The 54934-nt window shown below is 66.9% G+C and carries 59 protein-coding genes and 4 tRNA genes (2 of these 63 only partly in view); 26 read left to right on the forward strand and 37 right to left on the reverse strand.

What is annotated here, in order from left to right:
* The 3 genes in view from AC5P9L_RS13415 to AC5P9L_RS13425 are tightly spaced (at most 29 nt apart) and all read right to left on the reverse strand, a layout consistent with a single transcriptional unit that may run on beyond the window.
* A protein-coding gene (locus AC5P9L_RS13415; protein ID WP_194434588.1) for a purple acid phosphatase family protein crosses the window boundary here: on the reverse strand, window positions 1-200 show its beginning. Its footprint begins 1150 nt before the window's first position; the window shows 200 of its 1350 coding nt (coding positions 1-200); its start codon is at window positions 198-200; its stop codon lies off the left edge, out of view.
* Window positions 201-214: 14 nt separating this feature from the next.
* Window positions 215-1300: a phytase gene (locus AC5P9L_RS13420; protein WP_032966030.1), complete on the reverse strand. Its 1086-nt coding sequence runs from the start codon at window positions 1298-1300 to the stop codon at window positions 215-217.
* 29 nt (window positions 1301-1329) lie between these two features.
* Window positions 1330-3864: a TonB-dependent receptor gene (locus AC5P9L_RS13425; protein WP_219625174.1), complete on the reverse strand. Its 2535-nt coding sequence runs from the start codon at window positions 3862-3864 to the stop codon at window positions 1330-1332.
* A 216-nt stretch (window positions 3865-4080) separates the two neighbouring features.
* On the opposite strand from AC5P9L_RS13425, the gene upp reads away from it, so the two are divergent.
* Complete coding sequence (gene upp / locus AC5P9L_RS13430) at window positions 4081-4713, forward strand: uracil phosphoribosyltransferase (protein WP_005409099.1); 633 nt, start codon at window positions 4081-4083, stop codon at window positions 4711-4713.
* 63 nt (window positions 4714-4776) lie between these two features.
* On the opposite strand, the gene AC5P9L_RS13435 is transcribed toward upp, so the two are convergent.
* The gene (locus AC5P9L_RS13435; protein WP_099484008.1) at window positions 4777-5256 is read right to left on the reverse strand and encodes an SRPBCC family protein; all 480 of its coding nucleotides are present in this window, start codon (window positions 5254-5256) and stop codon (window positions 4777-4779) included.
* On the reverse strand, window positions 5237-5662 hold the full coding sequence (locus tag AC5P9L_RS13440) for an ArsR/SmtB family transcription factor (protein WP_227415832.1): 426 nt from the start codon (window positions 5660-5662) through the stop codon (window positions 5237-5239). Before AC5P9L_RS13440 ends, AC5P9L_RS13435 begins: the two co-directional genes overlap by 20 nt.
* Before the next feature lie 60 nt (window positions 5663-5722).
* On the opposite strand from AC5P9L_RS13440, the gene AC5P9L_RS13445 reads away from it, so the two are divergent.
* Window positions 5723-6016 (forward strand): PsiF family protein, encoded by a 294-nt coding sequence (locus AC5P9L_RS13445; protein WP_005412985.1) that lies wholly within the window; start codon window positions 5723-5725, stop codon window positions 6014-6016.
* Between the two features lie 307 nt (window positions 6017-6323).
* On the opposite strand, the gene AC5P9L_RS13450 is transcribed toward AC5P9L_RS13445, so the two are convergent.
* From AC5P9L_RS13450 to rsmD, 6 genes are all read right to left on the reverse strand, one after another.
* Window positions 6324-7211 (reverse strand): MBL fold metallo-hydrolase, encoded by an 888-nt coding sequence (locus AC5P9L_RS13450; RefSeq protein ID WP_005412984.1) that lies wholly within the window; start codon window positions 7209-7211, stop codon window positions 6324-6326.
* 120 nt (window positions 7212-7331) lie between these two features.
* Window positions 7332-9062, reverse strand: a complete 1731-nt coding sequence (ggt, locus tag AC5P9L_RS13455; protein WP_227415833.1) for a gamma-glutamyltransferase — start codon at window positions 9060-9062, stop codon at window positions 7332-7334.
* Window positions 9059-9340 (reverse strand): YfhL family 4Fe-4S dicluster ferredoxin, encoded by a 282-nt coding sequence (locus tag AC5P9L_RS13460; protein WP_495230638.1) that lies wholly within the window; start codon window positions 9338-9340, stop codon window positions 9059-9061. Before AC5P9L_RS13460 ends, ggt begins: the two co-directional genes overlap by 4 nt.
* Window positions 9341-9472: 132 nt before the next feature.
* Window positions 9473-9964 (reverse strand): hypothetical protein, encoded by a 492-nt coding sequence (locus tag AC5P9L_RS13465; RefSeq protein ID WP_005409092.1) that lies wholly within the window; start codon window positions 9962-9964, stop codon window positions 9473-9475.
* Window positions 9965-10024: 60 nt separating this feature from the next.
* Entirely contained in the window at window positions 10025-10534 is a 510-nt protein-coding gene (gene coaD, locus AC5P9L_RS13470; protein WP_005409091.1) for a pantetheine-phosphate adenylyltransferase, read from the reverse strand.
* Between the two features lie 26 nt (window positions 10535-10560).
* Complete coding sequence (gene rsmD / locus AC5P9L_RS13475; RefSeq protein WP_308150307.1) at window positions 10561-11157, reverse strand: 16S rRNA (guanine(966)-N(2))-methyltransferase RsmD; 597 nt, start codon at window positions 11155-11157, stop codon at window positions 10561-10563.
* Between the two features lie 628 nt (window positions 11158-11785).
* On the opposite strand from rsmD, the gene htpG reads away from it, so the two are divergent.
* Complete coding sequence (htpG, locus tag AC5P9L_RS13480; RefSeq protein WP_111193469.1) at window positions 11786-13678, forward strand: molecular chaperone HtpG; 1893 nt, start codon at window positions 11786-11788, stop codon at window positions 13676-13678.
* 139 nt (window positions 13679-13817) lie between these two features.
* Here htpG and AC5P9L_RS13485 read toward each other — a convergent pair whose 3' ends face one another.
* Window positions 13818-14117: a hypothetical protein gene (locus AC5P9L_RS13485; protein ID WP_114618653.1), complete on the reverse strand. Its 300-nt coding sequence runs from the start codon at window positions 14115-14117 to the stop codon at window positions 13818-13820.
* Window positions 14118-14246: 129 nt separating this feature from the next.
* On the opposite strand from AC5P9L_RS13485, the gene ftsY reads away from it, so the two are divergent.
* The 3 genes from ftsY (at window position 14247) to AC5P9L_RS13500 (ending at window position 17047) form a co-directional block, all read left to right on the forward strand.
* Window positions 14247-15563 carry a signal recognition particle-docking protein FtsY gene (gene ftsY, locus AC5P9L_RS13490; RefSeq protein ID WP_114618652.1) on the forward strand — a complete coding sequence of 439 codons (1317 nt, stop codon included), beginning with the start codon at window positions 14247-14249 and terminating at the stop codon, window positions 15561-15563.
* Between the two features lie 84 nt (window positions 15564-15647).
* A complete protein-coding gene (gene mutY / locus AC5P9L_RS13495) occupies window positions 15648-16772 on the forward strand; it encodes an A/G-specific adenine glycosylase (protein ID WP_227415666.1) in 1125 nt (374 codons plus the stop codon).
* 5 nt (window positions 16773-16777) lie between these two features.
* Window positions 16778-17047 carry an oxidative damage protection protein gene (locus AC5P9L_RS13500; protein WP_005409085.1) on the forward strand — a complete coding sequence of 90 codons (270 nt, stop codon included), beginning with the start codon at window positions 16778-16780 and terminating at the stop codon, window positions 17045-17047.
* A gap of 74 nt (window positions 17048-17121) precedes the next feature.
* Here AC5P9L_RS13500 and AC5P9L_RS13505 read toward each other — a convergent pair whose 3' ends face one another.
* From AC5P9L_RS13505 to AC5P9L_RS13550, 10 genes are all read right to left on the reverse strand, one after another.
* Entirely contained in the window at window positions 17122-17571 is a 450-nt protein-coding gene (locus AC5P9L_RS13505) for a DUF6491 family protein (protein ID WP_049460200.1), read from the reverse strand.
* Window positions 17572-17792: 221 nt separating this feature from the next.
* Window positions 17793-18506 (reverse strand): lipoprotein-releasing ABC transporter ATP-binding protein LolD, encoded by a 714-nt coding sequence (gene lolD, locus AC5P9L_RS13510; RefSeq protein WP_005409083.1) that lies wholly within the window; start codon window positions 18504-18506, stop codon window positions 17793-17795.
* Complete coding sequence (locus AC5P9L_RS13515; protein ID WP_005409082.1) at window positions 18499-19740, reverse strand: lipoprotein-releasing ABC transporter permease subunit; 1242 nt, start codon at window positions 19738-19740, stop codon at window positions 18499-18501. Before AC5P9L_RS13515 ends, lolD begins: the two co-directional genes overlap by 8 nt.
* Window positions 19741-19763: 23 nt before the next feature.
* Window positions 19764-20213 (reverse strand): hypothetical protein, encoded by a 450-nt coding sequence (locus AC5P9L_RS13520; protein ID WP_227415665.1) that lies wholly within the window; start codon window positions 20211-20213, stop codon window positions 19764-19766.
* The gene (locus AC5P9L_RS13525) at window positions 20164-20412 is read right to left on the reverse strand and encodes an FAD assembly factor SdhE (protein ID WP_049406791.1); all 249 of its coding nucleotides are present in this window, start codon (window positions 20410-20412) and stop codon (window positions 20164-20166) included. Before AC5P9L_RS13525 ends, AC5P9L_RS13520 begins: the two co-directional genes overlap by 50 nt.
* Before the next feature lie 97 nt (window positions 20413-20509).
* Complete coding sequence (locus AC5P9L_RS13530) at window positions 20510-21295, reverse strand: succinate dehydrogenase iron-sulfur subunit (RefSeq protein ID WP_005409079.1); 786 nt, start codon at window positions 21293-21295, stop codon at window positions 20510-20512.
* 66 nt (window positions 21296-21361) lie between these two features.
* The gene (gene sdhA / locus AC5P9L_RS13535) at window positions 21362-23152 is read right to left on the reverse strand and encodes a succinate dehydrogenase flavoprotein subunit (protein ID WP_005409078.1); all 1791 of its coding nucleotides are present in this window, start codon (window positions 23150-23152) and stop codon (window positions 21362-21364) included.
* A gap of 31 nt (window positions 23153-23183) precedes the next feature.
* Window positions 23184-23570, reverse strand: coding sequence for a succinate dehydrogenase, hydrophobic membrane anchor protein (sdhD, locus tag AC5P9L_RS13540; RefSeq protein ID WP_005409077.1), 387 nt, complete (start codon window positions 23568-23570; stop codon window positions 23184-23186).
* Complete coding sequence (gene sdhC / locus AC5P9L_RS13545) at window positions 23567-23959, reverse strand: succinate dehydrogenase, cytochrome b556 subunit (protein ID WP_005409076.1); 393 nt, start codon at window positions 23957-23959, stop codon at window positions 23567-23569. Before sdhC ends, sdhD begins: the two co-directional genes overlap by 4 nt.
* Window positions 23960-24015: 56 nt before the next feature.
* Window positions 24016-24186 carry a DUF1674 domain-containing protein gene (locus AC5P9L_RS13550; protein ID WP_005409075.1) on the reverse strand — a complete coding sequence of 57 codons (171 nt, stop codon included), beginning with the start codon at window positions 24184-24186 and terminating at the stop codon, window positions 24016-24018.
* A gap of 39 nt (window positions 24187-24225) precedes the next feature.
* On the opposite strand from AC5P9L_RS13550, the gene ygfZ reads away from it, so the two are divergent.
* Window positions 24226-25101, forward strand: a complete 876-nt coding sequence (gene ygfZ / locus AC5P9L_RS13555) for a CAF17-like 4Fe-4S cluster assembly/insertion protein YgfZ (protein WP_262102003.1) — start codon at window positions 24226-24228, stop codon at window positions 25099-25101.
* Window positions 25102-25228: 127 nt separating this feature from the next.
* Here the strand turns inward: ygfZ and AC5P9L_RS13560 are convergent, their stop codons facing one another.
* Window positions 25229-26311, reverse strand: a complete 1083-nt coding sequence (locus AC5P9L_RS13560; protein WP_010484335.1) for an ABC transporter ATP-binding protein — start codon at window positions 26309-26311, stop codon at window positions 25229-25231.
* Between the two features lie 352 nt (window positions 26312-26663).
* On the opposite strand from AC5P9L_RS13560, the gene zwf reads away from it, so the two are divergent.
* The 5 genes from zwf (at window position 26664) to eda (ending at window position 32664) form a co-directional block, all read left to right on the forward strand.
* Window positions 26664-28100, forward strand: coding sequence for a glucose-6-phosphate dehydrogenase (gene zwf / locus AC5P9L_RS13565; protein ID WP_010484333.1), 1437 nt, complete (start codon window positions 26664-26666; stop codon window positions 28098-28100).
* Window positions 28097-29104 (forward strand): glucokinase, encoded by a 1008-nt coding sequence (glk, locus tag AC5P9L_RS13570; RefSeq protein WP_010484331.1) that lies wholly within the window; start codon window positions 28097-28099, stop codon window positions 29102-29104. Before zwf ends, glk begins: the two co-directional genes overlap by 4 nt.
* Window positions 29101-29823, forward strand: coding sequence for a 6-phosphogluconolactonase (gene pgl, locus AC5P9L_RS13575; RefSeq protein WP_262102002.1), 723 nt, complete (start codon window positions 29101-29103; stop codon window positions 29821-29823). The genes glk and pgl overlap by 4 nt, the downstream gene beginning before the upstream one ends.
* A 58-nt stretch (window positions 29824-29881) precedes the next feature.
* Entirely contained in the window at window positions 29882-31798 is a 1917-nt protein-coding gene (gene edd, locus AC5P9L_RS13580) for a phosphogluconate dehydratase (protein ID WP_099498286.1), read from the forward strand.
* Window positions 31799-32004: 206 nt separating this feature from the next.
* Window positions 32005-32664, forward strand: coding sequence for a bifunctional 4-hydroxy-2-oxoglutarate aldolase/2-dehydro-3-deoxy-phosphogluconate aldolase (gene eda, locus AC5P9L_RS13585; RefSeq protein WP_005409068.1), 660 nt, complete (start codon window positions 32005-32007; stop codon window positions 32662-32664).
* 290 nt (window positions 32665-32954) lie between these two features.
* On the opposite strand, the gene AC5P9L_RS13590 is transcribed toward eda, so the two are convergent.
* The 3 genes from AC5P9L_RS13590 to ispG all read right to left on the reverse strand — a co-directional run bounded on the left by AC5P9L_RS13590 (window position 32955) and on the right by ispG (window position 35798).
* Window positions 32955-33602, reverse strand: coding sequence for a response regulator (locus tag AC5P9L_RS13590; RefSeq protein WP_227415664.1), 648 nt, complete (start codon window positions 33600-33602; stop codon window positions 32955-32957).
* A 200-nt stretch (window positions 33603-33802) separates the two neighbouring features.
* Window positions 33803-34552, reverse strand: a complete 750-nt coding sequence (locus tag AC5P9L_RS13595) for a phosphatase PAP2 family protein (protein WP_058980273.1) — start codon at window positions 34550-34552, stop codon at window positions 33803-33805.
* Entirely contained in the window at window positions 34533-35798 is a 1266-nt protein-coding gene (gene ispG, locus AC5P9L_RS13600) for a flavodoxin-dependent (E)-4-hydroxy-3-methylbut-2-enyl-diphosphate synthase (RefSeq protein WP_019661189.1), read from the reverse strand. The genes AC5P9L_RS13595 and ispG overlap by 20 nt, the downstream gene beginning before the upstream one ends.
* Window positions 35799-35912: 114 nt before the next feature.
* On the opposite strand from ispG, the gene AC5P9L_RS13605 reads away from it, so the two are divergent.
* Together AC5P9L_RS13605 and AC5P9L_RS13610 are read left to right on the forward strand one after the other, a co-directional pair.
* Entirely contained in the window at window positions 35913-37139 is a 1227-nt protein-coding gene (locus tag AC5P9L_RS13605) for an ATP-binding protein (RefSeq protein ID WP_262101999.1), read from the forward strand.
* On the forward strand, window positions 37136-37705 hold the full coding sequence (locus AC5P9L_RS13610) for a response regulator transcription factor (protein WP_012510702.1): 570 nt from the start codon (window positions 37136-37138) through the stop codon (window positions 37703-37705). Before AC5P9L_RS13605 ends, AC5P9L_RS13610 begins: the two co-directional genes overlap by 4 nt.
* A 138-nt stretch (window positions 37706-37843) precedes the next feature.
* Here AC5P9L_RS13610 and pgi read toward each other — a convergent pair whose 3' ends face one another.
* From pgi to pcnB, 7 genes are all read right to left on the reverse strand, one after another.
* The gene (pgi, locus tag AC5P9L_RS13615) at window positions 37844-39358 is read right to left on the reverse strand and encodes a glucose-6-phosphate isomerase (RefSeq protein ID WP_049396132.1); all 1515 of its coding nucleotides are present in this window, start codon (window positions 39356-39358) and stop codon (window positions 37844-37846) included.
* Complete coding sequence (gene panD, locus AC5P9L_RS13620) at window positions 39355-39735, reverse strand: aspartate 1-decarboxylase (protein ID WP_005409061.1); 381 nt, start codon at window positions 39733-39735, stop codon at window positions 39355-39357. The genes pgi and panD overlap by 4 nt, the downstream gene beginning before the upstream one ends.
* A gap of 87 nt (window positions 39736-39822) precedes the next feature.
* On the reverse strand, window positions 39823-40320 hold the full coding sequence (locus AC5P9L_RS13625) for a hypothetical protein (RefSeq protein WP_043035019.1): 498 nt from the start codon (window positions 40318-40320) through the stop codon (window positions 39823-39825).
* A 66-nt stretch (window positions 40321-40386) separates the two neighbouring features.
* Window positions 40387-41226, reverse strand: a complete 840-nt coding sequence (gene panC / locus AC5P9L_RS13630) for a pantoate--beta-alanine ligase (RefSeq protein WP_012479762.1) — start codon at window positions 41224-41226, stop codon at window positions 40387-40389.
* Window positions 41223-42038: a 3-methyl-2-oxobutanoate hydroxymethyltransferase gene (gene panB, locus AC5P9L_RS13635; RefSeq protein WP_033833063.1), complete on the reverse strand. Its 816-nt coding sequence runs from the start codon at window positions 42036-42038 to the stop codon at window positions 41223-41225. The genes panC and panB overlap by 4 nt, the downstream gene beginning before the upstream one ends.
* Before the next feature lie 34 nt (window positions 42039-42072).
* Window positions 42073-42558, reverse strand: coding sequence for a 2-amino-4-hydroxy-6-hydroxymethyldihydropteridine diphosphokinase (gene folK / locus AC5P9L_RS13640; RefSeq protein ID WP_012479761.1), 486 nt, complete (start codon window positions 42556-42558; stop codon window positions 42073-42075).
* Between the two features lie 3 nt (window positions 42559-42561).
* A complete protein-coding gene (gene pcnB / locus AC5P9L_RS13645) occupies window positions 42562-43941 on the reverse strand; it encodes a polynucleotide adenylyltransferase PcnB (RefSeq protein ID WP_262102010.1) in 1380 nt (459 codons plus the stop codon).
* A 52-nt stretch (window positions 43942-43993) separates the two neighbouring features.
* Here pcnB and AC5P9L_RS13650 point away from each other — a divergent pair.
* Window positions 43994-44068, forward strand: a tRNA-Glu gene (locus tag AC5P9L_RS13650).
* Window positions 44069-44392: 324 nt separating this feature from the next.
* On the opposite strand, the gene AC5P9L_RS13655 is transcribed toward AC5P9L_RS13650, so the two are convergent.
* Window positions 44393-45817, reverse strand: coding sequence for a sugar porter family MFS transporter (locus tag AC5P9L_RS13655; RefSeq protein ID WP_262101997.1), 1425 nt, complete (start codon window positions 45815-45817; stop codon window positions 44393-44395).
* Between the two features lie 192 nt (window positions 45818-46009).
* Between AC5P9L_RS13655 and fdxA the strand changes: the two genes are divergently transcribed.
* Complete coding sequence (gene fdxA, locus AC5P9L_RS13660) at window positions 46010-46333, forward strand: ferredoxin FdxA (RefSeq protein WP_005409054.1); 324 nt, start codon at window positions 46010-46012, stop codon at window positions 46331-46333.
* Between the two features lie 207 nt (window positions 46334-46540).
* Here fdxA and AC5P9L_RS13665 read toward each other — a convergent pair whose 3' ends face one another.
* Both AC5P9L_RS13665 and dapA read right to left on the reverse strand, forming a co-directional pair.
* Window positions 46541-47056: a hypothetical protein gene (locus tag AC5P9L_RS13665; RefSeq protein WP_005409053.1), complete on the reverse strand. Its 516-nt coding sequence runs from the start codon at window positions 47054-47056 to the stop codon at window positions 46541-46543.
* 32 nt (window positions 47057-47088) lie between these two features.
* The gene (gene dapA / locus AC5P9L_RS13670) at window positions 47089-47982 is read right to left on the reverse strand and encodes a 4-hydroxy-tetrahydrodipicolinate synthase (protein WP_005409052.1); all 894 of its coding nucleotides are present in this window, start codon (window positions 47980-47982) and stop codon (window positions 47089-47091) included.
* A 164-nt stretch (window positions 47983-48146) separates the two neighbouring features.
* On the opposite strand from dapA, the gene AC5P9L_RS13675 reads away from it, so the two are divergent.
* The 10 genes from AC5P9L_RS13675 to AC5P9L_RS13720 all read left to right on the forward strand — a co-directional run bounded on the left by AC5P9L_RS13675 (window position 48147) and on the right by AC5P9L_RS13720 (window position 54056).
* Window positions 48147-48707 carry a glycine cleavage system transcriptional repressor gene (locus AC5P9L_RS13675; protein ID WP_005409051.1) on the forward strand — a complete coding sequence of 187 codons (561 nt, stop codon included), beginning with the start codon at window positions 48147-48149 and terminating at the stop codon, window positions 48705-48707.
* A 92-nt stretch (window positions 48708-48799) separates the two neighbouring features.
* On the forward strand, window positions 48800-49279 hold the full coding sequence (locus tag AC5P9L_RS13680) for a peroxiredoxin (RefSeq protein ID WP_005412958.1): 480 nt from the start codon (window positions 48800-48802) through the stop codon (window positions 49277-49279).
* Between the two features lie 84 nt (window positions 49280-49363).
* The gene (locus tag AC5P9L_RS13685; RefSeq protein WP_111687110.1) at window positions 49364-50764 is read left to right on the forward strand and encodes a PhoH family protein; all 1401 of its coding nucleotides are present in this window, start codon (window positions 49364-49366) and stop codon (window positions 50762-50764) included.
* Entirely contained in the window at window positions 50761-51267 is a 507-nt protein-coding gene (locus tag AC5P9L_RS13690; protein ID WP_262101996.1) for a hypothetical protein, read from the forward strand. Before AC5P9L_RS13685 ends, AC5P9L_RS13690 begins: the two co-directional genes overlap by 4 nt.
* A 12-nt stretch (window positions 51268-51279) precedes the next feature.
* Window positions 51280-51948: a YoaK family protein gene (locus AC5P9L_RS13695; RefSeq protein ID WP_010484284.1), complete on the forward strand. Its 669-nt coding sequence runs from the start codon at window positions 51280-51282 to the stop codon at window positions 51946-51948.
* A 64-nt stretch (window positions 51949-52012) separates the two neighbouring features.
* Window positions 52013-52822 (forward strand): bifunctional hydroxymethylpyrimidine kinase/phosphomethylpyrimidine kinase, encoded by an 810-nt coding sequence (gene thiD / locus AC5P9L_RS13700; protein WP_005409046.1) that lies wholly within the window; start codon window positions 52013-52015, stop codon window positions 52820-52822.
* Window positions 52819-53745: an alpha/beta hydrolase family protein gene (locus AC5P9L_RS13705; RefSeq protein WP_100438390.1), complete on the forward strand. Its 927-nt coding sequence runs from the start codon at window positions 52819-52821 to the stop codon at window positions 53743-53745. The genes thiD and AC5P9L_RS13705 overlap by 4 nt, the downstream gene beginning before the upstream one ends.
* Window positions 53736-53812 (forward strand) — tRNA-Arg (locus AC5P9L_RS13710). The genes AC5P9L_RS13705 and AC5P9L_RS13710 overlap by 10 nt, the downstream gene beginning before the upstream one ends.
* Before the next feature lie 58 nt (window positions 53813-53870).
* Window positions 53871-53947 (forward strand) — tRNA-Arg (locus tag AC5P9L_RS13715).
* Between the two features lie 32 nt (window positions 53948-53979).
* Window positions 53980-54056, forward strand: a tRNA-Arg gene (locus tag AC5P9L_RS13720).
* Window positions 54057-54754: 698 nt separating this feature from the next.
* Here AC5P9L_RS13720 and AC5P9L_RS13725 read toward each other — a convergent pair.
* On the reverse strand, window positions 54755-54934 hold the 3' end of the coding sequence (locus tag AC5P9L_RS13725; protein ID WP_005409044.1) for a LysR family transcriptional regulator. It continues 741 nt past the right edge of the window; the window shows 180 of its 921 coding nt (coding positions 742-921); its start codon lies off the right edge, out of view; it ends in the stop codon at window positions 54755-54757.

A 54934-nucleotide genomic window follows, 5' to 3' on the forward strand; every position in this document is an offset into this window, starting at 1 on the left:
GGCGCCTGCACGCTGCCGTCGGTGCGCCAGGCCACGGCGAACCCATGGCCGGGATCGACTGCCGGCGAAGCGACAATGCGGTCCGGCACCGTCGTCGCTGCGTAGTGGCGGCTGCCCGGCGGCACCTGGGTGTTCGCTTCAGCCGCCGCGAAGCACAACGACGGCACCGCCAGCAGCAGGCCCAGCGCCAACGTACGCATCAGGCAACGACCGCTCACGAACCACACTCCAGCGGCAATGCCAACTGCTTGGCGATGCTCTCCCAGTCGAACGCCACCACGCCCTGGTCGTCATGCACCGCATACAACGCGCCGTGCGGGAAGCGCGCGCTGGGCTGCTGCATCATCCAGATGCCATCGGTGTTGGCCACGGTATTGCCCTGGAACGCGCCGACCGGCTTCAGGGTGTGGCGGTCGAACAGGTGGAACACGCTGCGCTGCTTGCCCTGTTCGGTGGTGATCCACCAACCATCCTTGCCGCAGGTGCGCAGGGTTACGCCTTCGGCCTGCGCCTTGAACACGTCGCGGCCGAAGGTGGTGCCGGTGAAGCGTCCGGCCAGCGTGTAGACCTTGAACTCGCTGGCGTAGCCCTCGTCCTCTTCGGCGATCAGCAGGCGATCGTTCTCGGGGTCGCCCCAGATCGACTCGACCACGCGCAGGGCACCCGCCTCAGTGGTATCACCGATGCTGGCCACAAGCTTCGCTTCGACCTTCGCGCCATCGCGGGTCACCTGGTACTGGCGCACGCGCTTGTCCAGCTCGGTCAGCGGCGGCAGGATGTCACGGCCCTGTGCATCCTCGCCGTTGTCCCAGGAGTCGGTCACGTAGACGCTGTAGCCATCGGCACGGCGGTCGACCCACAGCCCGTACGGCTTGCGCAGATCGTCCGCAGCGAAGGTCGCCAGTGGAGTGAAGTCCGGCAGGCTCAGCACCTGCACGCGGTGATTGTCGCGCTCCACGATCCACAGCAGATCGTCGGTCACCGCGATGCCGTTTGGGCGATCGAACTGCCCTGGCGCGGTGCCGCTGCTGCCTACGTCGCGCAGGTGCTGGCCGCTGCTGCCGTCGTAGACCACCAGCTTGTCGGTGGCCTTGGCAGTGGCGATCAGCCAGAGCTTTCCGTCAGGTGCACGCCAGGCGGCAGGCGAATCGATGTTGTCAGCCGGCGTCATCGGTGAAAGGAATGCCTCGGCGATGGTGGTCACCGCACGCTCGTTCGTGGCCTTCGCCCCGGGCTTGGCCACGGCCGGATCATTGCCGTTGGCCGGCGTGCAGCCGGCCACCAACGTCACGGCCAGCATGGTGGCCAGCAGGGTGATGCGAGGCCCGCTCACAGTGCCACCTTCAGGCCCAGTGCGTAGGTGCGGCCATATTCTTCCATCTGCAGGGTGCGCGAGCGCGTGCCCTGGTACAGTTCCAGCGGCTTGTCCAGCAGGTTCTGTGCCTCGAAATACATGCTCACGCGCGGAGTGAACCTGTAGTCAAGCGAGAAGTCGAGCTGGGTGTTCGGCGCTACGTAGATGTCGAAGGCACGGCCGGCACCAAGGGTATCCAGGTACTCGCTGCGGTGTACGGCTGCCACGCGGGTGCTCAGGCCGTACTTCTCGTAACCGATGTGCGCGCTGTACACGTTCTTCGAGGCGCGCGGCAGGGTGAAGTCCTCACCGGCGCGCTTGGCCAGGCCCGGGTCGAAATCAGTGTCCAGCCAGGTGCCGCTGGCACCCACCAGCAGGCCATCCCAGCCAGCCGGGAGGAACGACAGCTGCTGCTGCCAGTTGAACTCGGCGCCACGCACCTTGGCCTTGTCGCCATTGACCGAGGTCACCACCGGCAGGCCGTCGTAGATGCCGTCGGCGCCGGCCTGGCGGACCTGCACGATGTAGCCGTCGATCGACTTGTGGAACACGCCCAGCGAGAGGATGCCGCTTTCGCCGATGTACTTCTCCACCGACAGGTCGATGTTGGTCGACTCGTACGGATCCAGCTCCGGGTTGCCCAGGCGCACTTCATTGTCGTTGCGGGCCAGGCCGATGCGCGGCGAGGCATCGCCGAAGCCCGGGCGCGCCACCGTCTTGTTGGCGGCGAAGCGGAACACCCAGTCGTCGCTGGCGTCGTAACGCAGGTGCAGGCCCGGCAGTACGTTGTTGTAGCTCTTGCTGGCGGTGACCCGGGTCGCGGTGTAGGAGCGCCCGTCCTTGGCCACGTCCACGCGATTGCCTGTGGCGCTGAAGCGGGTGTTCTCCACACGCACGCCGCCGATCACGCGCAGCGCACCGATGTCCCAGGTGCCCATCGCATAGCTGGCGAACACGTCTTCGCGCGCGGTGTAGTCGCCTTCCAGAGACGTCGCGGCGTTGCCACCGACATCCTGCGGACGCGCGCTGTATTCGCCACCGTGCTGCGACCAGTAGCTGCGCATCGCCGATGAGTCCATGCCCTGCCCCATCGGGCCGTGGCGATGTTCCGGCGAGCCGGTCGTCCAGTCACTGAGCTTGATCGCCGGACCCACGCGCAGCGACGCCTCATCGACATTCACGTCACGGTCGCGCCAGCGCCCGAGCAGGCCGAACTTGTAGCTGCTGTTGTCGCCGTCGAAGCGGATATTGACCTGCGCGCTGCGCTCCTCGTCGTCCACCTTCTTCGGCTTGGCCACCACACGGTCGAACTTGTAGTTGGCGTTGTCCAGCCACTGGTCGTTGTCGAAGGTGTAGGTGGGCAGGCGACTGCGCTGGTCCAGCGTGCCATTGAAGGCCTTGCCGTTGAGCTTGAAGCGCGATTCGATCTCGTCGTCCACGCGTTCTTCGGTGCGGGTATAGCCGATCTTGTAGTCCAGTACTGCGTCGGTCAGCTTGTTCTCGCCACCCAGGCTGGCGGCGAAGGTGTTCTCTTCCTTGGTCCGGTAGCGCATGCGCTTGTCGATCGAATCCTTCGGCATGCCGGCAAGTCGATACTGGTCGGTGCCGGTGGCGATCATGTCGGCGCTGTTGAAGTTGAAGATCACGCGCTGGCGGGTTTCGGCATCGTCGAACTGGCTGTACAGCGTGCGCAGGTAGTAACGGCTGTCCTCGTTCGGGCGCCAGTCGAAATTGAGGTTGGCGCCGATGCGCTTGCGCTCGATCTCGTACTTGCGGTTCTGCAGGTTCAGCGCGGTGATTTCGCCCGGGCGGGTGGTGGTCGGATCCTTGTTCCCGCTGACATCACCGTACTCCACTTCGCTGTTGTCCGATTCGAACGTCCGCTTCTGGTAGTTCACGCCGGCGGCGATGCCGAAGGTGTCGTTGAACACTTCGCTGTAGTTGAAAGCGGCCTTCGGGCTGGTCTCGCCCGAAAGCTGCTGGTGGCTGCCTTCGATCTTGCCACGCAGGCTGCGGCCCTCGCGGTCGAACGCCGAGGCGGTCTCGACCAGGATCGCGCCGCCAATGGCGTCGCCCGGCATGTCCGGGGTCGGTGATTTGACCACGCGCAGGCGCTCGGTCGAATCGGACGGGATCACGTCCATCGGTGCGGCGCGGCTGGAGTTGTCCGGTGTGCCGATGGCGATGCCGTCGACGCTGACGCTGTTGAGGTTGGCATCCAGTCCGCGCACGACCACGTAGCGGCCCTCGCCCTGGTCGCGCGTCACGCTGATGCCCGGCAGGCGTTGCAGCGACTCGGCCACGTTCTTGTCCGGGTACTGGCCCAGCGCGTCGGACGACACCGCATCCTCGATGGCGTTGCTGCTGCGCTTGAGGTCCACCGCGCGGATCTGCGATTCAAGCTGGGCGCGCACTTCAATGCGGTCCAGGTCGACCGCATCGGCGGCCACTGCACCGGTGGCGGCGACCGCCTGCTGCCCGGCGGCCTGCAGTGGTGCAGCAGCCCCCATCGCCAGGGTCAGGGTGATGGCAACGGCCAACGGAGTCTTGATATGCACTGGGAATCCCCATTCCTGTTAAGAATGGGTCTGCACGGTATGTCCGCAAGGTTGCATGGCAATGACATGCATCTGCACATTTCATGCAGGCCGTCTCCGGCCCCGGTTTGGGGTTGGGCGCCCAATCCGGCAAAATGGCGTCCTCTCTCCTTATCCCCCTTCCCGACCATGAAGATCGTCGAAGTGCGCCACCCGCTGGTGCAGCACAAGATCGGCCTGATGCGCAACGCTGCGCTCAGCACCAAGGATTTCCGCGAACTGGCCAACGAGCTCGGCACGCTGCTGGCCTACGAGGCCACCGCCGACCTGGACACCGAGCCTCACACCCTGCCCGGCTGGGCCGGTCCGGTCACCGTGCAGCGCATCGCCGGCGCCAAGATCACCGTGGTGCCGATCCTGCGCGCCGGCCTGGGCATGCTCAGCGGCGTGCTGTCGCTGATCCCGGCGGCACGCGTCAGCGTGGTCGGCCTGCAGCGCGATGAGGAAACCCTGCAGCCGGTGCCCTACTTCGAGCGCCTGACCGGCCGCCTGGAAGAGCGCGACGCGCTGATCCTGGACCCGATGCTGGCCACCGGCGGCACCCTGATCGCCACCATCGACATGCTCAAGCGTGCCGGCGCCCGCCGCATCAAGGGCATCTTCCTGGTGGCCGCGCCGGAAGGCATCGAAGCAGTCAAGGCCGTGCATCCGGACGTGGAAATCTACACCGCGGCCATCGATGCCCAGCTCAACGACAAGGGCTACATCCTGCCCGGCCTGGGCGATGCCGGTGACCGCATCTTCGGTACCCGCGTCGGTTGATCCGGTGAACCGGGGTCAGATCCCTTTCGCAGAATGGGCTCTGACCCCACCCCGGATGCCGGCCTACAGGCCGGCCGCGAACGCTTCCAGCTGGCCGATGACGGTGTTCCAGCCGTCGAAGAAGCCCATCTGCTCATGCTGGTCGCGCAGGGCCTTGTTCGGGTGCATCACCTGCGCGGTGTAACGACAGCCCTGGCCCTCATCCTCCATCGAGATGATGGCGGTGAAGCCCAGCCACGGTGACTGCGGCCGCCAGCCCGGGCCCAGCATCGAGGTGAACACCAGACGCTGCTGCGGCACGATCTCCAGAAAGCTGCCCGGGTTGTCACTGCTGCCGCCGTCGGGGCCCTGCATGAAGGTGTGGAAGGCGCCGCCCGGGCGCAGGTCGAAGGCACGCACTTCGGTGGACCACGGCTTCGGGCACCACCACTGGCGCAGCAGCTCCGGGTCGGTCCACGCCCGCCACAGGGCGGCGCGCGGTGCGTTCAGTACGCGACTGATGACCAGATCGTTCTCGGGGTTGCTACCTGCGTCTACGGCCATGGGCCTGCTCCTGTCGGTGAAGGGTTTCGACAAACTCGACCATGCGGTCGGCGCGCGCTGCCCACACGACGCGCTGCGCGGCCAGCCATTGCTCGGCCTGGCCCAACCGTTCCGGCACCAGTTCGCAGGTGCGTACACGCCCCTGCTTGCGGCTGCGCACCACGCCACTGCGCTCCAGCACGGCCAGATGCTTCATCAGCGAGGGCAAGGCCATCTCAAAAGGCTCGGCCAAGGTCGACACCGTGCGCGGCCCCTGCCCCAGCGCCGCCACGATCGCGCATCGGGTGGGGTCGGCCAGTGCCTGGAACACGTCTTGAATGGCGGGATCATACTTACCCATCTGGCTAAGTAATACGCCGATCTGAATGCCCCTGCAAGCGGTCGCTGCCGAGGCACGATTCTTCACGTGGCCTTGCTGCCTGCAGGCCAATGCTCCGCGCACCCGCCACCGCCTGGAGTGCTCTCGATGAAAGCTTCTTTCCTGCTGGCCGCTGTCCTGCTGGTCGGCCTGCCCCTGGCTGCCAATGCCACCACGCCGCAGCAGCAGCGCATGGCCGACTGCTCGGCCAAGAACAAGGGCTTGAAGGGTGACGCCTACAAGACCGCGCAGAGTTCCTGCCTCAGTGGCCACGCTGCCGAAGCCAAGCCGGCCAACGCGCAACAGGAACGCATGCGCAAGTGCAATGCTGACGCGGGTGCCAAGAAGCTGGCCGGTGACGCGCGCAAGACCTTCATGAGCAGCTGCCTGAAGGCGTCGTAGCATCGCTCGTCCAGTTCAATCGAATGGGGGCAGAGCCCGTTGCACAGCAATGGCATTCGACCCCATTTGAATATCGATATCTGACAGATGTGCCGACCAACGGTCGGCACCCACCAATAGCCACCGGCCACCTGTCAGAGGTGGGGGCGGTGTGGGTGGGCAGGCGCCGTGGATGGCGCCATCGAGCCCCATGGATGGGTTTACGGCGTGTCCTGACCACCCACACCGCCCCGCCATCCCACGGAATGCCGTTCTTGATCTTGCTTCGGCTTCTGCAGGTGCAGGGAGCAGCCCTGCCGAACACCCGTCACCCCAGCGCGCGCGCCTTCAGTTCACCCTGCTCGTGCAGGGTCACGAAACGCCCCTTGTCATCGCGACCCAGCTGCGCCAGCGCCACCTGCGGGTCGTGGGTGAAAAACAGATGCACGTTGCGCGCCAGCTTGTCCTCAAGGAACTGCCGCTTCTCGTCGATCAGGAGCTCGGCATTGCGGTCGTAGCCCATGGTGATCGGCACGTGTACCCATGAGCGCCCCGGGATCAGGTCGGCACAGAACACCACCCCGCCGTGCGCATCTTCGCCGGCGTGCGCGTGGCCGACGATCTCGGCCAGCATCAACCCCGGCGTGTGGCCATCGCTGTAGCTGAAGCGAACGCTGCGACCCAGAACCTTCGAATACTCGCCGTCCACCACTTCCAGGCGACCGCTGGCCTGCAGCAGGCCAGGCAGCTCCGGAATGAAGCTGGCACGGTCGCGCGGATGCGGCTGCATGGCGCGCTGCCAATGCTGCGCACCGACCACATAGGTCGCATTGGGGAACAGCAGTTCCGGCTCACGCCCTTCGCTCCATGCCGCCAGCAGGCCACCGGCATGATCGAAATGCAGGTGGCTGAGCACGACGACATCAATGTCCTCGTGCTCGAAACCTGCTTCGCGCAACGAATCGATCAGTACGTGCTGGCTTTCCTGCACGCCATAGCGCTCACGCATGCGCGGATCGAAGAACGCCCCGATACCGGTTTCAAACAGCACGGTCTTGCCTTCCAGCGGGCTGGCAAGCAGCGCACGGCAGGCCAGCTCGATGCGATTGAGCTCGTCCGGTGCCGCCCATTTTTCCCACAACGCGCGCGGCGCGTTGCCGAACATCGCGCCGCCGTCGAGGCGCTGCGAGTTTCCACGAATAGACCAGAGTTTCATGTGTCGATTATCGGCGCCGGCTCGTTAAATAATCGCTAGAAAGGAAACAGAAAACCCCGCCGTCGAGGGCGGGGTTTCGGTAAACAGCCAGATTGGCGGCCAGCGGCCGGCACGACCGGATCAGCGTGCCGGCACGACCAGGGCGCTGCCCACCGGGTTGCGCGGGTCGCTGCCGCCAAACAGCTTGTTGGCCTTCCGGTCCCATTCCACGGTCTGCAGGTTGCCCCACACGTGGCTGGACCCGCGGCCCCCGGCGGCCACATTGCCCGGCAGGTCGATCTTGTGACCCATCGCCTGCAGCTGCTTCACCGTGGCCGCGTCGAATGCATCGTCCTCGGCTTCGATCAGGTCCGGCAACCACTGGTGGTGGTAGCGCGGCAGCGCGGCAACCTGCTGCGCGTCCAGGCCGGCGTCGTAGCCGAGGATGCCCAGCAGCACCATGGTGATGATGCGGCTGCCACCCGGGGTGCCCAGCACCACCACCTTGTCGGCGTTCTCCATGAAGGTCGGGGTCATCGAGCTGAGCATGCGCTTGCCCGCCTTCGGCGCATTGGCCTCGTAGCCCATCACGCCGAACGCGTTGGGCGTGCCCGGCTTCAGCGCGAAGTCGTCCATCTCGTTGTTCAGCAGCACGCCGGTGCCCTTCGGAATCAGCCCCGAGCCGTACAGCAGGTTGACGGTCTGGGTCGCGCCGACCCGGTTGCCGTCACGGTCGATGATCGAGAAGTGCGTGGTCTCGTCGTCTTCCAGCGGCGTCGGGTTGCCCGACAGCAGGTCGCTGGGCGTGGCCTTCTCCGGATGGATGGTCGCCCGCAGGCCCTGTGCGTAGTCCTTGCTGGTCAGCACTTTCTGCGGGATCTGCACGAAGTCCGGATCGCCGAGGAAGAAGGTGCGGTCGCGGTAGGCACGGCGCATCGACTCCACCACCAGGTGGGTGCGGTGCGCCGGGTCCATCTTGTTGATGTCCCAGCCTTCCAGGATCTGCAGCATGCTGGCCAGCGCGATGCCACCGGACGACGGCGGCGGAGCGGTGGTGATCTTCCAGCCGTTGTAGTTGAACACGATCGGTTCGCGCTGCTTCACGCGATAGCCGGCCAGCTCTTCAGCGGTCCACTGGCCGCCGGCCTGCTTCACGCCGGCCAGCAACAGCTTTCCGGTCTGGCCCTTGTAGAAGCCATCGAAGCCACCTGCGGCCAAGCGCTCCAGCGTCTGTGCCAGCTCCGGCTGCTTGAACAGGTCACCGCTGGTGATCGGCTTGCCGTTGCGCAGGTAGACCTCACGGGTGCCGGGATAGCGCTCCATCACCTCACGGCGAGAGGCATAGCCCTTGGCCATGCGGTCGTAGACCGGGAAGCCTTCGCGCGCGATGCGGATCGCCGGCTGCAGCGATGCAGACAGCGGCAGCTTGCCGTGCTTGGCCGACAGCTCGACCAGCGCCGCAGGCAGGCCCGGAATACCGGCCGACCACGCACCGTTGACCGAGCGGTCACGGTCGAGGTTGCCCTGCTTGTCGAGGAAGGCCTGCGGCGTTGCCGCGGCCGGCGCGGTCTCGCGCGCGTCCAGCATCACGTCCTTGCCGGTGGCCGCGTCGTGCAGCAGGAAGAAGCCACCGCCACCCAGCCCGGAACTGATCGGCTCGACCACCGCCAGCGTGGACGATACCGCCACCGCGGCGTCGAAGGCGTTGCCGCCCTGCGCCAGGATGTCGATGCCGGCCTGGGTGGCCAGCGCGTGGCCGCTGGCAATGGCCGCGCCGTCGGGGCGCTCGGCACGGGCCGGGCTGTCGGCCCAGGCAATCGGGCTCAGCAGCAGGCCGAGCAGCAACAGGCGGCGGACGATCAGCGTCTTCATTCGGATGGGGGCTCCGCATAGAGTTCGGGGTGATCGTGCTGCAGCTGGTGCAGCTTGGCCAGCAGCTGGTCTTCCGTTTCCACGATCTCCGGGTCCGGATCGATGCACTCGACCGGGCAGACGACCACGCACTGTGGCTCGTCGAAATGACCCACGCATTCGGTGCAGCGCGCAGGGTCGATCACGTAGATGGTTTCACCCATCGCAATGGCCTGGTTCGGGCAGGCCGGCTCGCATACGTCGCAGTTGACGCAGAGCTCGTTGATTTTCAGCGACACGGCGATACTCCTCGCCCGCGCCCTGGGACAAAGGACCGGCCAGCGCGGGCGCGCGGGCCGGTCAGGTCATCAGCGGCGCCCTTGCAGGACGCCGCCCGGGCCATGCCGGAGCATGGCCGCCATGGCTCGGTCTTACTTGGCTTCGACGAAAATGTACTCGGCACCGGTCGGCTGGATGGCAGCCTGCACGCGGGCGTTGTCGGCCGACTGGCCGATGAAGACGACGCGCACGCCCTTCATCGAATCCGGCGACACGTCCTTGAACACGGCCTGGATCATGTCAGCCATCTTGCCCGAGGCCGACGAACCGAAGGCCAGCATGTTGCCCGGCTGCACGCCACGGGCCACGGCCTGGGTCGCGCTCTCGGTCTGGCGCTCGTACTTGGCCTGGAAGTCCGGGTCCGATTCCGGCGAGAGGTAGTACAGGAACGGGCTGTTGGTGATATTGCCCATGTTCTGGATGGCCACTTCCTGCAGGTACTTCTTCCAGCCTGCATCATCATCCTTGGCCGGGGCGACCAGAGCCTGCTTGGCCTCGTCGACCGGAGCGGCCTCTTCCTTCTTGCAGGCGGTGAAGGCCAGGGCCAACGAAGCGATCAGCATCGCGCGCATGGTGGTGTTCATGGGTTTCCTCCCGGAATGGTGCGTGGTGTTGTACGTAATGGGGTGCGGGTACAGCGGGGCTTACGACTGTGCCGCCTTCGCTTCGCGGACCTTGCGCAGGGCTTCGAGCACCGCGGCCGGCACGAAGCCGGACACGTCGCCGCCCAGGCGCGCGATCTCGCGGACCAGCGAGGACGAAATGAAGCTGTGCTGCTCGGCCGGGGTCAGGAACAGGGTCTCGACCTCGGGGATCAGGTGGCGGTTCATGCTGGCCATCTGGAACTCGTACTCGAAGTCGGACACCGCGCGCAGGCCGCGCAGCAGCACCCCACCCTGGACCGAACGGACGAAATGGGCCAGCAGGGTGTCGAAGCCGATGACCTCGACGTTGCCATGGTGGCCGAGTGCGCCACGCGCCAGCTGCACGCGCTGCTCCAGCGGTAGCGCCGGGCCCTTGGACGGGCTCTGCGCCACGCCCACCACGACCTTTTCAAACAGCGGCGCGGCCCGGCTGACCAGGTCGATATGACCGTTGGTGATCGGGTCGAACGTGCCGGGATAGACGGCAATGCGGCGGTTGGCCACGGTCATGGGCGGATGCAGATGTTCAGATGAGGTCAAAGTGTAGCAGTGGCGCGGCGGTACAGGGCAAAGCGCACCTCGCGGGTGCCGCCCTCGCGGTGCAGCAGCCAGTCCGGCGGCAGCACCGGCACGTGGCCGGCCGGCGATTCCAGGTACAGCCAGGCATCGGCGGCCAGGTGCCGCGGCAGCTGCGCCAGCACGTCCTGCCACAGGCCATCGGCGAACGGCGGGTCGATGAAGACCAGATCGGCCTGCTGCGCGGGCGCGCCCTGCAGCCAGCGCAGGGCATCGGCCTGCACCACGGTGATCTGGTCGGCGGCCTGGAGCTTGGCCACGGCCGCGGTCAGATTGCGTCCCAGCTGCGCGTCGCGCTCGACCAGGGTGGCGTGGGCGGCACCGCGCGAGACCGCCTCCAGGCCCAGCGCGCCACTGCCGGCGAACAGGTCCAGCACCCGCGCGCCGCCCAGTCTGGGCATCAACCAGTTGAAAAGGGTCTCGCGCACGCGGTCACTGCTGGGCCGCAGCCCCGGCAGGGTCGGCACCGGCAGGCGGGTATTGCGCCAGCGACCGCCGATGATGCGGACCTGGCCGTCATTGCTCCCACGGCCGCTCACAGGCGCCCCCGGCGGGATGTATTCAAGAAATTCAGCATGAGCGGGATTGTAGTCGTCCGGGCGGCGCCCGGAACCCGCAGAGACCGAAGCAACAGCCAGAGCAACGGCAAAAGCTGGTTCCCTGTGGGTAGGCGGGGTGGGCCAGGTTGTGGGGGACGCCGTAAACCCGTCCATGGGGGCTTGGCCGCGGCATCCATGCCGCGGACACCCCCACAACCTGCCCCACCCCGCCTTCGACAGTTTCCTGCGATCTGCCGGAAGGTCTCTTGGGGTCAGATCCGTTTTCCTGCGGAAAACGGATCTGACCCCATTTGATGTATCGATATCTGACAGATGTGTCGACCAAGGTCGACACCTGCCAACAGCCGCGTGAACCTGTCAGAGGCGGGGCGGTGTGGGTTGGCAGGACCGTTGGCGCCATGGATGGCGCCATCGAGCCCCCAGGGACGGGTTTACGGCGTGTCCTGCCAACCCACACCGCCCCGCCATCCCACGGATAGCCCGCTGTTGCTGTTGCTGTTGCTTCGGCCTCTGCAGGTGCAGGGCTGCAAGCCCTGCCGACCAACCCCTTGATTTCGGGACAATCAGCCATACCCCTTGGCGAGGCCGCACGCGCTGGCGCGGCATTGCACATGGAGCCCTATCGATGACCGAGACCACCCAGACCGAAACCCTTGGCTTCCAGACCGAAGTCAAGCAGCTGCTGCAGCTGATGATCCACTCGCTGTACTCCAACAAGGAGATCTTCCTGCGCGAGCTGGTCTCCAACGCCGCTGACGCTGCCGACAAGCTGCGCTTCGAAGCCCTGACCCAGCCGGCCCTGCTTGAAGGTGACAGCGAGCTGCGCGTGCGCGTCAGCTTCGACTCCGCCGCCCACACCATCACCATCGAAGACAACGGCATCGGCATGAGCCGCGCCGAGGCCATTGCCCACCTCGGCACGATCGCCAAGTCCGGCACCGGCGATTTCCTGCGCCAGCTGTCCGGCGACCAGAAAAAGGATTCGCAGCTTATCGGCCAGTTCGGCGTCGGCTTCTACAGTGCCTTCATCGTTGCAGACCAAGTGGAAGTGACCTCGCGCCGCGCCGGCCTGGCTGCAGGCGAAGGCGTGCGCTGGACCTCGCGCGGCGAAGGCGATTTCGAAGTGGCCACCATCGACAAGGCCGAGCGCGGCACCCGCATCGTGCTGCACCTGAAGGACGGCGAGCACGACTTCGCCGATGGCTGGCGCCTGCGCGGCATCCTCAAGAAGTATTCGGACCATATCGGCCTGCCGATCCAGATGCCGAAGGAAGGTGGCGAAGAAGGCGCCGCGGTCGAATGGGAAACCGTCAATCGCGCCAGCGCGCTGTGGACCCGCCCGCGCACCGAGATCAGCGACGCCGAGTACACCGAGTTCTACAAGCACGTGGCACACGACCACAGCGATCCGCTGGCATGGAGCCACAACAAGGTCGAAGGCAAGCTGGAATACACCTCGCTGCTGTACGTGCCCGGCCGCGCGCCGTTCGACCTGTATCACCGCGATGCCCCCAAGGGCCTGAAGCTGTACGTGCAGCGCGTGTTCGTGATGGACCAGGCCGAGCAGTTCCTGCCGCTGTACCTGCGCTTCATCAAGGGCGTGGTCGATTCCAACGACCTGTCGCTGAACGTCTCGCGCGAGATCCTGCAGTCCGGCCCGGTCATCGATTCGATGAAGGCCGCGCTGACCAAGCGCTCGCTGGACATGCTGGAAAAGCTGGCCACAGACAAGCCGGAGCAGTACGCCACGTTCTGGAAGGAATTCGGCCAGGTGCTGAAGGAAGGCCCGGCCGAGGACTACAACAACCGCGAGAAGGTGGCCGGCCTGCTGCGCTTCGCCTCCACCCGTGGCGACGGCGATGCGCAGAACGTGTCGCTGGCTGACTACCTCGGCCGCATGGCCGAAGGCCAGGACAAGATCTACTACCTGACCGGCGAGAGCTACAGCCAGGTGCGCAACAGCCCGCACCTGGAAGTGTTCCGCAAGAAGGGCGTGGAAGTGCTGCTGCTGACCGACCGCATAGACGAGTGGCTGATGGGCTACCTGACCGATTTCGACGGCAAGGGCTTCGTCGACATCGCCCGCGGCGACCTCGACCTGGGCGTGCTGGAAACCGAAGCGGACAAGCAGGAACAGGAAGCAGCGGCCAAGGACAAGCAGGGCCTGGTCGAGCGACTGAAGACGGTGCTGGGCGATGACGTGGCCGACGTGCGCGTCTCGCACCGCCTGACCGATTCGCCGGCGGTGCTGGCCATCGGCGAACAGGACCTGGGCCTGCAGATGCGCCAGATCCTGGAAGCCAGCGGGCAGAAGGTGCCGGACAGCAAGCCGGTGCTGGAGATCAACCCGGGCCATCCGCTGATCGCCAAGCTGGATGCTGAAGCCGATGGCGCGCGTTTCGACGATCTGGGCCGGGTGCTGTTCGACCAGGCTGCATTGGCCGCCGGCGACAGCCTGAAGGATCCGGGCGCCTATGTGGCGCGTCTGAACAAGCTGCTGCTGGAGCTGTCGGCCTGATCGACAAGGTGGCCGCCGGGCATGGCCCGGCGATGCTCTGGTAGAGGCCAACCTTGGTTGGCACCTGCCAGGGCGGATCGAGCGTGCCAACCAAGGTTGGCACCCACCACAGGCGGCGGTTGGCACCTGGCGAGCGGGTTCAGGCCTCGCGATCCAGCAGCGAGCCGAGCATCTGGTCCTGGCGTCGGATCACCGCGGCGTTGGAAGCGAAAGCCACCACCTCGGCTTTCGCTGCCAGCAGATCACCCAGTGGTGCACTGACATCGGTGCCGGTAGGGGTCACCGCGGCCTGCACCCCGCCCTGCTCCAGCGTACTGCGTTGCAGCTGCAGGCGCTGGGCATCAGGAGTCGCCAGGTTGGCCACGTTGTGCGCGGCCACCTGCACGCCCTGCTGGGCCGCACGCATCCCGCCGAGGGCGATTCCCATCACGTTGTTCATGGCGGTCTCCGGACCGCCCTGCGCAGCCCTCCGGACCGGTTAACGGCCGGCCGGCCGCGACCTTGAGTCCACATCGGCCCGACAGGCCTGAGTGGTAGCATATCCCTCTGATTTCAGCGCCTTTTGCCAATGCTCAGTTTTTTCCGCCGCAAGAAGCCCCAGGATGCCCCCGCAACGGAGGCACCCAAGACCCAGCACTACTCGGCTGAAGAGCTGGCGGCGGCGTTTCCGTCGGCCGCACCGGCCGAGGACAAGGAGCCGGCACCGGTAGCCGTACCGGCCGAGCGTGCACCGGTCGAGCCGCCCCCGGCAGTCGCCGTTCCGGTCGCTGTCGAGCCCACCCCGGTGATTCCGGCCCCAGCCGCACCGGTTCCGGCAGCTCCTGCGCCCACGGCGCAGATCGACGTCGCCCCCATCGCGACCCCGGCCATCGAACCGGCACCCGCACCGGTGCCCGAGCCCACCCCGGCACCGGTCACCGACGACCTGCCTGCTGCCGCCTCGGTCGACGCTGCTCCGGCACCTTCCGGCAAGCCCGGCTGGCGCGAACGCCTGCGCAACAGCGTCATCGCGCGCAGCTTCGGTGGCCTGTTCTCGCGCAACCCAAAACTCGACGACGACCTGCTGGACGAGCTGGAAACCGCCCTGATCACCGCCGACGTCGGCGTGGGTGCCACCACCGACCTGGTCGAGGGCCTGCGCAAGCGCATGAAGTCGCGCGAGTTCGCAGATGCAAATGCGCTGCTGGCCGCGCTGCGTGCCGAGCTGATCGCGATCCTGCAGCCGGTGGCCAAGCCGCTGGTGATCGACCGCAACGCCAAGCCCTTCGTGGTGCTGACCGTCGGCGTCAACGGCGTTGGCAAGACCACCACCATCGGCAAGCTGGCCAAGCGTTTCAAGGATGAAGGCCACAGCCTGATGCTGGCCGCCGGCGACACCTTCCGCGCCGCCGCCGTCGCGCAGCTGCAGGCCTGGGGCGAGCGCAACGGCGTGGCCGTGGTCGCCCAAGGGCAGAACGCCGATGCCGCTTCGGTGGCATTCGATGCGCTGCAGGCCGGTAAGGCCCGCGGCACCTCGGTGCTGATCGCCGATACCGCCGGCCGCCTGCACACCCAGTCCGGCCTGATGAACGAGCTGGGCAAGATCCGCCGCGTGCTCGGCAAGATCGACGCCACTGCACCGCACGAAGTACTGATGGTGATCGACGGCACCACCGGCCAGAACGCGCTGTCGCAGCTGCGCCAGTTCAACGCTGCGGTGAACGTGACCGGCCTGGTGGTGACCAAGCTGGACGGCACTGCCAAGGGCGGCGTGGTGTTCGCGCTGGCCCGCGAGTTCGGCATTCCAATCCGCTTCGCCGGCATCGGTGAGCGCCCGGAAGACCTGCGCGTGTTCGATCCGGAAGCCTTCGTTGACGCCCTGCTGCCCGAAGCGCTGGGTGCCTGATAGACCGTGCAGCCACGCTTGGCGTGGCTCTACTGCAGCCCGGTAGAGCCACCCCATCGGTGGCTGCCCACCTCCGGAATACCGATGCCCCGCCAGCCGCACGCCAGCGCCGGAACCACGCAGACCGACGACTTCGTCGCCCACCTGCTGCATTGGTTCGACGACCACGGCCGCCACGACCTGCCCTGGCAGCATCCGCGCAGCCCCTATCGGGTCTGGTTGTCGGAAATCATGCTGCAGCAGACCCAGGTGAGTACGGTCATCCCGTACTTCCAGCGGTTCCTGCAGCACTTCCCGACCCTGCCCGACCTCGCCGCCGCCGGCAATGACGCGGTGATGGCGCAGTGGGCCGGGCTCGGCTACTACGCCCGCGCACGCAACCTGCACGCGGCAGCCAAGCGCTGCGTGGAACTGCACGACGGCGACCTGCCACGTGACTTCGACGCGCTGCATGCCCTGCCCGGCATCGGCCGCAGCACCGCCGGTGCGATCCTCAGCCAGGCCTGGAACGACCCGTTCGCGATCCTCGATGGCAACGTCAAGCGGGTGCTCAGCCGCTACCACGGCATCGACGGCTTCCCGGGCCTTCCGGCCATCGAGAAGCAGTTGTGGGCGATCGCCGAGGCGCACGTGGCGCAGGTGCCGGCCGGGCGCATGGCCGATTACACCCAGGCGCAGATGGACCTGGGCGCGACCGTGTGCAGCCGCGCCAGACCCGCCTGCGTGATCTGCCCGCTGCAGGACGCGTGCGTGGCGCGCCGCGAAGGCCGCACCGCTGAACTACCCACGCCCAAGCCCAGCAAGACCCTGCCCGAGCGCGAAGCAGTGGCCCTGCTGCTGCGCGACCCCCAGCAGCGCGTGCTGCTGCAGAAGCGGCCGGACACCGGCATCTGGGCGCAGCTGTGGACGCTGCCGCAGGCCGAGGCCGGCAGCGACCTGCAGGACTGGTTCGATGCGCATGTTGAAGGTTCGCTGGAAGACGCCGAGGAGCTGCCAGTGCTGCAGCACACCTTCAGTCACTACAGGCTGCACCTGCAGGTACTGTCGCGCCAAGTGAAGGGCCTGCGCGTGGAAGAACCCACGTTGCGCTGGGTCGCCTACGATGAACTGCCCGCGCTGGGCCTGCCCGCGCCGATCCGCAAACTGCTCGACGGCGCGACGATCAAGACGCCAAAACGAACTTCCAAGAAACCCCGCAACCACGAGTGAGTGCCATGCCCCGAACCGTCTTCTGCCAGTACGAACAACGCGATGCCGAGGGCCTGGACTTCGTGCCCTACCCCGGCGAGCTGGGCCAGCGCATCTTCAACAACATCGGCAAGCAGGCCTGGGCTGCGTGGCTGGCGCACCAGACCATGCTGATCAACGAGAACCGCCTGTCGCCGCGTACGCCGGAACATCGCGCGTTCCTTGAAGGCGAACTGGTCAAGTTCCTGTTCGAGAAGGACGCGCAAAAGCCGGCCGGCTTCACTCCGGAAGCCTGACGCACAGGTAGTGCCGGGCGCTGGCCGGCAACCTGGCATCTGCGCGATGCCGGCCAGCGGCCGGCACGACCGCGCTATTTCGTGTTTTCCTCGCGCTCCTGCACCTGCGCCTGGCGCAGCTCCTGCTCGGAAGCGCGTAGTGCCTTCACATCCAGCTTGCGGATGCTGTCGATGAAGCACGGCAGGCGCGGGCCGCCGGTAGGGTCGCGCACCAGCACCTTGTCGAAACGCGCCGAAACACGATTCATCTGGCTGGTCAGGCCGATGGCGGTGGCATATGGCAGGTCCTGGCAGGGCCCCCTCAACTCCAGCAGGTAGGCCTCGCTGGGACGCGTCCATACCGCAAGCGCGCTGTCACCCAGCTCGGTCCAGCCATTGAGGGTGCCGAAGAACTGCATGTCGTTCTGCGGCGCACCGGCATGGGCACGGTACAGGTCAAGCTTATCGGCGCTGCTGAGCCGGCCAGTGGTCGCACACGCGGCCAGCGCCAGGCAGAGTCCGGCCACCAGGAACGGGGTCTTCATGGCGATCTCCTCGGGGAACTGTCGCCATCATGCGCCCGGGCCGGCAACGGCGGCGCGACGACCGACAGCCCCATTCAGGCGCTGGTCGGCGGTCGACCAAGGCCGACCTCTACCAAAGCAGACCCAAGGCCCCGGATTCCGGAAGTCACCAACCTTGGTTGGCGCCTGCCCTGCAGGCGCAGCCGACCAGGGTCGGCTTCCACCAAAGCGGCCCCGGCGCCTCAGACGTCCGCGTGGGCCAGTGCGTGCAAGCGCCCTTCGCGCAGCTCCAGCACCCGGTCGAGGCGGCGCGCCAGGCTGCGGTCATGGGTGACCAGCACCAGGCTGGTGTGACGCGCACGATTCAGTTCCAGCATCAGCTCGAACACCGTCGCGGCCGTGCGGTCATCCAGGTTGCCGGTCGGCTCGTCACCCAGCACGCAGGCAGGGTGATTGACCAGTGCCCGCGCCACCGCAGCACGCTGCCGCTCACCACCAGACAGCTCGCCCGGCTTGTGATCCAGGCGGTGGCCGAGGCCCACCGCTTCCAGCAGCGTGGTGGCCCGGCTGCTCGCTTCTGCTACCGCAGTGCCAGCCAGCAGTACCGGCATCATCACGTTTTCCAGCGCGGTGAACTCCGGCAGCAGGTGATGGAACTGGTAGACGAAGCCCAGCGCCTGGTTGCGCAGCAGACCGCGCGCGGTATCCGACAGCGCCGACATGCGCTGCCCGGTCACGTAGACCTCGCCGGCGGTTGGAATGTCCAGGCCGCCCAGCAGGTGCAGCAGCGTGCTCTTGCCGGCGCCGGAGGCACCGATGATCGCCACCGTCTCGCCGGCGGTCACGGTCAGGTCCAGGCCATCGAACACCGGGGTCTGCATGCGCCCTTCGGCGTAGGTCTTGCCCAGTGCTTCGGCGCGGATCACTTCGTCGCCGCGGTTGAAGACCTTATTCATAACGCAGGGCCTCCGCCGGCTGGGTGCGTGCTGCCCGCCAGGCGGGATACAGGGTGGCCAGGAAGCTCATCAGCAGCGCGACCACGGTGATCGCCACCACGTCGCCGGTCTGCATGTCGGTCGGCAGGCCGGTGATGTAGTACACATCCTCCGGCAGCAGCTTGACGTTGAACACGCTCTCGATGGCGCCGAGGATGCGCTCCAGGTTGAGGGTCAGGGTGATGCCGCCGATCAGGCCGGCCAGCGTGCCGAAGATGCCGATCAGCGAACCCTGCACCATGAACACCTGCATCACCCCGCCCGGAGTCAGGCCAAGGGTGCGCAGGATGGCGATGTCGGCCTGCTTGTCGGTGACCAGCATCACCTGCGACGACACCAGGTTGAAAGCGCCCATGGCGATGATCAGCGACAGCAGGATGCCCATCACTACCTTCTCCATGCGCAGCGAGTGGTAGAGGTTGGCGTTCTGCTGGGTCCAGTCACTTACCCGGTACGCGCCGCCGAGGCTCTGCGCCAGGTCCACGCCCACTTCCAGCGAGCGGTCCATGTCGTGCAGTTTCAGCCGCACGCCGGTAGCGCCATCGGAACGCAGCACGCGCTCCAGGTCCTGCATGTTGGCGAAGCCGACGCCGCGGTCGACCTCGTTGTAGCCGGCCTCGAAGATGCCGCTGACGGTGAAGCGTTTCATCCGCGGCACTGCGCCAGCAGGCGTGCCCTGCACTTCTGCAAAGGTCACCAGCACCTGGTCGCCAACGTCCACGCCCAGCCAGACCGCCAGTTCTTTGCCCAGCAGCACGTTGAAGCTGCCCGGCTTGAGGCTGTCATAGCTGCCCTTGGTGACCTTCTTGTCGATCACCGACACCTTCGGCTCCAGCGCCGGATCGATGCCCTGGATGATCGCGCCCTGCACGCGCGGGCCGCTGATCATCGACTGGATCTCGATGTACGGCGCGGCACCGGCCACGCGCGGGTCCTTGCGGGCGACGTCCACCACGCGCATCCAGTCCGGCATCGGCTCGCCGTCGCGGCTGATGGTGGTGTGCGCGGTCATCTGCAGCAGGCGGCTGCGGATTTCCTTCTGGAAACCGCTCATCACCGCCAGGGTGGTGATCAGCACCGTAACGCCGAGCGCGATGCCCAGGATCGATGCCATCGAGATGAAGGAGATGAAGCCGTTGCGGCGCTTGGCGCGCAGGTAGCGCAGGCCGATGGCCACGGGAATGGGTTTGAACATGCAGGCACGCCGGTCAATTCAGCTTATGGTGCCATCGACCGGGGCCGACGGGAAACGCCGCGTGCGGCCACGGCCAGTCGCAGTTCACGTCGCTGCCTGGAATCGAGCACATCGGGCCAGAACAGCAGGCGCCGGCGGCGCCGATCCTCACGCCAGAGCAACAACAGCCATGGCCCACGCACGACCAGTTGTGGTGCATCGACGTCCTGCCCGGCCACCTGCAGCGGCTCGGGCGGTACCGGCAGAAGCACCTGCACGCGCGGCCTGCGCTGGCGCCAGGCCAGTTCGGCCAACCCGATGCCCCAGGCCAGCAACACCGCGGGCGTCAGCAGCCGGGGCGGTAGATCCGATGCGCGCAGCAGCCAGGGCGCGGCCAGCAGCACCGCCAGCTGGGCGGCGGCCTGCAGCCGTGAGGGCCGCCACTCAAGGCTTGAGGGCGAGGATCTTCTGCATGAGGGGGACTGCGTGCGCATGCGGGCAGGCCTCGTAGCCCATGAACCAGCGCCACAACTTATCGTCCTCGCAGTCGAGCAGGAACAGGAAAACCTCGCGCTCCTCGGTCGGCGCAGTGCTCCATTCGTGGTCGAGGTAACGGCCGAACAGCTGGTCCAGCTCGCGCATGCCGCGGCGGCAGCGCCAGCGCAGCTTCTTCAGCAGAACGTCTTCTTCCATCGTGTTTCTCCAGATGCAGCAAAGCCACGCATGGCGTGGCTCTGCTGGGAGGTGTAGCCACGCATGGCGTGGCTCTACCGGGTACAGCCGGACCGTATCAGGCGCGGCGTTCCATCATCAGCTTCTTGATCTCGGCGATCGCCAGTGCCGGGTTCAGGCCCTTCGGGCAGGTCCGGGCGCAGTTCATGATGGTGTGGCAGCGGTACAGCTTGAACGGATCTTCCAGATCGTCCAGGCGCGCACCGGTGTCCTCATCGCGCGAGTCAATGATCCAGCGATAGGCCTGCAGCAGGATCGCCGGGCCCAGGTAACGCTCGCCGTTCCACCAGTAGCTCGGGCAGCTGGTCGAGCAGCAGGCGCACAGGATGCACTCGTACAGGCCGTCCAGCTTCTTGCGGTCTTCCGGCGACTGCAGGCGCTCACGGTCCGGCGGTGCCGGGGTCTGGGTGCGGATCCATGGCTTGATCGAGGCGTACTGCGCGTAGAAGTGGGTCAGGTCCGGAACCAGATCCTTGACCACGTTCATGTGCGGCAGCGGGTAGATCGGCACTTCCTTCTTGCCGCAGTCCGAGATGGCTCGGGTGCAGGCCAGGGTGTTGGTGCCATCGATGTTCATCGCGCACGAACCACAGATACCTTCGCGGCAGGAGCGGCGGAAGGTCAGGGTCGGGTCGATCTCGTTCTTGATCTTGATCAGGGCGTCCAGGACCATCGGGCCACAGGCGTCCAGATCAACTTCATAGGTATCGGTGCGCGGGTTGCTGTCGTCGTCCGGACTCCAGCGGTAGATCTTGAAGGTGCGCACGTTCTTCCCGCCGTTCTTGACGGGGAAGTGCTTGCCCTTCGTGATCTTGGAATTCTTGGGGAGTGAAAACTCGGCCATGGCTGCTCTCGTTGGCTCAGGCGGCCCGCGCCCTTGGGCGCGGATTGCATGGTAGGCGGGGTCGGATCAGTACACGCGCGGCTTCGGCGGCACCACGGACACGTCGTCGGTCAACGTGTACATGTGCACCGGACGGTAGTCGAAGCTGCACTTGCCCTTCTCGTCGACGCTGACCAGGGTGTGCTTCTGCCAGTTGACGTCGTCGCGGTCCGGATAGTCCTCATGCGCATGCGCACCACGGCTTTCCTTGCGCTGTTCGGCCGAGTTGATCGTCGCCACCGCGTTGAGCAGCAGGTTGTTCAGCTCGTAGGTCTCGATCAGGTCCGAGTTCCACACCAGCGAACGGTCGGAGACCTTCACGTCCTGGAACGAGTCGAAGATCTTGTCCATCTTCTCGCAGCCTTCCTTCAGCGTCTGGCTGGTGCGGAAGACGGCCGCGTCGGCCTGCATGGTGCGCTGCATGCGATCGCGGATGACCGAGGTCGGGGTATCGCCGTTGGCGTGGCGCAGTTTGTCCAGCAGGCCCAGCGCCTTGTCGCAGGCATCGGCCGGCAGCGGCTTGTGCGATGCGCCCGGCTTGATGGTCTCGGCGCAGCGGTTGGCCACCGCACGACCGAACACCACCAGGTCCAGCAGCGAGTTCGAGCCCAGTCGGTTGGCGCCGTGCACGGACACGCAGGCCGCTTCACCGATGGCGTACAGGCCCGGCACCACGGCATTGTCGTTGTCGCCGACCTTCTGCACCACTTCGCCGTGGTAGTTGGTCGGGATGCCGCCCATGTTGTAGTGCACGGTCGGGATGACCGGGATCGGCTGCTTGTGCACGTCGACGCCAGCGAAGATGCGGGCGCTTTCGGCGATGCCCGGCAGCTTGTCGTCGATCACGCCCGGGCCGAGGTGGGTCAGGTCGAGCAGGATGTGGTCCTTGTGCTCGCCGACGCCGCGGCCTTCGCGGATCTCGATGGTCATCGAACGGCTGACCACGTCGCGCGAGGCCAGGTCCTTGTAGTGCGGCGCGTAGCGCTCCATGAAGCGCTCGCCGCTGCTGTTGCGCAGGATGCCACCTTCACCGCGGACACCCTCGGTGATCAGGCAGCCGGCGCCGTAGATGCCGGTCGGGTGGAACTGCACGAACTCCATGTCCTGCATGGCAATGCCGGCACGCATGGCCAGGCCGCCACCGTCGCCGGTGCAGGTGTGCGCCGAGGTGGCGCTGAAGTAGGCACGGCCGTAGCCGCCGGTGGCCAGTACCACGCCCTGGGCGCGGAACAGGTGCAGGGTGCCGTCGGACATGTCCAGGGCCAGCACGCCGCGGCAGGCGCCTTCGTCGTCGAAGATCAGGTCGAGCGCGAAGTACTCGATCATGAAGCGCGCATCGTGCTTCAGCGACTGCTGGTACAGGGTGTGCAGCATCGCGTGGCCGGTACGGTCGGCCGCCGCGCAGGTACGCTGCGCCGCCGGGCCTTCGCCGTACTTGGTGGTCATGCCACCGAACGGACGCTGGTAGATCTTGCCTTCGGCGGTGCGCGAGAACGGCACGCCGTAGTGTTCGAGCTCGATGATGGCCGGGATGGCCTCACGGCACATGTACTCGATGGCGTCCTGGTCGCCCAGCCAGTCCGACCCCTTGATGGTATCGAAGAAGTGGTAACGCCAGTCGTCCTCGCCCATGTTGGCGAGTGCGGCCGAGATACCGCCCTGGGCGGCAACGGTGTGCGAACGGGTCGGGAAGACCTTGGTCAGGCACACGGTCTGCAGGCCCTTGGCGGCCAGGCCGAACGTGGCGCGCAGGCCGGCGCCGCCGGCGCCGACCACGACCATGTCGTACTTGTGTTCGGTGATCTTGTAAGCGGACATCTAATCTGGATTCCTGTGTTGGTGCCTGGGCTCAGGCAACGCCGAGGGCGATGCGGCCCACCGCAAACACACTGACGATCATGCCGAGCACGGCGACGAACTTCACCGCGGTCTGCAGCACCAGGGCCAGCAGCGATTCGTGGATGTAGTCTTCCAGCACGACCTGCATGCCGAGCTGCGCGTGCCAGAACATGGCGATCAGCAGGCCGATCAGCGGCACTGCGTTCCACGGCTTGGCCACGGCGGCGGCGGCGGTCGCGTAGTCCGAGCCCAGCAGGCCCAGCACGAAGACCAGGAACCAGATGCCCAGCACCACGAGCGCGGCGGCGGTCAGGCGCTGGTGCACGAAGTGCTCGGTGCCGGTCTTGGCCGAGCCAAGGCCGCGCACATTCTTCAGCGGGGTACGGAACTTGCTCACGCGGCACCTCCGAACATCACATAGGCCCACACCAGCAGGGTGATCACCAGGCTGCCGGTGACCGACAGCCAGCTGCTGCGGATGAAGGCGGGGATGCTGAAGCCGATAGCGAAGTCCTGCACCACGTGGCGGATGCCATTGCACAGGTGATAGGCGAACGACCATGTCCACGCGAACAGGAACACGCGGCCATACCAGGCCCCGGCATGGCCGGTGAAGCAGTTCCAGGACTCGGGCCCCATCATCAGGGCCAGCAGGCCGGCGGCGATGATGAGGGCACCAACAGACAGAAAGACGCCAGTGGCTCGATGCAGGATCGAGGTGGCCATCTGAATCTGCCAGCGATACACCTGAAGGTGCGGGGAAAGTGGGCGTTGTCTGGTCGCCATTCGCTGGGCTCGTTGTCTCGGCTGGGCGGCACACGGCCGCGTTGGCTCAATGCTGATCAGAAATCGATGCAGCGTCCGTTTTTCTCCCAATCGCCATACCGCACCGGATCAAGTCCGCCGCGGCCGCCGAATTCCTCTGCTTTTTCCTGTTCCACGGGCACGGGTGCCGCGGGGACCAGCGGGGCTTCAGATTCGTCGTCGGGAGTGGGGGTTGTTTGGCCTATCATGTTCGGTCTCGCAACGCACAAATTTTAGACCTCGTTCACGTGCCTGACAACCTGCCCCCTGCTTTCGTCGGATATCCGCGCCTGCCCGGCCACCAGCTGCTGAGCCTGCAGGGCCCGGATGCGGCTGTCTTTGCCCACGCCCAGTTCAGCAGCGATGTCTCCGCCCTGCCCCTGCTGCACTGGCAGTGGAGTGCCTGGTTGAGCGCCAAGGGCCGCACCCTGGCGGTGTTCCAGCTGCTGCGGTTGGCCGACGACCACCTGATGCTGGTGCTGGCGGATGGCGATGCCGATGCGATTGCGTCGCAACTGCAGCGCTTCGTGTTCCGCCGCAAGGTCAAGGTGCTGGTGCGCGACGATCTGGCGGCGGCCGGGGCGTTCACTGCGCCCGAGGCCGCCAGCGGCGCTGCGATTGCGCAGGCCGCAGGTGATGGCTGGGAACTGGATTTGGGCAGCGATGCCCTGCCGCGCACCCTGCGCATTGGCGCCGCCGATGCCTTTGCGGCCGGCAGCGAAACCGATGAGGCCGCTTTCGCCCTCGCCTGGCGCCAGGCCGACCTGCGCTACGGGCTGCCGCGGCTGGAAGAAGGCCAGCGCGAGGTGTGGACCCCGCAGCAGCTGGGTCTGGACCGCCTGAACGGCTACAGCGTGAAGAAGGGCTGCTATCCCGGCCAGGAAATCGTCGCGCGCACCCACTTCCTCGGCAAGGCCAAGCGCGCGGTGCAGCTGCTGCATGCCGCAGCACCGGCGCAGGCCGGCGATGGCGTGCAGCAGGACGGCGCGGCGCTGGGCACGATCGCCTGCGTGGCCGGCGACCTGGCGCTGGCGGTGCTGCCACTGGAGGCGGGTGATGCTGACCTGCAGGTGGGTGATGCCATCGCGCAGCGCGTGCCATTGCTGGATGGGTTGGCGCGCTGAAGCAGGTTGGTGGGGATCTGCACTGGTGGGTGCGGACCGTTGGTCCACACGCCTGAAATGGTAGTGCCGGCCGCTGGCCGGCAACCAAGCACGGTTGAGGCTGCCGACCAGCGGCCGGCCCTACCCCTTACAGGCGCTCGCCGGTTTCCGGGTTGAAGAAATGCAACCCCTGCGGGTGGATCGCCACGCGGATCTGTTCGCCCACCGCCGGCAGCGCCTGCGGCGCCACGCGCATGGTCAGCGCATGCTGGCCACTGCTGAGGTTGACGAAGATCTCGTTGCCGACCGGCTCGATGCCTTCGATGCGCGCAGTGAACGCATGCGCATCATCGGCGGCCGCCGGCTGCAGGTGCTCCGGCCGCACGCCCACCGCGATCGGCTTCTGCAACCACGCCGGATCGATCGTGGCCTGGCCCAGCGGTGCACGCCATTCGCCGTCGACCACGGTCACGCCACCGGCATCGCCCTGCAGCGTGCCACGCAGCACGTTCATCGCCGGGCTGCCGAGGAAACCCGCCACGAACAGGTTGGCCGGGCGGTCGTACAGCGCCATCGGCGTATCGATCTGCTGGATGATGCCGTCCTTCAGCACCACGATGCGCTGGCCCAGGGTCATCGCTTCAACCTGGTCGTGCGTCACGTAGATCATGGTGGTGCCCAGCTTGCGATGCAGCTGCGCGATTTCGGTGCGCACGCTGTGGCGCAGCTTGGCATCCAGATTGGACAGCGGTTCGTCGAGCAGGAACACCGCCGGCTCGCGCACCAGCGCCCGGCCCAGCGCAACACGCTGGCGCTGGCCGCCGGACATCGCCTTGGGGAGCTTGTCCATCATCTCCGTCAGGCCCAGCGTCTGCGCCGCTTCGGCGATGCGCTTGTCGATGGTCGCCTTGTCATGCCCGCGCAGCTTCAGGCCGAAGGCCAGGTTCTCGGCCACGGTCATGTGCGGATACAGCGCGTAGCTCTGGAACACCATCGCGATGTCGCGATCCTTCGGCGCCACGTCGTTGACCACGCGATCACCGATGGTCAGCGTGCCGCCGCTGATTTCTTCAAGGCCAGCCACCATCCGCAGCAGGGTCGACTTGCCACAGCCGGACGGACCGACCAGCACCATCAGCTCGCCATCGGCGACCTCGAAGCTGGCGTCCTTCACCGCGACCTGGCCGTTGTCATAGACCTTGCGCACACCCTGCAACTGCACTTTTGCCATATCACCTATCCGGTCCGCCCGAAGCCGGGCTGTCTTTTGGGACTGCCTCGGCCCTCCCGATGGCAGTGATGATTGCGCGCTTGCGGCATGACGGCGAGCACTGCAATCGAATACAGTTGCCCATTCTGCCATGTAAACGTTTTCACGTGGCACTATCCGATGATCGGTGCGCACCGATCTGCGTCGGCGGTGGAACGAAGCTTCCGCCGGGGCAGTGGTTTCGAATGGAACGGTCTCCCGCTACCCCGGAGATCGCCCCTGACGAACCTCGGACAGGCAGTTGCGCGGATGTCCCCCGAACCCAGCCATGAAGCGATTGACAACGATGTCACCCGGATCTGAAACTCGAGCGATGCACGACACCCTCTTCCTGTTCGGTGCCACAGGTGATCTGGCCCAGCGCTACCTGTTCCCTTCGCTGCTTCGCCTGCTTGGCGACGGCCTGCTGCCGGAGGACTTCCGTATCCGTGCGCTGGCCCTGTCCGGGCATGACACCGAAGCCTTCCATGACATCCTGCGCCCGCGCCTGCAGCAGGCCATGCCGATGGCCACGCAGGACGACATCAGTGCCCTGCTGCGCCGCATCGACTACCGTTCGGTGGACCTGCGCGACGTCGACTCGGTTGCCGCCGCGGTCTCCGACCTGGTGCACCGCAAGTGCGTCAGCTACCTGGCCATCCCGCCGGGTCTGTACATCTCCACCTGCGAAGGCCTGGCCAAGGGCGGCGCACTTGCCGCACCGGCACGCCTGATGCTGGAGAAGCCGATCGGCAGCGACAGCGAGAGCGCCGAGGAGATCATCTCTACCATCGGCCAGTGGATCGACGAGGACCGCGTGTTCCGCCTCGACCACTACCTGGGCAAGGCTGCAGTGCAGAACCTGATCGCGCTGCGCTTCGGCAATACGCTGCTGGAGGCAGTGTGGAACCGCAACTACATCGAATCGGTGCACATCCTGGTGGCCGAGAGCGAAGGCGTGGATGGCCGCGACGCCTACTACGCCCGCTCCGGCGCGCTGCGCGACATGGTGCAGAGCCACATCCTGCAGCTGCTGTGCATGGTGGCGATGGAACCGCCGGCGTCGCTGGAAGCCGACCGCATCCGCGACGAGAAGGTCAAGGTGCTGCGCGCCCTGCGTCCGCTTGATGCCAAGCACGCCGCGCGTGACAGCATCCGCGGCCGCTACACCGCCGGCACCATCAACGGCCAGCCGGCACAGGCCTACCAGCCGCCGGAAGGCAGCGACGTGGAGACCTTCGCCGGTGTCACTGCGCACATCGACAACTGGCGCTGGAGCGGCGTGCCGTTCCACCTGGTCACCGGCAAGCGCCTGCCCGAGCGCACCACCCGCGTGGTGGTCACGCTGAAGCCGGTCACCCACTGGCTGTTCGAGCGCCCGCAGCGCGCGCAGGCCGCACCAAACCGCCTGGTGTTCCAGCTGCAGCCGCAGGAAAACATCGAACTGGGCCTGATGAGCAGCCTGGCCGGCCCGGAATGGGGCGCGCTGGAACTGCACCCGCTGGAGCTGGAGCTGTCGGTGCCGACCGGCCTGCACCGCCGCATCGCGTACGAGCGCCTGTTCCTGGATGCGTTCAACGGCAACCACACGCTGTTCGTGCGCGATGACGAAGTGCGCGCCGCCTGGGCGTGGATCGACAGCGTGGCCGATGCCTGGAAGGACGCCAAGCTGCCGCTGGAGCCCTACCCCGCCGGCCAATGGGGCCCGAGCAATGCGGGCGAGTTCCTGCCGCAGGGCGTGGACGCGCCGGACAGCGGAGCCTCGGCATGAGTGCCAGCTCGCAGCCGGTGCTGGTCGCCGACATCGGCGGCACCAACGCCCGCTTCGCCCTGGCCGACACCTCGCAGGACGCACCGCTGCAGAAGGACAGCATCCGCGAGTACGCGGTGGCGGAGTTCCCATCGCTGGGTGATGCCGCGCGCCACCATCTGGAACAGATCGGCGCCACCGCCAGCCGCGGCGTGTTCGCAGTGGCCGGTCGCGTTGATGGTGACGAAGCGCGCATCACCAACCATCCGTGGGTGATCTCGCGCAGCCGCACCGCAGCGATGCTCGGGTTCGACGAACTGCACCTGATCAACGATTTCGCCGCACAGGCGATGGCGATTTCACTGCTGCAGCCCGATGACGTGGTCCAGGTCGGTGGTGCCGCCTGGGTGCCGGGCAAGCCGGGCCAGCCGCGCAACTACGCGGTGATCGGTCCGGGCACCGGCCTGGGTGTCGGTGGCCTGATCCTGCGCCACGGACGCTGCTATCCGCTGGAAACCGAAGGCGGCCATGTCAGCTTCCCCCCGGGAACCCCGGAGGAGATCCGCATCCTGGAAATCCTGTCCGAGCAGTTCGGCCGCGTCTCCAACGAGCGACTGATCTGCGGCCCGGGCCTGGTCAACATCCATCGCGCGGTGTGCGAGATGGCCGGTATCGATCCCGGCCAGCTGCAGCCGGTGGACGTGACCGCCCGTGCCCTGCATGGCGATCCGCAGGCAATGCGCACCGTGGACGTGTTCTGCGCGGTGTTCGGCGCCATTGCCGGCGACCTGGTACTGACCCAGGGTGCCTGGGATGGCGTGTTCCTGACCGGTGGTCTGACTCCGAAGATGCTCGATTCGCTGCAGCACTCTGGTTTCCGCCAGCGCTTCGAACACAAGGGGCGGTTCTCTTCGATCATGGCGCGCGTTCCCTCGTTGGCCGTGATGCATCCCCACGCCGGATTGCTGGGCGCCGCCGCCTATGCCGCCGACGCCGAACGTGACGCACCTGGAGTTGCCGCATGAGTCCCACCTTCCACGACGACCGCATCGAGTTCATCAGCCACGGCGATGCCGATGGCTGGATCGAGGCAGTGGCCGCCGAGATGGCGCAGACCCTCAACCACGACATCAACGAAGTGGGCCGCGCCCGCATCCTGTTGTCCGGCGGCACCACGCCGGCACCGGTCTACCAGGCGCTGGCCGAACTGGACGTGCACTGGGACCGGGTTGAAGTGAGCCTGGCCGACGAGCGCTGGCTGTCGCCGCAGGATCGCGACAGCAACGCATGGCTGGTGCGCGAGCACCTGCTCAAGCGTGCCGAGGGTGCCCATTTTGATCCGCTGGTGCGCATCGGCAAGCCGCTGCCCGAATGCGTCTACAGCGCCAACCTGCAGGCCCAGCACAGCCAGCCGCCGAGCCTGGTGGCACTGGGCATGGGCAACGACGGCCACACCGCCTCGCTGTTCCCCGGCTCGAAGGACCTGGCCCGCGCACTGGAAAGCACCCTGCCCTACGCGGCGCTGGATGCCACCGGCTGCCCGGGCGCGAACCAGTGGCCGCTGCGCATCACCCTGACCCCGCATGGGCTGCGCCAATGCCGCCAGCGCCTGCTGCTGCTGCGCGGCAAGCAGAAGCTGCAGGTGCTGCGCCAGGCGTTGGACAGCAACGACCCCCAGCAGTACCCGATCCTCAACGCGATCAACCTGGAAGGCGCGCGCCTGCGCGTCCACTGGGCTGATTGATGTCGGCGGCGGCGCCCTGCCGCCGCTTGCCTCTCGCCACCTTGAACGCCGGTAGCCAATGAGCCTCCATCCGCAACTGCAAGCCATCACTGAGCGTGTCATCCGCCGCAGCGCCGCCTCGCGTGCCGCCTACCTGGCCGCGATCGACGCCTCCCTGCGCGAAGGCCCGTTCCGCAGCCGCCTGAGCTGCGGCAACCTCGCCCACGGATTCGCCGCCTGTGGCGGCACCGACAAGAGCCGCCTGCGCGGCGGCGTGACGCCGAACCTGGGCATCATCACCGCCTACAACGACATGCTCTCGGCGCACCAGCCGTTCGAGACCTATCCCGAGCAGATCCGCGAGATCGCCCGCGAGCTCGGTGCTACGGCACAGGTGGCCGGCGGTGTGCCGGCGATGTGCGACGGCGTCACCCAGGGCCGCGGCGGCATGGAACTGTCGCTGTTCTCGCGCGATGTGATCGCGCAGGCGACCGCGATCGGGCTCAGCCACGATATGTTCGACAGCACCGTCTACCTCGGCGTGTGCGACAAGATCGTGCCCGGCCTGCTGATCGGTGCGCTGGCCTTCGGCCACCTGCCGGCGGTGTTCGTGCCGGCCGGCCCGATGACCCCGGGCATCCCCAACAAGCAGAAGGCGGAAGTGCGCGAGCGCTACGCCGCCGGCGAAGCCACCCGCGAAGAGCTGCTGGAAGCCGAGTCCGCCTCATACCACGGCGCCGGCACCTGCACCTTCTACGGCACCGCCAATTCCAACCAGGTGCTGCTGGAAGCGATGGGCGTGCAGCTGCCGGGCGCGTCGTTCGTCAATCCGGGCACGCCGCTGCGCGACGCGCTGACCCGCGAAGCGACCGAACGTGCACTGGACATCACCGCACTGGGCGACGACTTCCGTCCGCTGGGCCGGATCATCGACGAGCGCGCGATCATCAACGCGGTCATCGCGCTGATGGCCACCGGCGGTTCGACCAACCACACCATCCACTGGATCGCGGTGGCGCGTGCCGCCGGAATCGTGCTGACCTGGGACGACTTCGACGAACTGTCGCAGCTGATTCCGCTGCTGGCCCGCGTCTATCCGAACGGCGAGGCCGACGTGAACCGCTTCGCGGCCGCTGGCGGCCCGGCGTTCGTGTTCGGCGAGCTGATCAAGGCGGGCCTGATGCACGGCGATCTGGTCAGCGTGGCGCGCGGCGGCATGGCCGACTACGCACGCGAACCGCAGCTGCGCGATGGCCAGCTGGTCTATCTGCCGGGCCTGGAACGCAGCGCCGATGACGAAGTGGTGCGTGGCGTCGACAATCCGTTCGAGCACCAGGGCGGCCTGCGCCTGCTGCGCGGCAACCTCGGCAAGTCGCTGATCAAGCTGTCGGCGGTAAAGCCGCAGTACCGCACGATCGAAGCGCCGGCCGTGGTGGTCGATGCACCGCAGGTGCTGAACAAGCTGCACGCCGGTGGCCTGCTGCCCCAGCATTTCGTGGCGGTGGTGCGTTACCAGGGCCCGCGTGCCAACGGCATGCCCGAACTGCATTCGCTGGCGCCGCTGCTGGGCCTGTTGCAGAACCAGGGCCGGCGCGTGGCGCTGGTCACCGACGGTCGCCTGTCCGGCGCCTCGGGCAAGATTCCGGCGGCGATCCACGTGACGCCGGAAGCGGCACGCGGCGGTCCGCTGGCCAAGGTCCGCGAGGGCGACATGATCCGCCTTGATGGCGAGGCTGGCACGCTGGAAGTGCTGGTGGACGCGGCCGAATGGGCCGCGCGCCCGCTGGCGCCGAACACCGCGCCTGCCGCGCATGACCTGGGCCGCAACCTGTTCGCGATCAACCGTCGCGTGGTGGGTCCGGCCGACCAGGGCGCGATTTCGATTTCGTGCGGGCCGGCGGCGGCTGATGGCGGGCCGTGGGAGTACGACGCGGAATATGAGCTGGGGCACGATGCCGCAGCGGCGGCGGCGCCGCATGAGGCGAAGGACGCCTGAAGCGAAAAGCCGCGGCAGGCTTCCCGGCCTGGGCAGTAGAGCGCCCTGGCCGGGACACGCCGTAAACCCATCCATGGGGGCTCGGTCGCGGCATCCATGCCGCTCACGGTCCCGGCCAGGGCGCTCTACTGCCCTTGGACAATTCCCGGCGCGTCATTTGCGCTGCGGCCACTGAATCAAGAAGAGCAAAAGGCAAGGGCAAAAGCATGGGTATCGAACAACATCAGGTGAAGGCGGCGGAGCTGTTGCGTGCGGCGGGCATCCTGCCGGTGGTGACGATTCATACGCTGGACCAGGCGCGGGCGGTCAGTGCGGCGCTGCTGGAAGGTGGTTTGCCGGCGATCGAGCTGACCCTGCGTACGCCAGTGGCGATGGAAGCATTGGCGATGCTCAAGCGCGAGCTGCCGGACGTGGTGGTGGGTGCCGGTACGGTGCTGACCGTGGAGCAGATGCAGCAGTCGATCGATGCGGGTGCGGACTTCCTGGTGACCCCGGGTACGCCGCCGGCACTGGCTGATGCACTGGCCGCTGCACCGCTGCCGGTGGTGCCGGGTGCGGCCACCCCGACCGAGCTGCTGTCGCTCTACGCCCGCGGCTTCCGCGTGTGCAAGCTGTTCCCGGCCACGGCTGTGGGTGGCCTGGCAATGATCAAGGGACTGGCCGGCCCGGTGGCGGACCTGAAGCTGTGCCCGACCGGCGGCATCACCGAGAACACCGCCGCCGAATACCTCGAGCAGAAGAACGTGGTCTGCATCGGTGGTTCGTGGATGGTGCCGGGCAACTGGATCGCCAACGGCGAATGGGACAAGGTGCGCGCCAGCGCCGCAGACGCCGCCAAGATCATCCAGCGCGTACGCGGCCACTGACAAGAGGATCGGGGTCAGAGCCCTTTCCGTCGGGAAAGGGATCCGACCCCAAGCTACGAGCGCGCGCAGCGCGCGACCCGCTCCTGCTCTTCCTTCTTCATTCCGCGGTGGCGGCGCACGGAAACTGTCCGTGGCCCTGCGGAGGGATTGCGCAGGGGCGTAAGCGCCATGGATGGCGCGCCCGAGCCTCCAGGGATGGATTCACGGCGTCCCCTGCGCAATCCCTCCGCAGGGCCAACCCCACGAATCCTGCCGCACACCGCGAGGGGCTCAGCCGTTGGCCGAACCCCTTACAGCGGCCGTGCCGGATCCACCAACCCGTACTGGCTGGCCATCCGCGCCAGCGCGATGTTGTCGTGGATCCCCATTTTCTCGAACAACCGCGCCTTGTGCGTGTTCACCGTCTTCGCACTCAGGCTCAGGCGCCGCGCGATGTCTTCCTGGCGCAGGCCCTGGGTCAGCAACAGCGCCACCTCAAGCTCGCGCGGCGACAGGTTGTCGAACGGCGAACCATTGCCTTCCACCGTCGACAGTGCCAGATTCTGCGCGATGCTGGTGCCCAGGTAGCGGCGCCCACCTGCCACGTCACGCACCGCGCGCAGCAGTTCCTGCGCATCACAACCCTTGCCGATATATCCGGCCGCGCCGGCTTCGAGCAGCCGCTTCGGCAGCGGGCCATCTTCCAGCACCGACACGATCACTACGCGGGTGTTGCGGTGGCTGCGCACGATACGCTCGGTCACTTCCATGCCGCTCACACCCGGCAGGTGCAGGTCACACAGCACCACATCCGGCAGCAGCTGGCGGACTTCACGCAGCGCGTCTTCGCCGGTCTCGGCTTCGCCCACCACCTCGATGTCGGCTTCCCCCGACAGAATCATCTTCATCCCGGTGCGGACCAGCGCGTGGTCATCCACCAGGTAGACTCGAATCGTCATTCACGTACCTCTTCGAATGCGGCCATTGCAGGTCAAGCTAGGCAGGGTGCCGATACCCTGCAAGCGCGTCCGGAATGCGGCGTCGGCGATCTGCCTTGCGCATCACAGTACCGCGCGTTGTGCTTGCCCCCTGTCTTGCAGAACCTGCTGCAACGAAACAACTGATCTATCACGTAGACGTCCCGCGCGGGGCATCCACGTCAATCCCCCTGTGATGATGCTTCGCTGGCCTTCGCTGGCCGCGTGCCATGATGCCGCCAAGGGTGCCGGCGACTGAACATGACCAGATAGCACCCTACCACCCAAACCAGCGCGGCACACCATCCGGCCAGGATATCGGAGGGGTAATGCACCCCCAGATAGACCCGGGAGACGCTGACCAGCAGGCTGAATGCCGGTGCCAGCAGCAGCACCGGCCAGCGCCAGCGGGTGTTCCAGGCCAGCAGTACCAGGGTCACCGCCAGGGTCATCGAGCCCATCGCGTGGCCGCTGGGAAAGCTGAACGTCGATTCCGGCGCGATCGATTCCCACAGGCTGGGGCGCTGGCGCTGGAAGAAGTGCTTGCTGCCCATGTTCAGCAGCGCCGAGCCGACGAAGCTGACCGCCACGAAGGTGGCCTCGCGCCAGCGCCGGTAGCCCAGCAGCACGCCGATGATCAGCACGTCGGCCGGGATCAGGAACCACTCATAGCCCAGTTTGGAGATGAGCACGAAGAAGCGGTCCAGCAGTGGCGAGTGCAGGCCATGCATCTGCCACAGCAGCGGCGCGTCGAAATGGAACGATTCAAACTCGTGCACCTCGTCCGCCAGGGCGACGAAGCCAGCCAGCGGCAGCAGCACGCCGCCGAACAGCAGGACCAGGCGCCAGGCATTGCGCGCCATCCAGTGGCGGAAACCGGAGGCGGACTCCGGTGCAGCGAGGATTGCAGGCTTATCCGGCGCTTCGGACATACGTGTGTTCGACGTAGTCGTCGATCAGGGCGACGAACTCCTGGGCGATGTTGTCGCCGCGCAGGGTCACCTTCTTCTCGCCATCGACAAACACCGGCGCTGCGGGTGTTTCGCCCGTGCCCGGCAGCGAGATGCCGATGTTGGCATGGCGCGACTCGCCCGGCCCGTTCACGATGCAGCCCATCACCGCCAGGGTCATGTTCTCCGCCCCCGGGTGGTGGATCTTCCACAGCGGCATCTTCTCGCGCACGTGGTTCTGCACCACCTTGGCCAGCTCCTGGAAGAACTCCGAGGTGGTGCGGCCGCAGCCCGGGCAGGCCGTGACCAGCGGCGTGAAGGCGCGTTGGCCGGTGGTCTGCAGCAGTTCCTGGGCGACGATCACTTCCTGCGTGCGCGACTGGCCCGGTTCCGGGGTCAGCGAGATGCGGATGGTGTCACCGATGCCTTCCTGCAGCAGCACGCCCAGCGCCGCCGCCGACGCGACGATGCCCTTGCTGCCGATACCGGCTTCGGTCAGGCCCAGGTGCAGGGCGAAATCCGAGCGCTGGGCCAGGTCGCGGTATACCGCGATCAGCTCCTGCACGCCGCTGACCTTGGCCGACAGCACGATGCGGTCGCGCGGCAGGCCGAGCTCCACCGCCTGCTCGGCCGAATCCAGGGCCGAGCGGATCAGCGCTTCGCGCAGCACGCGGCCGGCATCCCAGGGCTGTTCGCGCAGGCTGTTCTCGTCCATCAGCTTCGCCGCCAGGGCCTGGTCCAGCGAGCCCCAGTTGGCGCCGATGCGCACCGGCTTGTTGTAACGGATGGCGAATTCGATCAGCTGGGCGAACTGCAGATCCTTCTTCTTGCCGAAGCCGACGTTGCCGGGGTTGATGCGGTACTTTGCCAGCGCTTCGGCACACGCCGGTTCGGCGGTCAGCAGCTGGTGGCCGTTGTAATGGAAGTCACCGATCAGCGGCACGTCGATACCCATCATCGCCAGCTTGTCGACGATGCGCGGGATCGCCGCAGCCGCTTCCACGGTGTTGACGGTCAACCGCACCATTTCCGAACCCGCGCGCCACAACTCGGCCACCTGCTTGACGCTGGAAGCCACGTCGGAGGTGTCGGTGTTGGTCATCGACTGCACCACTACCGGCTTGCCTCCGCCTACGGTGACCCCGCCGATCTGCACGGCATGGGTCTGGCGGCGGGGCCAGGAGGTGGCATCGGAGGGAGGCGTAGGGCGGGTAACGGCGTCGTGCATGGGCGCATTCTACCGCCCGCTCCCGCATTCGGGGTGACTCGCATTCAGCCGGCGGCACGGCTGCGGCCGATTGTCGCAGGCACGCGCGCCCGTGAACGCATACGATGAGCATGAATGACCGGTCCCGACGCCCCGTTCCTCCGTACCCTGTGCAGCCTGCGCTGGCTTGCCGTAGGCGGCCAGGCCGCCACCATCCTGGTCGCCAGCTGGGTGCTGGGCCTGCCGTTGCCCCAGCTGCCACTATGGGCCGGCGTGGCCGTGCTCACCTTGTTCAACATCTACACCCAGCTGCGCCCGGAAGCGGCCGACACCGCCCCGCTGACCGCATTCGGCCATATCCTGGTGGACGTGATCATCCTGACCTGGATGGTGGGCTGGAGCGGCGGCATGGCCAACCCGTTCAGTTCACTGTTCCTGATCCTGATCGCGCTGGCCGCCTTCGCCCTGCCCCTGCGCTGGGCACTGGCAGTGGCCCTGGCCTGCCTGCTCGGCTACGCCGCCAGCGGCATCTTCGGCCAGCCGCTGCCGGACGGCTATTTCCGCGCGCAGGACCTCAACCGTTGGGGCGTGGTCGCCAACTTCCTCATTTCCGCAGCGGTCGTGCTGACCTTCTCCACCCGCCTGGCGCTGGCGCTGCGACAGCGCGAACTGGAACTGTCGGCACTCAGGGAACGCTTCGCCCGCAACGAAGGCATCGTCGCCCTGGCCACCCATGCCGCCTCCGTGGCGCATGAACTGAACACGCCGCTGGCGACCATGACCCTGCTTGCCGATGACGTCGCCGAGCGCAGCGAAGAGCCCGAAGTGCGCGAAGACATGGAGACCCTGCGCGAACTGCTGGTGCAGTGCCGGGAGCGCGTGCTGGCGCTGGCCGCACCGGCCTCGGCCGACGCACCGGGCCGCAGCCACTCCAGCGCGCAGCAGGTACTGGAACAGTGGCGCCTGGTGCGGCCGACCATCGACCTGCACCGCAACGACGATGCGCCGCTGCGGCTGCCACTCGACCCGGGCGTGGGCCATCTGCTGATGGTCCTGCTCAACAATGCCGCTGATGCCGGCGAACAGGCCGGCCGGCCGCGCGTGGACCTGGACCTTCGCATCGAAGGCGACGACCTGATCGGCGAAGTCCGCGACTACGGCCACGGCTTCGACGCCCGCGCCGCGGTGCTGCCGGGCAAGCTGTTCGGCAGCAGCAAAAGCGAGGGCATGGGCGTCGGCCTGGCCCTGTCCCATGCCACCATCGAACGCCTCGACGGCGAGATGTGGATGCGCCCGGCCCAGGGGGCCGGCAGCCGCGTCGGCTTCCGCCTGCCGCTGGCCCCACGCGAGGACACCCCATGAGCCTTCACCACTCCACCCTGGGCCTTCTGGTCGACGACGACGAGCTGTACCTGCGTACCCTGCAGCGCAGCCTGGCCCGCAAGGGGCTGGAAACCCAGACCGCGCAGGACGCCGCCAGTGCACTGGCACTGGCCCGCCAGCATCCGCCGGCGTTCGCGCTGATCGACCTGAAGCTGGGCAGCGATTCCGGCCTGGCACTGATCCAACCACTGCGCGCGCTGCGCGCGGACATGCGCATCCTGCTGGTCACCGGCTACGCCAGCATCGCCACCGCCGTGGAGGCGATCAAGCTCGGTGCGGACGATTACCTGCCCAAGCCAGCCACGGTACCGATGATCCTTCGCGCTTTGGGCGAGGAGGATGACGGCCCGGCCGACGATGGCGAAATGGAAGTGCCCGACGCGATGACACCGATCAGCCGCCTGCAGTGGGAACACATCCAGCAGGCGATGCACGAGACCGGCGGCAACGTGTCGGCAGCCGCGCGCCTGCTCGGCATGCACCGGCGCTCGCTGCAGCGCAAGCTGGCCAAGCGGCCCAGCCCGGAACGCGACCCGAGCCGCTGAGGCACCACGCCCTTCATGGTAGTGCCGGCCGCTGGCCGGCAACCCGTCCGCTCCGGTAGTGCCGGCCGCTGGCCGGCATCCAGGTGATGCTTCAATCGTTCATGAGGTTGCCGGCCAGCGGCCGGCACCACCAGAGCCTCAGCGCTTCAGCTGCGCAAGGATCTCGCGGGTCATCGGGTCGGCAACGGCCACATCCTCGCCCTGCAGCGCCGGCAGCAGGCCGCTGGCCAGCTGCTTGCCCAGTTCGACACCGAACTGGTCGAAGGCGTTGATGTTCCAGATCACCGACTGCACGTACACGGCGTGTTCGTACATGGCGATCAGCGCACCCAGCGCCTGCGGGGTCAGCGCCTCGAGCAGGATCAGCGTGCTCGGGCGGCCGCCCGGGTAATCACGGTGCGGGTCGTCGCTGCCCTGGCCATTGGCCAGTGCTTCGGTCTGCGCCAGCAGATTGGCCAGCAGGGCCTGATGATTGATCGTGTAGGGATCGTCGTTGTGCACGCAGCCGATGAAGTCGGCCGGAACGATGCTGGTGCCCTGGTGCAGTGCCTGGAAGAAGCTGTGCTGCACATCGGTGCCCGCGCCTCCCCACCACACCGGCACGGTATCGGTGGTGACCGGCTGGCCATCACGCTGCACACGCTTGCCCAGGCTTTCCATCACCAGCTGCTGCAGGTAGGCCGGCAACAGCGCCAGGCGCTGGTCGTAGGTCATCACCGCATGCGTGGCATGGCCCAGCAGGTTGCGGTTCCAGATGTCGGTCAGGCCGTGCAGCACCGGCAGGTTGCGCTCCAGCGGTGCATCCAGCGCATGCGCATCCATCTGCGCAGCACCTTCCAGCAGCTGTTCAAAGCGCTCGAAGCCGATCGCCAGCGCGATCGGGAAACCGACCGCAGACCACAGCGAATAGCGGCCGCCGACCCAATCCCACATCGGCAGCACACGATCGGCGGCGATGGCAAAGGCCTTGGCGGCACGTTCCGGATTGGCGCTGACCGCGTACAGGCGATCGCTGCCACCCAGCCAGTCGTGCAGGATCTGGCCGTTGAGCAGGGTTTCCTGGGTGCCAAAGGTCTTGGAGATCAGGATGCCGGCGGTCTTGGCCGGATCCAGCGTGGCCAGCGTACGCTGCATGGCCGCGCCGTCCACGTTCGATACGAAATGCACGCGCAGGCGCGCACCGCTGACCGGACGCAGCGCGTCGGCGACCAGGCGCGGGCCAAGGTCGGAACCACCGATGCCGACACTGACTACATCGGTCACGCCACTGTCTTCCAGCGCGCGCACCAGCACGCCCATGCGCTGGCGGATCTCGCGCGCGGTGGCATAGGCCTCGGCCGCCACCGGCGCATCGACCACGTCGCCGCGCAGTGCGGTGTGCAGCGCGGCGCGACCTTCGGTCAGGTTGACCTGCTCGCCACGGAACAGGCGGGTGATGGCACCACCGACATCACGGTCGGCAGCCAGCGCCAGCAATGCCTGCAACGCCGCGGCATCGTATTTCTGCCGGGCGAAGCTGACGTACAACGGACCGACCCGCAGCGCCAGGTCCTGCACGCGGCCGGGTTCGGCGGCGAGCAGGCCGGAGATGCTTGCGCCCTTCAGGCGCTGGGCGTGGGAATGCAGCGAGTCGAATCCGTTGTTCGTTGTCATGCGGCCTGGGTCGGGATCGTGTCGTTGGTGTGGGTGATCTGGTTCTTGCCATCAACGTACACCAGCTTCGGCTTGAAGCTGTCGGCTTCCTGCTCGGTCATGCTGGCGAACGCGGCAATGATGATGATGTCACCGACCTGCACGTGGCGCGCGGCGCCACCGTTGAGCGAGACAACGCCGCTGCCGGCTTCGGCGCGGATGGCATAGGTCGAGAAGCGCGCACCGTTGGTCACGTCCCAGATGTGCACCTGCTCGAACTCGCGGATGCCGGTGGCAGCCAGCAGGTTGTCATCGATGGCGATCGAGCCTTCGTAGTTCAGCTCGGAATGGGTGACGGTGGCGCGGTGGATCTTGGTCTTGAGCAGGGACAGGTGCATGGGGGCGCTGCAACGGCAAAGGAAAGAGCGGATTCTAGCACCCGCTTGGCCGTCGTCAGGGGCCTGCGGCAGGACGCTGAAGGCCGTTCAGGCGCCCTCGCCCGGCGGCGGCGCCGTGGCATGGACGGCACCGCCCTGCAGTGACAGCCTGAACACCGTATGGAAGGCCAGCCCGGAGGCCAGGCCCAGGCCCCCTGCAGCCAACACCGTCAGCCCATAGCTGATCACATCGAATGTATCGACATAGCGCAGGCGCTGCAGCAGCGGCCCATGGATCGCGCCCGGCCATTCATGGATGGCCATGGCCAGCGCGCCCAGAGCAGACCCTGCAAGCACGAAGCGGGTCCGGCGCAGGGGCCACCGAGACCGCAGGAGCAACGCCATCGGCAGGAACACCGCGATGGCGACGCAGACGCCCAGCCCGAACATCAGTCCACCGCCGGTGAGCGCGGGCATCGGCGTGCGCCTGAATTCGAGCGCGAACAACAGGCCGCCAAACAGTTGCGCCGGCAGCATGCCGGCAGCCAGCACGGCCAGGATCAACGCCTGCGCAAGCCGACCAGCGTCAGTGGAGGGTGTCTTCATTGCCGTTCTCCCGTCCATGGGAAGGTGCGAGGCGCCCATTGTGGGCGCCCCCGGGCCGCATGCGGCTCAGAACTCCAGGTTGTCGATCAGGCGGGTGGAGCCCAGGCGCGCGGCGATCAGCGCTACGCGGCCACCGCCATCGAACGTCGGCTCGGCCAGCTCCGGGGTGCGCAGCACCGCATAGTCGACCTGGAAACCGGCCGCCTGCAATGCCGCCGTGGCGTCGGCCTCGATGCGATCACGCGCCTGCCCGGCCACGTAGCCTTCGCGCATGCCCAGCAGGGTGCGGTGGATGGTGGTCGCGACCGGGCGCTGTTCGGCGCTCAGGTACTGGTTGCGCGAACTCTTGGCCAGGCCATCCTCGTCGCGCACGATGTCCGCGCCGACGATCTGGATCGGGAACGACAGCTCAGCCACCATCTGCCGGATCACCGCCAGCTGCTGGTAGTCCTTGCGGCCGAACACGGCCACGTCCGGCTGCACCTGCAGGAACAGGCGCGCCACCACCGTGCAGACGCCATCGAAGTGGCCCGGGCGGCTGGCACCTTCCAGCACCTCGCTCACGCCGGGCGCGTGCATCTGCGTGGTCTTGTCCACGCCCAGCGGGTACATGGCCTCGACGCTGGGCAGCCACACCGCATCGCAGCCGACCTGCTCAAGCCCGGCCACATCGGCCTCGGGCGTACGCGGATAGCGACTGAAATCCTCGTTCGGCCCGAACTGGGTCGGGTTGACGAAGATGCTCGCCACCACCTTGTCGGCGTACTGGCGGGCCAGGGTCACCAGCGAATGGTGGCCACCGTGCAGGTTGCCCATGGTCGGCACCAGCGCCACGCGCAGGCCCTCACGCTTCCACTGGGCGATCTGCTCGCGCAGTGCGCCGAGCTCGTTGAAGGTCTGGATCATTGGGCGTAAGCGTGCTGTTCGTCGGGGAAGCTGCCGTCGCGCACGGCGTCGGCATAGGCGCGGGTGGCACCGGCCACCGAACCGCCTTCGGCAAGGAAATCCTTGACGAACTTGGGGCGGCGATGGCCACTGTCCAGGCCGAGGAAATCGTGCAGCACCAGCACCTGGCCGTCGCACTGCGGGCCGGCACCGATGCCGATGGTCGGCACCTCCACCGCAGCGGTCACCTCGGCGGCAACCGGGGTCGGCACGCACTCAAGCACCATGATGCTGGCGCCGGCAGCGGCCACGGCCCTGGCATCTTCCACCAGCTGGCGCGCGGCATCGCCGCGGCCCTGGATCTTGAAGCCGCCCAGGCGCAGCACCGACTGTGGGGTCAGGCCCAGATGCGCACAGACCGGAATCTCACGCTCAACCAGGTAGCGGATGATGTCGACCTTGAAGCCGGCACCTTCGATCTTGACCATCTCGGCACCGGCCTGCAGCAGCTGCAGCGAAGCATCCAGCGCGCGCTCCGGAGTGGCATCGGCACCGAACGGCAGGTCGGCCACCAGCAGCGCGCGCTGCAGCACACGGGCCACGGCGCGGGTGTGGTAGACCATGTCGGCCACGGTCACCGGCAGGGTCGAATCATGGCCCTGCACGACCATGCCCAGCGAATCGCCGATCAGGATCAGGTCGACACCATTGGCATCGAAGGTGCGGGCAAAGCCAGCGTCGTAGGCGGTCAACATGACCAGCTTCTGGCCATTGCGCTTGGCCTCGGCCAGGGCGGGAACGGTCCAGGGCTTGCTGTCTGCGTGGGTGCTCATGTGCTGATAACCGGGGGAGATAACCCGGGCATTATCACCCTATCGGCGCGATCCCGCAGGCATCCACCCGCATCACTGCATCCCGCACGCGGCCATGGCCGGGGATGGCCAGATCCGGCGCGATTTCGGCCAGCGGCACCAGCACGAAGGCACGCTCGTGCATGTAGGGGTGTGGCACCTGCAGGCCGGGCTGGTCGAGCACCTGCGCGCCATACAGCAGCAGGTCCAGGTCCAGCGCGCGCGGCCCCCAGTGCACCGCCGCATCACGCACGCGGCCAAAGCCCTGCTCCAGCGCCAGCATCGCCTGCAGCAGTTCATCGGCTGCCAGTGACGTTTCGACCGCGGCCACCGCGTTGACGAACGGTGGCTGGTCTTCATTGCCCCAGGCCGGCGTTGCGTACAGGCGCGAGGCCTGCAGCACGCGGGTCCCGGGCAGGCCGTCCAGCGCAGTGATCGCCGCGCCGACAGTCGTGGCCGCATCGCCGAGGTTGGCGCCGAGGCCGATCCACGCTGGCGTCATTGCTTATTCGCCAGCTGCACCGGCCGAGGCCCCCGGGCGGCGGCGACGACGGCGACGCTTGCGCGGTGCTCCGTTCTCGTCATCGCCCTCTTCGCTGTGCATCGCGTCCAGCGACGATTCCAGCTCGCGGCCCGACTGCGCCTGTGCGTCGCGCCAGAATTCAACATCGGCAGCGTGCTCGGCCGAGGCCACCTGGCGCAGGCTGAGGAAGTCGAACGCGGCGCGGAAGCGCGGATGGGTGAGCGTGCGGAACACGCGCTTGCGCTGGCGCGAGCTGAAACGCGACTGCAGCAGCCAGATTTCCTGCATCGGCAGCGAGAAGCGGCGCGGCAGCGCGATGGTGCTCAGCTGCTGCACGGTGACGCGGTCGGCGGCACGACGCTGCGCCTCTTCCGGCGCCACGCCCTGCTTGAGCAGGGTCGCCTGGGCGCGGCAGAACGCCGGCCACAGCAGCAGCGCGAACAGGAACGCCGGCGAGACCGGCTCGTCGTTGGCCACGCGGGCATCGGTATTGGCCAGGCCCTCTACCAGCATGCGGCGCAGCGCGCCGGTGCGGTTGGACTTCAACGCCCTGGCGCTTTCCGGGAACAGCACGTCGAGCAGACCGTAGCGCTCCAGGCCTTCGAAGCTGGCCACGCCGTGCCCGGACAGGAACAGCTTCAGCACTTCCTCGAACAGGCGTGCCGGCGCGGCTTCGTTGAGCAGGCCAGCCAGCTGCGGGATCGGCGCGGCGGTGCCCTCTTCGATCTGGAAGCCGAGCTTGGCCGCCAGGCGCACGGCGCGCAGCATGCGCACCGGGTCTTCCTGGTAGCGCTGTACCGGGTCGCCGATGAGTTTCATCAGGCGCGCCTGCACGTCTTCGAAGCCACCGGTGTAGTCACGCACCGAGAAGTCCTCGATGGCGTAGTACAGGGCGTTGCAGGTGAAGTCGCGGCGGACGGCGTCGTCTTCGATGTTGCCGTACACGTTGTCGCGTACAAGCATGCCGTTTTCCATCTCGCGGTCGCCACTGCCGTCATCGCTGTTGGCGCGGAAGGTGGCGACTTCGATGATCTCGCGGCCGAACACAACGTGGGCGAGGCGGAAACGGCGGCCGATCAGGCGGCAGTTGCGGAACAGCTGCTTGACCTGTTCGGGCGTGGCGTCGGTGGCCACGTCGAAATCCTTGGGTTGGCCATTGACCAGCAGGTCGCGCACCGCGCCGCCGACAAGGTAGGCGCCGAAGCCGGCATCGCGCAGGCGATAAAGCACGCGCAGGGCGTTCGGGCTGATGTCCTTGCGGGAGATCGTGTGCTGGTCGCGCGGGATGACGCGCAGGCTGAACGGTGATGTAGCAGAGGAAATGATGTTGGCGCTTCCGGTTGAAGTTTCGGGATTGCCCAATGGCATCGAGGTGCATATACTAGCGCTCCTGCCTCGGCAGCGACACAGTTACGCTCCCTTCGTCTAGTGGTTAGGACGTGGCCCTCTCAAGGCTAAAACAGGGGTTCGAGTCCCCTAGGGAGCGCCAGTCGCTGCAGCAGGAACCGAAAAAGCCCGCCTTGTGCGGGCTTTTCTGTTTTCCGGGCCTGCAATCGGCTTGAGCCGGTGGGGTCACCCAGGGCAGGACACGCCGTAAACCCATCCATGGGGGCTCGATGGCGCCATCCATGGCGCCAACGGTCCTGCCCTGGGTGACCCCACCGGCTCTGGACGGTTTCCCGCGAGCTGCGGCAACAACCGGCCAGCGCTTCGCCGCATCCGCACGCACCATGAACTGTCAGGAGGGGGCAGGCCGCCCTCTCACACTCTGGACAAGCAGGCGCCAACGGAACGCAACCGAAGCCAGTCGCCGTCAGCCTTCCATCTGCTCCAGCTCCTTGCCCTTGGTCTCGCGTACGTAGCGGACCACGAAGATGATCGAGAGGATCGCCGCGACCGCGTAGATGCCATAGGCGCCGGCCAGGCCGATGCCGGCCAGCAGCATCGGGAAGGTCACGGTGATCGCGAAGTTCGAGGTCCATTGCGCCGCACCCGCCACCGCCAGCGCCGGGCCGCGGATCTGGTTGGGGAACATCTCGCCCAGCATCACCCACATCACCGGGCCCCAGGACATGTTGAAGAACACCACGTAGACATTGGCCGCGACCAGCGCCAGCCGCCCCATGCCATCGGACAGCTGCAGGCGCCCATCGACCAGGCTGCCGCTGGCGAACGCCACCACCATCAGCACCAGCGCCACCGACATGCCGACCGAGCCGATCCACAGCAGCGGCTTGCGCCCGATGCGGTCGATCAGCAGCACCGTCAGCAGGCAGGCACCGATGCTCAGCCCACCGGACAGCACGTTGATCAACAGCGCGTCGCTTTCCGAAAAGCCGACCGCCTGCCACAGCACTGCGCCGTAGTAGAACACCACGTTGATGCCGACCAGCTGCTGGAACATGGCCAGGCCGATACCCACCCACAGGATCGGCCGCAGCTTGCCGCTGACCGTGTCGCGCAGGTCGCTGAAGCGCGGCTTGTGCTGGTCCTGGGCCAGGCTGGTTTCGATCTCGGCCTGCTTGGCCGCCGCCACGGTATCGCCGTACAGCCGCGCGAGCACCGCCCTCGCCTGCTGCTGGCGCCCCTTCAGGACCAGGAAGCGCGGGCTTTCCGGAATCACCAGCAACAACAGCAGGAACAGCCCCGACGGCAGCGCCTGCATCCAGAACATCCAGCGCCAGGCCTCATGACCCAGCCACAACGGCTCGGTCGACGCCCCGGCGGCGCGGGCCAGCAGGTAGTTGCTGAGGAACGCCGCGAACAGGCCGCAGATGATCGCCATCTGCTGCACTGTGGCCAGGCGCCCGCGATAGCGCGCCGAGGCCACCTCGGCGATGTAGGCCGGCGACATCACGCTGGCCGCCCCTACTGCAAAGCCGCCCAGCACGCGGGCCGCGATGAACAGCCAGGAGGCGTGGGCTGCACCGGCACCCAGCGCCGAGACCAGGAACATCAGCGCCGAGGCGATCAGCACGCCGCGGCGTCCCAGGCGGTCGCCCAGCCAACCGGCCAGGAACGCACCGATCGCACAGCCCAGCAGCATCGAGGCGACTTCGAAACCGAGCGCCGCCTCGCTGGAGTTGAAGGCCTGGCGCAGGCCATCGACCGTGCCATTGATGACACCACTGTCGAAGCCGAACAGGAATCCACCGAGCGTGGCCACGCAGCTGATCAAGACGATGAATGCAGTGATCTCACCGCCATGGAGTGCGATGCTGGGCTGGGCTGGTGACATTGACGATCCTGCTGGGAAGGGGGCCGGCCACCCGACGCAGCCGGCTGACCCCCAGCGTCGCACAGGCCCCGCCCTGCCGCCAATGACTGCCACGGCCGCGCCTGCCAGACGCCCGATTTCCGCCCCGCGCCGACAGCGGGGGCCAACCTGTTCTAGAATTGGCGGGTTCAGGAATCGATCCACCCCCAGCCCATGCCCTTTGTCGTCACCGAAAACTGCATCAAGTGCAAACACACCGATTGCGTGGAAGTGTGCCCCGTGGATTGCTTCCACGAAGGCCCGAACTTCCTGGTGATCGACCCGGATGAGTGCATCGACTGCACCCTCTGCGAGCCGGAGTGCCCGGTCAACGCGATCTTCCCGGAGGACGATGTCCCCGCCGGCCAGGAAGGCTTCGTCGCCCTCAACGCCGAGCTGGCGAAGGAGTGGCCGGTGCTGACCGTGCGCAAGGACCCGCCCGCCGACGCCGGCGAATGGGATGGCAAGCCGGACAAGCTGAAGCTGCTGGAGCGCTGAGAAGCGCCCACGGCGGCAACGAAAAGGGCGCCCACGGGCGCCCTTTTCTGTTTTCCGGTGAACGCCAACCGCAAGATCCGGCATGCCAGCCTTGCGATCCGGTATGCCAACCTCGCGATACGGCATGCCGACCTTGCGATCCGGTAGGTGCCAACCTTGGTTGGCACAGAAGCGCCGACCAAGGTCAGTCTCTACCAGAGGCAGCCCTTACTGGGCCAGCTTCGCCTTCAGCGCGGCGATCAGCTTCACCGGCGCTTCGGCGGTGGCCGGCAGGCCACGCGGGTCGACCGCGGAGATGTAGGCGCCGGCATCGACGGCGACCACGCGGACCAGGAAGTTGCTGCCTTCGTAGGCCACGTCATACGAGCCGAGCAGCTGGGCGCGGCTGGCGATGGTCACGCCCTCCACGCCTTCCAGCGCGGTACCGACCTTGGCGAAGGCTTCATCCTTGCCACCGGCGATGGTGAAACCGGTATTGCCAACGGCCGGAGCCGCAGCCGCCGGTGCTGCCGGCTTGGTGGCCGACACCAGCGCCGGCACCTTGTTGTCACCGGTGGTGGCCGGCAGGTTGAGGTCCGGCGGCACTTCCAGCGGACGCATTTCCGGGGCCAGGGCATAGTCGCCCTTGACGCCACGCTTGAAGCAGCCGGTGGTGCCGGCGGCAACGGCCACCGCAAGCAGGGCGTAGGACAGCACGCGGACAGTGGAAACGGATTGACGCATGTGAATCTCCTGGGTCAGACCAAGACGAAAGGTCAGTGGCTGGAAAGGGCTTCAAGGGCGGCGATGTCGCCGGCAAGATGGTCGGCGGCCGCGTGGTGCGGCGCCGACAGCGGCAGCAGCGGCAGGCGCAGGTCATGGCCGATGCCGATACGGCGCAGCAGCGCCTTGACCGGAATCGGGTTCGGTTCAACACCGCAGAAATCATGGAACGGCTGCAGGCGCGCATCCCAGGACTCGGTGGCTTCGTGGTCATGGGCGGCGGCCAGCTCGCACATGCGGCGGTAGGCGCCGGGCAGCACGTTGGAGCCGACCGAGATCAGGCCGTCGATACCGGCCCGGATCGAACGCGCAGCCGTACCGTCGTCGCCGCTGAGCACGGCGAACTGCGGGCTGCGCAGTGCGAGCAGCGCCTGCACCCGGCCGGTGTCGCCCACCGCCTCCTTGATGCCGACGATGTTGGGGTGGCTGGCCAGTTCGGCCACGGTCTCCGGCTGCATGTCGCAACCGGTACGGCCGGGCACGTTGTACAGCACGACCGGCAACCCGCCCTGGTCGGCGACCGCACGATAATGGGCAATCAGGCCGGCCTGGGTCGGCCTCACGTAAGGCGGGGTGACCACCAGTGCATGGCTGGCGCCAAGCGCGGCCGCACGACGGGTCTGTTCGATGGTTTTGGCGGTACCGGACAGGCCGGTGCCGGCCATGACCGGGATGCGGCCGCCAATGCGTTCGACCGCGCTGGCCAGCAGCAGGTCGTACTCGGCATCGGTGAGGGTTGCCGCTTCGCCGGTCGAGCCGGCAACGACAACGCCATGGACGCCACCTTCCAGTTGCAGGTGCAGCAGGCGCTGCCAACCGTCGGGATCGAGAGCGCCGTCGGCCCGGAACGGGGTCGCCAGCGCGGTGATGAGGCCGGAAAGGGACAAGGACGTGCTGCTCTTGGCTGGAAAGGGAAAACGCCCGCCACGAAAGGCCGGGGGCGACCTGAATGTTACTTGCGGCGCGAAAGCACGGGCAAGTATGCTGGACACCGGTGGATCCCCGCCTCTGGCGGGCATTCAGACTAACGCATGCATTACCCGGAATCGCCTTGACCGACACCACCCCGCGCCCCGCGCCGAGCGAAAACCACCTCCTGATCAACGCCTATACGACGCATCCGGAGTCCCCCCTGCTGTCCGTCACCCGCCGCATCGCCGACAGCGGCTGCAATCTGGTGGACGCACGCCTGGCCACGGTCGGCCGCGATGTCTCGGTCACCGCCCTGGCCACCGGCTCCTGGGACTCGGTGGCCAAGCTCGAGGCGATGCTGACCCGGCTGGAGCGCGAGGAAGGCCTGAAGCTGGTCTGGTACCGCACCGCGGCCAAGCAGGCGCAGTCCAACCTGCTGCCGTACATTGTCGAAGTGATCGCCGCCGACAAGCCGGGCATCCTGTTCCAGCTGGCCGATTTCTTCGACCGCCAGGGCATCACCATCGAGAACCTGCAGAGCACGCGCTACCGCGCCATGCAGACCGGTGCGGAAATGTTCAGTGCACAGGTCACCATCGGCGTGCCGGCCAACATGCACATCGCCGCGCTGCGCGACGATTTCCTTGAGTTCTGCGACCACCTGAACCTGGACGCGATCATGGACCCGATGAAATTCTGATTGGGAGTGCGGATTTTTCGCGCGCCTCTCACGGGCGCGTGGCGTTTCATGCAATTGTCGTAGAAACAACCCAGGCTCGACAGAAGGACCTCATGAACAACGGCGATACCCTGGACAGCACCACCCTCTCCCTGCCGCTGGCGCTGTCCGGTGGCGACCAGGCCACTCTCGGCGACTATGCCGGCCAGTGGCTGGTGCTGTACTTCTACCCCAAGGACAGCACTCCCGGCTGCACCACCGAAGGCATCGACTTCAACGCCCTGCTGCCGAAGTTCAAGAAGGCCGGCGCGGTCGTGCTCGGCGTCTCTCGCGACTCGGTGAAGTCGCACGACAACTTCTGTGCCAGGCAGGGCTTCAACTTCCCGCTGGTCAGCGATGGCGACGAAGCGCTGTGCAGCGCCTTCGACGTGATCAAGATGAAGAACATGTACGGCAAGCAGGTACGTGGCATCGAACGCAGCACCTTCCTGATTTCCCCCGACAGCCGCATCGTGCAGTCCTGGCGCAAGGTCAAGGTTGCCGGCCATGCCGATGCCGTTCTCGCCGAACTGAAGGCCTCCCAGTCCAAGTGAGTCCCACTGCCTACTGTGTCTGCCATCACCCTGCCCCGCAGCAGGCCGTGGTGGTTTTTCCCTGTCCGTAACCAGGAATCGACGATGACCCGAGGCAAGCGCATCTACGTGCTGGATACAAACGTGCTGATGCACGATCCGACCGCGCTGTTCAAATTCGAGGAGCACGACATCTACCTGCCCATGCAGGTGATCGAGGAGCTGGACAACGGCAAGAAGGGCACCTCCGAAGCGAGCCGCAACGCCCGCCAGGTGAGCCGCTTCCTCAACGAGCTGGTGCAGGAATCCGGCCTGGACAACCTGGCCGACGGCATTCCGCTGCAGCGCCCCAACGGCCTGCAGCTGCGCGGCAAGCAGAGCGCCGGCAAGCTGCGCTTCCAGACCAGCCACTTCGACGCGGGCAAGAGCTTTGGCAAGGTCATTCCCGACAATGCCATCCTTGGCGCGATCCTGGCGCTGAAGGAAGAAACGCCGGACCTGCCGGTGGTGTTCGTTTCCAAGGACATCAACCTGCGGATCAAGGCCGCCATCGCCGGCATCGTGTCCGAGGACTACGAAAACGACCGCGCGCTGGACGATTTCAGCCTCCTCTACACCGGCGCCACCGAGCTGCCGGAAGACTTCTGGAAGCGCCACGGCGACGACCTGCGCAGCTGGAGCGACAAGGGCCGCACGCATTACGAAATCCTGGCGCAGGATGGCGAGGAGTGGTACCCGAACCAATACGTCTACCTGCCCGGCGAAGACGAGGTCGAACTGCGTGTCAGCCGCGTGGTCGGCGACGGCAAGGTGGTGCTGTCGCTGGTGGATGATTTCCGCCACGGCAGCCACGCTGTGTGGGGAATCAGTGCACGCAACCGCGAGCAGAACTTCGCGCTCAATGCACTGATGGACCCGGAGATCGACTTCGTCACCCTGCTGGGCACCGCCGGCACCGGCAAGACCCTGCTGGCGCTGGCTGCCGGCCTGGCGCAGACGATGGACCAGCAGCGCTACCGCGAGATCATCATGACCCGCGCCACGGTCAGCGTCGGCGAGGACATCGGCTTCCTGCCCGGCACCGAGGAAGAGAAGATGACGCCGTGGATGGGCGCACTGACCGACAACCTGGAAGTGCTCACGCACAACCAGGAAGGCGGCACCTGGGGGCGCCAGGCCACCAACGACCTGCTCGCCAGCCGCATCAAGATCCGCTCGATGAACTTCATGCGCGGCCGCACCTTCCTGTCGCGCTACCTGATCCTGGACGAGGCGCAGAACCTCACCCCCAAGCAGATGAAGACGCTGATCACCCGTGCCGGCCCCGGTACCAAGATCGTCTGCCTGGGCAACGTCGAGCAGATCGACACCCCGTACCTGACCGAGACCACCTCGGGCCTGACCTACGCGGTGGATCGCTTCAAGAACTGGCCGCATAGTGCGCACATCACCCTGCGCCGAGGCGAACGCTCGCGCCTGGCCGATTACGCTTCGGAGGTGTTGTGAACCGCTGCACCCGCCTGCTGCTGCCCACGGCTGCGATCGCCCTCGCAGCCGCCCTGGGTGCCTGCACCACCACGCGCGGCCCGGCCAGCGTGCCGACCGCCGAGCGTACCGGCCAATCCTGGGTGGTCACCCGCCCGATCATCGCCGCGCAGGTGCTCGACACCTGCTCGCGCGCCAGTCCCGGCCGCGAGGCCGGGCGGGTCAGCGGCTACTGGGCGCCCAGCCGGCAGCAGATCGACCAGCTGGAAGCGCAGCTGTCGTCACTGGAGGCACAGGTACCGAAGGTGCTGGGCTTCGACCGCCAGTACGTCGGCATCGAAAGCGCCGGCAAGCGGCTGATCTACATCAACGCCTTCCACCTGCCCGACGACAGCGGCATCAATCCGGCACGGGAAGCGATCCGCGTCTGTGACGGCGGCACGCAGTTCTGGGGCGCGGTGTTCGACCCGGCCAGCAACACCTTCAGCGAGCTGCAGTTCAACGGCGGCTTCGGCGGGCCCTGAGGGGCCCCGCCGATGGGAATTCGCCTGCCCACCTGGGTCTGGATCGGCGCGGTCGCGCTGTCGTGCGTGGCCGGCATGGTGAATGTCGTCGGCTTCCTCGGTTTCGAACACCAGGCCGTCAGCCACATGACCGGCAGCACCAGCCAGTTGGGCATGGCGCTGGCCCAGGGTGACTGGCGCGCGGTCGGCCACCTGTGGGGACTGCTGATCGCGTTCTCGCTGGGCGCGATGCTCAGCGGCCTGTTGATCCAGGACAGCACCCTGCAGCTGGGCCGTCGCTACGGCGTGGCGCTGGCACTGGAATCGGCGCTGCTGCTGGTGGCCATTCCGCTGTTCGAACAGCACCAGATCTGGGGCGCACTGGCCGCCGCCATGGCCTGCGGCCTGCAGAACGCGATGGCCACCACCTTCAGTGGCGCGGTGGTACGCACCACCCACCTCAGCGGCATGTTCACCGACCTCGGCATCGGCCTGGGCCACCTGCTGCGTGGGCTGCCGCTGCAGGTACGACGGCTGACCCTCAGCGGCCTGATCATCAGCGGCTTCCTCGCCGGCGGCATCATCGGCGCCTGGTTGTTCATGCGCTGGCAGTACGACGCCCTGCTCGCCCCGGCCCTGCTGACCGGCCTGACCGGGCTGGGTTATGTGCTGTACCAGCAATGGGCGCGTTGGCGGCATTGAATCAAGGACATCCACGCATGGCGTGGATCTACCTTCCCCTGCGGGACCACGGCACAATCAACCGATGAGCCCGACCACTCCCGTTTCCGCCCTCACCATCGCCGGCTCCGACTCCGGCGGTGGCGCCGGCATCCAGGCTGACCTGAAGGCCTTCGCCGCACACCGCGTGCATGGCCTTTCCGCGATTGCTGCACTGACCGCGCAGAACACCCGCGGCGTCATCGCCGTGCACGTGCCACCCATCGAGTTCCTGCGCGCGCAGCTGGATGCCTGCTTCGACGACTTCGACATCCACGCGGTGAAGCTGGGGATGCTGGCCAACGCCGAAGTGATCCATGCCGTCGCTGATGCACTCGAAAAGCACCGCCCGCCACACGTGGTACTGGACCCGGTGATGGTCGCCACCAGTGGGGCACGCCTGCTGGAAGACAGCGCATTGCAGGCCATGCGTGAGCGCCTGATCCCGCTGGCCACGCTGATCACCCCCAATACGCCGGAAGCAGAACTGCTGGTCGGCCGGAAGATCAGCAACGGCGAAGACGCAGAACAGGCCGCCTCGGCCCTGCTCGACCTCGGTGCCGGCGCAGTGCTGCTCAAGGGTGGCCACCTGCATGAAGGCAATCGCGTGATCGATCGCTACTTCGACGGCGTCAGCAGCGAAGAATTCATCCACGCGCGCCTGCCGCTGGACGCACATGGCACCGGCTGCACGCTGGCCTCGGCCATCGCCGCGCAGCTGTGCAATGGCCTGAGCCTGGCCAACGCCTGCGAAGCCGGTATCGACTACGTTGCACGCGGCCTGCAGCAGGGCTATGCCCCCGGCCGCAGCGAGGTGCTGGTGCTCGACCACTTCGGCGCGGCACCCCACGCATGAGCCCGACGCCGAGCGTCCTTGCCGTGCAGTGCGACGACGGCCATCGCTTCGAGGTGATCGCCTGCGTGCCCGCACAGCCCATCGCACGCCTGCTGTGGCTGCCGGCACTGGGCGTGGCCGCGCGCCACTACCTGCCACTGGCTTTGGCGCTGGCGGCGAAGGGCGTGGCGGTCTACCTGCACGAGTGGCGCGGCAACGGCAGCAGTTCGCTGCGCCCATCGCGCACGCAGGACTGGGGCTATCGCGAGGTACTCGAACAGGATCTGCCGACCAGCCAGGCCGTCCTGGCCGCAGCGGATGACGAAGGCGACGCCCTGCCCTGGATCATCGGCGGCCATAGCCTGGGCGGGCAGCTGGCCTGCGTGCATGCCGGCCGCAACCCGCAGCACTTCAACCGGCTGTGGCTGGCCGCCAGCGGCTCACCGTTCTGGCGCGGATTCCCACCACCGCGTGGCTGGCTGCTGCCGCTGGTCTACCGCTTCCTGCCGTGGATCGCACAGCGCCAGGGCGTGCTGCATGGCCGTCGCCTCGGCTTTGGTGGCACCGAAGCGCGCGGACTGATTGCCGACTGGGCACGCGTCGGCCTGAACAACCATTACGCCGCCGTCGGCATGGACGAAGACCTCGATGCGCAGATGGCGCGTGTGCATGGCAGCGCACAGGCGGTGCTGATGGAGCACGACTGGTTGGCCCCCACCGGATCGATGCAGACGCTGCTGGCGAAGCTGCCGAATGTGGACGCGCAGCTGCGCGTGCTGTCCACGCAGGAACTGGGCACGCGCGCCGATCATTTCGCGTGGCTGAAGGCCCCTGATGCTGTGGCTGACAGCTTTTTCATTCAGTTGGATGAAAATTTTCACAAAACTGTTGACGGTACGCGCCGACATCCGCATAATTCCGCTCCTGTCGCAGGGCGCCCGTAGCTCAGTTGGATAGAGTACCTGGCTACGAACCAGGCGGTCGGGAGTTCGAATCTCTCCGGGCGCACCACTCGACAGGTTTCCAGCATCCGCCGCTGGAAATGCAGTAAAACTTGATTGTGTACCGCGCGCCCGTAGCTCAGTTGGATAGAGTACCTGGCTACGAACCAGGCGGTCGGGAGTTCGAATCTCTCCGGGCGCACCATACACAGTCAGCACAACAAGTTCATGTAATTGGCGCCCGTAGCTCAGTTGGATAGAGTACCTGGCTACGAACCAGGCGGTCGGGAGTTCGAATCTCTCCGGGCGCACCATTACACCGAAACAGCAGGCCTCGGCCTGCTGTTTTTTTATGTGTGTTTTTCGGCAGGGCTGTGCCCTGCACCCTGGTAGTGCCGGCCGCTGGCCGGCAACCTCAACGGCAACGGCAAAAGCTGGCATTCCGTGGGCTGGCGGGGCGGCATGGACAGGCAGGACACGCCGTAAACCCCGCTCCGCGGTCCGGCCCAGCCGCTGGCGGCTGTGCGTTCGGGCGCTTGCGAAGCAATGCTTCGCAAGCAAAGCGCCCTCACCCATGGGGGCTCGATGGCGGCATCCATGCCGCCAACGGTCCTGCCTGCCCATGCCGCCCCACCTCTGACAGATTTCCGCGATCTGATGGATCCACGCCATGCGTGGATGAATCTCCATCGAGTTCGAACATTTCGACAATTGATCGAAGAGCATCCACGCATGGCGTGGATCTACCGTGTCGACCAAGGTCGACACCTACCAGAGCAGTACGCCGTTCCGACAGATCGCGGAAAACTGTCGAAGGCGGGGTGGGTCCGGTTGCGGGAGTGTCCGCGGCATGGATGCCGCGGCCAAGCCCCCAAGGACGGGTTTACGGCGTCTCCCGCAACCGGACCCACCCCGCCATCCCTCAGGAAACCAGCTTCTGCTGTTGCAGTTGCTGTTGCTGTTGCTGTTGCTCTGGATCGTAGCGGGTGCAGGGCGCAGCCCTGCTGTACACCTACCCCCTGGCCATTGCCTGCCACCACTGCGACAACAGCTCCGGCCTGCGCAGGCGCTCGCGCCACCAGCGCAGTGCGGCGCCATCCTCTCCAGTGCGCCAGGCCAGCCAGAAGGTCTCCTCCGGCTTGTGTTCCTCCACCTCACGGATCACCAGCTGGCCGCGCGCCACCGCAGCGCG

The sequence above is a fragment of the Stenotrophomonas sp. YJH_SMC_64 genome (assembly GCF_059371375.1).

Coding starts and splice junctions, on each gene's coding strand:
- AC5P9L_RS13420 (WP_032966030.1), bottom strand. CDS start 1,300: ATGCTGGCCGTGACGTTGGTGGCCGGCTGCACGCCGGCCAACGGCAAT.
- AC5P9L_RS13425 (WP_219625174.1), bottom strand. CDS start 3,864: ATGGGGGCTGCTGCACCACTGCAGGCCGCCGGGCAGCAGGCGGTCGCC.
- upp (WP_005409099.1), top strand. CDS start 4,081: ATGAAGATCGTCGAAGTGCGCCACCCGCTGGTGCAGCACAAGATCGGC.
- AC5P9L_RS13435 (WP_099484008.1), bottom strand. CDS start 5,256: ATGGCCGTAGACGCAGGTAGCAACCCCGAGAACGATCTGGTCATCAGT.
- AC5P9L_RS13445 (WP_005412985.1), top strand. CDS start 5,723: ATGAAAGCTTCTTTCCTGCTGGCCGCTGTCCTGCTGGTCGGCCTGCCC.
- AC5P9L_RS13450 (WP_005412984.1), bottom strand. CDS start 7,211: ATGAAACTCTGGTCTATTCGTGGAAACTCGCAGCGCCTCGACGGCGGC.
- ggt (WP_227415833.1), bottom strand. CDS start 9,062: ATGAAGACGCTGATCGTCCGCCGCCTGTTGCTGCTCGGCCTGCTGCTG.
- AC5P9L_RS13465 (WP_005409092.1), bottom strand. CDS start 9,964: ATGAACACCACCATGCGCGCGATGCTGATCGCTTCGTTGGCCCTGGCC.
- coaD (WP_005409091.1), bottom strand. CDS start 10,534: ATGACCGTGGCCAACCGCCGCATTGCCGTCTATCCCGGCACGTTCGAC.
- htpG (WP_111193469.1), top strand. CDS start 11,786: ATGACCGAGACCACCCAGACCGAAACCCTTGGCTTCCAGACCGAAGTC.
- AC5P9L_RS13485 (WP_114618653.1), bottom strand. CDS start 14,117: ATGAACAACGTGATGGGAATCGCCCTCGGCGGGATGCGTGCGGCCCAG.
- ftsY (WP_114618652.1), top strand. CDS start 14,247: ATGCTCAGTTTTTTCCGCCGCAAGAAGCCCCAGGATGCCCCCGCAACG.
- mutY (WP_227415666.1), top strand. CDS start 15,648: ATGCCCCGCCAGCCGCACGCCAGCGCCGGAACCACGCAGACCGACGAC.
- AC5P9L_RS13500 (WP_005409085.1), top strand. CDS start 16,778: ATGCCCCGAACCGTCTTCTGCCAGTACGAACAACGCGATGCCGAGGGC.
- AC5P9L_RS13505 (WP_049460200.1), bottom strand. CDS start 17,571: ATGAAGACCCCGTTCCTGGTGGCCGGACTCTGCCTGGCGCTGGCCGCG.
- lolD (WP_005409083.1), bottom strand. CDS start 18,506: ATGAATAAGGTCTTCAACCGCGGCGACGAAGTGATCCGCGCCGAAGCA.
- AC5P9L_RS13515 (WP_005409082.1), bottom strand. CDS start 19,740: ATGTTCAAACCCATTCCCGTGGCCATCGGCCTGCGCTACCTGCGCGCC.
- AC5P9L_RS13520 (WP_227415665.1), bottom strand. CDS start 20,213: ATGCGCACGCAGTCCCCCTCATGCAGAAGATCCTCGCCCTCAAGCCTT.
- AC5P9L_RS13525 (WP_049406791.1), bottom strand. CDS start 20,412: ATGGAAGAAGACGTTCTGCTGAAGAAGCTGCGCTGGCGCTGCCGCCGC.
- AC5P9L_RS13530 (WP_005409079.1), bottom strand. CDS start 21,295: ATGGCCGAGTTTTCACTCCCCAAGAATTCCAAGATCACGAAGGGCAAG.
- sdhA (WP_005409078.1), bottom strand. CDS start 23,152: ATGTCCGCTTACAAGATCACCGAACACAAGTACGACATGGTCGTGGTC.
- sdhC (WP_005409076.1), bottom strand. CDS start 23,959: ATGGCGACCAGACAACGCCCACTTTCCCCGCACCTTCAGGTGTATCGC.
- AC5P9L_RS13550 (WP_005409075.1), bottom strand. CDS start 24,186: ATGATAGGCCAAACAACCCCCACTCCCGACGACGAATCTGAAGCCCCG.
- AC5P9L_RS13560 (WP_010484335.1), bottom strand. CDS start 26,311: ATGGCAAAAGTGCAGTTGCAGGGTGTGCGCAAGGTCTATGACAACGGC.
- zwf (WP_010484333.1), top strand. CDS start 26,664: ATGCACGACACCCTCTTCCTGTTCGGTGCCACAGGTGATCTGGCCCAG.
- glk (WP_010484331.1), top strand. CDS start 28,097: ATGAGTGCCAGCTCGCAGCCGGTGCTGGTCGCCGACATCGGCGGCACC.
- pgl (WP_262102002.1), top strand. CDS start 29,101: ATGAGTCCCACCTTCCACGACGACCGCATCGAGTTCATCAGCCACGGC.
- edd (WP_099498286.1), top strand. CDS start 29,882: ATGAGCCTCCATCCGCAACTGCAAGCCATCACTGAGCGTGTCATCCGC.
- eda (WP_005409068.1), top strand. CDS start 32,005: ATGGGTATCGAACAACATCAGGTGAAGGCGGCGGAGCTGTTGCGTGCG.
- AC5P9L_RS13590 (WP_227415664.1), bottom strand. CDS start 33,602: ATGACGATTCGAGTCTACCTGGTGGATGACCACGCGCTGGTCCGCACC.
- AC5P9L_RS13595 (WP_058980273.1), bottom strand. CDS start 34,552: ATGTCCGAAGCGCCGGATAAGCCTGCAATCCTCGCTGCACCGGAGTCC.
- ispG (WP_019661189.1), bottom strand. CDS start 35,798: ATGCACGACGCCGTTACCCGCCCTACGCCTCCCTCCGATGCCACCTCC.
- AC5P9L_RS13605 (WP_262101999.1), top strand. CDS start 35,913: ATGACCGGTCCCGACGCCCCGTTCCTCCGTACCCTGTGCAGCCTGCGC.
- AC5P9L_RS13610 (WP_012510702.1), top strand. CDS start 37,136: ATGAGCCTTCACCACTCCACCCTGGGCCTTCTGGTCGACGACGACGAG.
- pgi (WP_049396132.1), bottom strand. CDS start 39,358: ATGACAACGAACAACGGATTCGACTCGCTGCATTCCCACGCCCAGCGC.
- panD (WP_005409061.1), bottom strand. CDS start 39,735: ATGCACCTGTCCCTGCTCAAGACCAAGATCCACCGCGCCACCGTCACC.
- AC5P9L_RS13625 (WP_043035019.1), bottom strand. CDS start 40,320: ATGAAGACACCCTCCACTGACGCTGGTCGGCTTGCGCAGGCGTTGATC.
- panC (WP_012479762.1), bottom strand. CDS start 41,226: ATGATCCAGACCTTCAACGAGCTCGGCGCACTGCGCGAGCAGATCGCC.
- panB (WP_033833063.1), bottom strand. CDS start 42,038: ATGAGCACCCACGCAGACAGCAAGCCCTGGACCGTTCCCGCCCTGGCC.
- folK (WP_012479761.1), bottom strand. CDS start 42,558: ATGACGCCAGCGTGGATCGGCCTCGGCGCCAACCTCGGCGATGCGGCC.
- AC5P9L_RS13655 (WP_262101997.1), bottom strand. CDS start 45,817: ATGTCACCAGCCCAGCCCAGCATCGCACTCCATGGCGGTGAGATCACT.
- fdxA (WP_005409054.1), top strand. CDS start 46,010: ATGCCCTTTGTCGTCACCGAAAACTGCATCAAGTGCAAACACACCGAT.
- AC5P9L_RS13665 (WP_005409053.1), bottom strand. CDS start 47,056: ATGCGTCAATCCGTTTCCACTGTCCGCGTGCTGTCCTACGCCCTGCTT.
- AC5P9L_RS13680 (WP_005412958.1), top strand. CDS start 48,800: ATGAACAACGGCGATACCCTGGACAGCACCACCCTCTCCCTGCCGCTG.
- AC5P9L_RS13685 (WP_111687110.1), top strand. CDS start 49,364: ATGACCCGAGGCAAGCGCATCTACGTGCTGGATACAAACGTGCTGATG.
- AC5P9L_RS13695 (WP_010484284.1), top strand. CDS start 51,280: ATGGGAATTCGCCTGCCCACCTGGGTCTGGATCGGCGCGGTCGCGCTG.
- thiD (WP_005409046.1), top strand. CDS start 52,013: ATGAGCCCGACCACTCCCGTTTCCGCCCTCACCATCGCCGGCTCCGAC.
- AC5P9L_RS13705 (WP_100438390.1), top strand. CDS start 52,819: ATGAGCCCGACGCCGAGCGTCCTTGCCGTGCAGTGCGACGACGGCCAT.